The 57,671-nt window shown below is 59.4% G+C and carries 47 protein-coding genes, 2 tRNA genes and 3 pseudogenes (1 of these 52 running past the window's edge); 43 read left to right on the top strand and 9 right to left on the bottom strand.

Annotated elements, in window-relative coordinates:
• Positions 1–41: 41 nt before the first annotated feature.
• Positions 42–1,574, bottom strand: coding sequence for an HDOD domain-containing protein (locus AABM55_RS02510; RefSeq protein WP_054595341.1), 1,533 nt, complete (start codon positions 1,572–1,574; stop codon positions 42–44).
• A 166-nt stretch (positions 1,575–1,740) separates the two neighbouring features.
• On the opposite strand from AABM55_RS02510, the gene motA reads away from it, so the two are divergent.
• Both motA and motB read left to right on the top strand, forming a co-directional pair.
• The gene (gene motA, locus AABM55_RS02515; RefSeq protein WP_054595342.1) at positions 1,741–2,592 is read left to right on the top strand and encodes a flagellar motor stator protein MotA; all 852 of its coding nucleotides are present in this window, start codon (positions 1,741–1,743) and stop codon (positions 2,590–2,592) included.
• A 162-nt stretch (positions 2,593–2,754) separates the two neighbouring features.
• On the top strand, positions 2,755–3,801 hold the full coding sequence (gene motB / locus AABM55_RS02520; protein ID WP_347928736.1) for a flagellar motor protein MotB: 1,047 nt from the start codon (positions 2,755–2,757) through the stop codon (positions 3,799–3,801).
• 98 nt (positions 3,802–3,899) lie between these two features.
• On the opposite strand, the gene rsgA is transcribed toward motB, so the two are convergent.
• Positions 3,900–4,931: a small ribosomal subunit biogenesis GTPase RsgA gene (gene rsgA, locus AABM55_RS02525; protein ID WP_054595344.1), complete on the bottom strand. Its 1,032-nt coding sequence runs from the start codon at positions 4,929–4,931 to the stop codon at positions 3,900–3,902.
• A gap of 107 nt (positions 4,932–5,038) precedes the next feature.
• Here rsgA and orn point away from each other — a divergent pair, with 107 nt between their 5' ends.
• Both orn and AABM55_RS02535 read left to right on the top strand, forming a co-directional pair.
• Positions 5,039–5,581, top strand: a complete 543-nt coding sequence (gene orn, locus AABM55_RS02530) for an oligoribonuclease (protein ID WP_347928737.1) — start codon at positions 5,039–5,041, stop codon at positions 5,579–5,581.
• A 227-nt stretch (positions 5,582–5,808) separates the two neighbouring features.
• Positions 5,809–6,420 (top strand): trimeric intracellular cation channel family protein, encoded by a 612-nt coding sequence (locus AABM55_RS02535; protein ID WP_054595346.1) that lies wholly within the window; start codon positions 5,809–5,811, stop codon positions 6,418–6,420.
• Positions 6,421–6,431: 11 nt separating this feature from the next.
• On the opposite strand, the gene queG is transcribed toward AABM55_RS02535, so the two are convergent.
• Positions 6,432–7,496 (bottom strand): tRNA epoxyqueuosine(34) reductase QueG, encoded by a 1,065-nt coding sequence (queG, locus tag AABM55_RS02540; protein WP_347928738.1) that lies wholly within the window; start codon positions 7,494–7,496, stop codon positions 6,432–6,434.
• Between the two features lie 63 nt (positions 7,497–7,559).
• Here queG and AABM55_RS02545 point away from each other — a divergent pair, with 63 nt between their 5' ends.
• The 12 genes from AABM55_RS02545 to AABM55_RS02600 all read left to right on the top strand — a co-directional run bounded on the left by AABM55_RS02545 (position 7,560) and on the right by AABM55_RS02600 (position 22,557).
• The gene (locus tag AABM55_RS02545; protein ID WP_347928739.1) at positions 7,560–9,059 is read left to right on the top strand and encodes an NAD(P)H-hydrate dehydratase; all 1,500 of its coding nucleotides are present in this window, start codon (positions 7,560–7,562) and stop codon (positions 9,057–9,059) included.
• The gene (gene tsaE, locus AABM55_RS02550; protein WP_054595349.1) at positions 9,047–9,517 is read left to right on the top strand and encodes a tRNA (adenosine(37)-N6)-threonylcarbamoyltransferase complex ATPase subunit type 1 TsaE; all 471 of its coding nucleotides are present in this window, start codon (positions 9,047–9,049) and stop codon (positions 9,515–9,517) included. The genes AABM55_RS02545 and tsaE overlap by 13 nt, the downstream gene beginning before the upstream one ends.
• Positions 9,518–10,954 carry an N-acetylmuramoyl-L-alanine amidase gene (locus AABM55_RS02555; RefSeq protein WP_054595350.1) on the top strand — a complete coding sequence of 479 codons (1,437 nt, stop codon included), beginning with the start codon at positions 9,518–9,520 and terminating at the stop codon, positions 10,952–10,954. It abuts the gene before it with no gap.
• An 8-nt stretch (positions 10,955–10,962) separates the two neighbouring features.
• A complete protein-coding gene (gene mutL / locus AABM55_RS02560) occupies positions 10,963–12,861 on the top strand; it encodes a DNA mismatch repair endonuclease MutL (RefSeq protein ID WP_173859975.1) in 1,899 nt (632 codons plus the stop codon).
• Positions 12,861–13,832 (top strand): tRNA (adenosine(37)-N6)-dimethylallyltransferase MiaA, encoded by a 972-nt coding sequence (gene miaA, locus AABM55_RS02565; RefSeq protein WP_054595352.1) that lies wholly within the window; start codon positions 12,861–12,863, stop codon positions 13,830–13,832. Before mutL ends, miaA begins: the two co-directional genes overlap by 1 nt.
• Positions 13,833–13,925: 93 nt before the next feature.
• A complete protein-coding gene (gene hfq / locus AABM55_RS02570; protein WP_019691505.1) occupies positions 13,926–14,186 on the top strand; it encodes an RNA chaperone Hfq in 261 nt (86 codons plus the stop codon).
• Positions 14,187–14,198: 12 nt separating this feature from the next.
• On the top strand, positions 14,199–15,500 hold the full coding sequence (hflX, locus tag AABM55_RS02575) for a ribosome rescue GTPase HflX (protein WP_347928740.1): 1,302 nt from the start codon (positions 14,199–14,201) through the stop codon (positions 15,498–15,500).
• A gap of 96 nt (positions 15,501–15,596) precedes the next feature.
• Positions 15,597–16,763 carry an FtsH protease activity modulator HflK gene (gene hflK, locus AABM55_RS02580; RefSeq protein WP_054595354.1) on the top strand — a complete coding sequence of 389 codons (1,167 nt, stop codon included), beginning with the start codon at positions 15,597–15,599 and terminating at the stop codon, positions 16,761–16,763.
• Positions 16,763–17,632 carry a protease modulator HflC gene (gene hflC, locus AABM55_RS02585; protein ID WP_019691508.1) on the top strand — a complete coding sequence of 290 codons (870 nt, stop codon included), beginning with the start codon at positions 16,763–16,765 and terminating at the stop codon, positions 17,630–17,632. Before hflK ends, hflC begins: the two co-directional genes overlap by 1 nt.
• A 317-nt stretch (positions 17,633–17,949) precedes the next feature.
• Entirely contained in the window at positions 17,950–19,137 is a 1,188-nt protein-coding gene (locus AABM55_RS02590) for an ATP phosphoribosyltransferase regulatory subunit (RefSeq protein WP_347928741.1), read from the top strand.
• Between the two features lie 54 nt (positions 19,138–19,191).
• On the top strand, positions 19,192–20,484 hold the full coding sequence (locus AABM55_RS02595) for an adenylosuccinate synthase (protein WP_054595356.1): 1,293 nt from the start codon (positions 19,192–19,194) through the stop codon (positions 20,482–20,484).
• A gap of 138 nt (positions 20,485–20,622) precedes the next feature.
• Positions 20,623–22,557 (top strand): methyl-accepting chemotaxis protein, encoded by a 1,935-nt coding sequence (locus tag AABM55_RS02600; RefSeq protein WP_347928742.1) that lies wholly within the window; start codon positions 20,623–20,625, stop codon positions 22,555–22,557.
• Between the two features lie 99 nt (positions 22,558–22,656).
• Here AABM55_RS02600 and AABM55_RS02605 read toward each other — a convergent pair whose 3' ends face one another.
• From AABM55_RS02605 to AABM55_RS02620, 4 genes are all read right to left on the bottom strand, one after another.
• Positions 22,657–24,222, bottom strand: coding sequence for an iron ABC transporter permease (locus AABM55_RS02605; RefSeq protein ID WP_347928743.1), 1,566 nt, complete (start codon positions 24,220–24,222; stop codon positions 22,657–22,659).
• Positions 24,222–25,232 (bottom strand): extracellular solute-binding protein, encoded by a 1,011-nt coding sequence (locus AABM55_RS02610; protein ID WP_054595359.1) that lies wholly within the window; start codon positions 25,230–25,232, stop codon positions 24,222–24,224. The genes AABM55_RS02605 and AABM55_RS02610 overlap by 1 nt, the downstream gene beginning before the upstream one ends.
• Positions 25,233–25,581: 349 nt before the next feature.
• Positions 25,582–25,668 (bottom strand) — tRNA-Leu (locus tag AABM55_RS02615).
• Positions 25,669–25,833: 165 nt separating this feature from the next.
• A tRNA-Leu gene (locus AABM55_RS02620) sits at positions 25,834–25,920 on the bottom strand.
• 225 nt (positions 25,921–26,145) lie between these two features.
• Between AABM55_RS02620 and rnr the strand changes: the two genes are divergently transcribed.
• From rnr to AABM55_RS02730, 22 genes and pseudogenes are all read left to right on the top strand, one after another.
• Positions 26,146–28,776 carry a ribonuclease R gene (gene rnr, locus AABM55_RS02625; RefSeq protein ID WP_347928744.1) on the top strand — a complete coding sequence of 877 codons (2,631 nt, stop codon included), beginning with the start codon at positions 26,146–26,148 and terminating at the stop codon, positions 28,774–28,776.
• On the top strand, positions 28,773–29,540 hold the full coding sequence (gene rlmB, locus AABM55_RS02630; protein ID WP_347928745.1) for a 23S rRNA (guanosine(2251)-2'-O)-methyltransferase RlmB: 768 nt from the start codon (positions 28,773–28,775) through the stop codon (positions 29,538–29,540). Before rnr ends, rlmB begins: the two co-directional genes overlap by 4 nt.
• Positions 29,541–29,766: 226 nt before the next feature.
• Positions 29,767–30,189, top strand: coding sequence for a 30S ribosomal protein S6 (gene rpsF / locus AABM55_RS02635; protein WP_054595362.1), 423 nt, complete (start codon positions 29,767–29,769; stop codon positions 30,187–30,189).
• A 28-nt stretch (positions 30,190–30,217) separates the two neighbouring features.
• Positions 30,218–30,448 carry a 30S ribosomal protein S18 gene (rpsR, locus tag AABM55_RS02640; protein ID WP_002551829.1) on the top strand — a complete coding sequence of 77 codons (231 nt, stop codon included), beginning with the start codon at positions 30,218–30,220 and terminating at the stop codon, positions 30,446–30,448.
• A 36-nt stretch (positions 30,449–30,484) separates the two neighbouring features.
• The gene (locus AABM55_RS02645; protein ID WP_347928746.1) at positions 30,485–31,378 is read left to right on the top strand and encodes a hypothetical protein; all 894 of its coding nucleotides are present in this window, start codon (positions 30,485–30,487) and stop codon (positions 31,376–31,378) included.
• A 19-nt stretch (positions 31,379–31,397) separates the two neighbouring features.
• A complete protein-coding gene (gene rplI / locus AABM55_RS02650; RefSeq protein WP_008157007.1) occupies positions 31,398–31,844 on the top strand; it encodes a 50S ribosomal protein L9 in 447 nt (148 codons plus the stop codon).
• A gap of 137 nt (positions 31,845–31,981) precedes the next feature.
• On the top strand, positions 31,982–33,379 hold the full coding sequence (dnaB, locus tag AABM55_RS02655) for a replicative DNA helicase (protein WP_019691515.1): 1,398 nt from the start codon (positions 31,982–31,984) through the stop codon (positions 33,377–33,379).
• Between the two features lie 266 nt (positions 33,380–33,645).
• The gene (locus tag AABM55_RS02660) at positions 33,646–35,949 is read left to right on the top strand and encodes a YgiQ family radical SAM protein (protein ID WP_090176228.1); all 2,304 of its coding nucleotides are present in this window, start codon (positions 33,646–33,648) and stop codon (positions 35,947–35,949) included.
• A 202-nt stretch (positions 35,950–36,151) separates the two neighbouring features.
• Entirely contained in the window at positions 36,152–37,078 is a 927-nt protein-coding gene (locus AABM55_RS02665) for an NAD synthetase (RefSeq protein ID WP_103316301.1), read from the top strand.
• Positions 37,078–37,515: a hypothetical protein gene (locus AABM55_RS02670; protein ID WP_103316300.1), complete on the top strand. Its 438-nt coding sequence runs from the start codon at positions 37,078–37,080 to the stop codon at positions 37,513–37,515. The genes AABM55_RS02665 and AABM55_RS02670 overlap by 1 nt, the downstream gene beginning before the upstream one ends.
• A gap of 174 nt (positions 37,516–37,689) precedes the next feature.
• Positions 37,690–37,818: pseudogene (locus AABM55_RS02675) on the top strand (NAD synthetase); the annotation flags it as partial.
• Positions 37,815–38,270: a hypothetical protein gene (locus AABM55_RS02680; protein ID WP_347928747.1), complete on the top strand. Its 456-nt coding sequence runs from the start codon at positions 37,815–37,817 to the stop codon at positions 38,268–38,270. The pseudogene AABM55_RS02675 and the gene AABM55_RS02680, both read left to right, overlap by 4 nt.
• Entirely contained in the window at positions 38,267–38,716 is a 450-nt protein-coding gene (locus tag AABM55_RS02685; protein ID WP_347928748.1) for a hypothetical protein, read from the top strand. The genes AABM55_RS02680 and AABM55_RS02685 overlap by 4 nt, the downstream gene beginning before the upstream one ends.
• 9 nt (positions 38,717–38,725) lie before the next feature.
• Positions 38,726–38,884, top strand: a complete 159-nt coding sequence (locus AABM55_RS02690; protein WP_256585177.1) for a hypothetical protein — start codon at positions 38,726–38,728, stop codon at positions 38,882–38,884.
• A gap of 277 nt (positions 38,885–39,161) precedes the next feature.
• Positions 39,162–39,395: pseudogene (locus AABM55_RS02695) on the top strand (NAD synthetase); the annotation flags it as partial.
• Entirely contained in the window at positions 39,392–39,844 is a 453-nt protein-coding gene (locus tag AABM55_RS02700; RefSeq protein WP_347928749.1) for a hypothetical protein, read from the top strand. The pseudogene AABM55_RS02695 and the gene AABM55_RS02700, both read left to right, overlap by 4 nt.
• A 191-nt stretch (positions 39,845–40,035) precedes the next feature.
• Positions 40,036–40,164, top strand: a pseudogene (locus tag AABM55_RS02705) (NAD synthetase); the annotation flags it as partial.
• The gene (locus AABM55_RS02710; protein ID WP_347928750.1) at positions 40,161–40,373 is read left to right on the top strand and encodes a hypothetical protein; all 213 of its coding nucleotides are present in this window, start codon (positions 40,161–40,163) and stop codon (positions 40,371–40,373) included. The pseudogene AABM55_RS02705 and the gene AABM55_RS02710, both read left to right, overlap by 4 nt.
• A 1-nt stretch (position 40,374) precedes the next feature.
• Positions 40,375–40,824, top strand: coding sequence for a hypothetical protein (locus AABM55_RS02715; RefSeq protein WP_347928751.1), 450 nt, complete (start codon positions 40,375–40,377; stop codon positions 40,822–40,824).
• 187 nt (positions 40,825–41,011) lie between these two features.
• On the top strand, positions 41,012–44,287 hold the full coding sequence (locus AABM55_RS02720; RefSeq protein ID WP_347928752.1) for a transglutaminase family protein: 3,276 nt from the start codon (positions 41,012–41,014) through the stop codon (positions 44,285–44,287).
• Between the two features lie 88 nt (positions 44,288–44,375).
• Positions 44,376–46,862, top strand: a complete 2,487-nt coding sequence (locus AABM55_RS02725; protein WP_347928753.1) for a circularly permuted type 2 ATP-grasp protein — start codon at positions 44,376–44,378, stop codon at positions 46,860–46,862.
• Positions 46,862–47,764: a transglutaminase family protein gene (locus AABM55_RS02730; RefSeq protein ID WP_054595374.1), complete on the top strand. Its 903-nt coding sequence runs from the start codon at positions 46,862–46,864 to the stop codon at positions 47,762–47,764. The genes AABM55_RS02725 and AABM55_RS02730 overlap by 1 nt, the downstream gene beginning before the upstream one ends.
• A 291-nt stretch (positions 47,765–48,055) precedes the next feature.
• Here AABM55_RS02730 and AABM55_RS02735 read toward each other — a convergent pair whose 3' ends face one another.
• On the bottom strand, positions 48,056–48,247 hold the full coding sequence (locus AABM55_RS02735) for a hypothetical protein (RefSeq protein ID WP_054595375.1): 192 nt from the start codon (positions 48,245–48,247) through the stop codon (positions 48,056–48,058).
• 68 nt (positions 48,248–48,315) lie between these two features.
• Positions 48,316–48,903, bottom strand: coding sequence for a TIGR00730 family Rossman fold protein (locus AABM55_RS02740; RefSeq protein ID WP_054595376.1), 588 nt, complete (start codon positions 48,901–48,903; stop codon positions 48,316–48,318).
• 342 nt (positions 48,904–49,245) lie between these two features.
• Between AABM55_RS02740 and azu the strand changes: the two genes are divergently transcribed.
• The 5 genes from azu to AABM55_RS02765 form a co-directional block, all read left to right on the top strand.
• Positions 49,246–49,692, top strand: coding sequence for an azurin (azu, locus tag AABM55_RS02745; protein ID WP_347928754.1), 447 nt, complete (start codon positions 49,246–49,248; stop codon positions 49,690–49,692).
• Positions 49,693–49,916: 224 nt separating this feature from the next.
• On the top strand, positions 49,917–53,000 hold the full coding sequence (locus AABM55_RS02750) for a hypothetical protein (RefSeq protein ID WP_347928755.1): 3,084 nt from the start codon (positions 49,917–49,919) through the stop codon (positions 52,998–53,000).
• Between the two features lie 114 nt (positions 53,001–53,114).
• On the top strand, positions 53,115–54,800 hold the full coding sequence (locus AABM55_RS02755) for a hypothetical protein (RefSeq protein ID WP_347928756.1): 1,686 nt from the start codon (positions 53,115–53,117) through the stop codon (positions 54,798–54,800).
• 53 nt (positions 54,801–54,853) lie between these two features.
• Positions 54,854–56,719, top strand: a complete 1,866-nt coding sequence (locus AABM55_RS02760) for a hypothetical protein (protein WP_347928757.1) — start codon at positions 54,854–54,856, stop codon at positions 56,717–56,719.
• 173 nt (positions 56,720–56,892) lie between these two features.
• On the top strand, positions 56,893–57,671 hold the 5' portion of the coding sequence (locus AABM55_RS02765) for a hypothetical protein (protein ID WP_347928758.1). 544 nt of this gene lie beyond the right edge of the window; 779 of the gene's 1,323 nt are visible here — the first part of the coding sequence; its start codon is at positions 56,893–56,895; its stop codon lies beyond the right edge, outside the window.

The raw sequence follows: 57,671 nt of genomic DNA on the forward strand, positions 1-57,671 counted from the left end.
TCAGGCGACAACGCGGCACAGGAAATAATTGATGACAGGCCCTAGCGGTGGCTAAAGCTGTGCAGGGCTTTTTCGATGCACTGTGCGGTTTTGCCGAAGGCTTGCACGGTGATTTCCGAAAATGGACCGCCGCCCTGGTCCGCCACGACCAACATGATCACCCGGCCATTGTTGACCAGTGAGCGCAGCAGCAGGTGCTCGCCACCGAACAGTGCGCGCAGGCTGGCAGGCAGCAAGGCTGAAAACTGTGCGTTGTTGACTGGCGTCAGCCGCACCTGAGCCTGTTGCGAGAGCAAGCGTTGCAGCACGGTGCTCTGGCTGACCACAAAGTTCAGCATCGCGGCTTCTTTAGGCAGGCCGTGAATCTGGTGCACGCGCAATTGGCTGTGCGTGCGATCAGCCATCAGAATCATCACCCGACGCATGCCGCAGGCAACCAGCGCGTCCCGGGCGAAGGTGGTCAGGTGCATGGCATTGGTAAAGCGGCTCGGCTCCGCCAGCAGTTCTGCGCATTGCTTGCGCCACTTTGTCAGGTCTTCGGCGGTGGGGGCTGGCGCCGGAAGCTGGCCGCGATGAAGGCGTCGCTCGTCCCACGGCCAGAGCAATGCCCCGGCGGGATGCCAAAGGTCCGGCATTGCATGGTTGCGGGCGCTGAGTGCGGCTTGCTGGTGCAGTTGCTGCTGGACTTCGTCCATCGGCATTTGCAGGTAGAGGCTGGTCAGAAACTGCCAGCGCAGGCAGTGAGGGCTGCTCCAGGCTTGCTGTGCCGATAACGCCAGGCCGTTGGCCAGCAATACCGTGTTGGCCGGTTGGTTGAGCCAGCGGCGCAGCGTCGGGTCGTCATCAAGGCGGTTTTGCTGGCGCAACGGGTGCTCGGCGTCGCGGGCGATATGCACGACTTTCGCCAGCTCGCGTTGTTCATCCAGCAGCAATCGATAGCCTTGTCCTACCCAGATGGGCAGGCGCCAGACTTCCACCAGTGCCTGGCCGAGTTCCAGCAGGCGTACGCCGAACAATTCTTTTTCGACCTTGCGTGCTGGCTCGCGCTTGTGCAGGACCCGCAGTTCCCAGTCTTCCAGCAGTTGCGGGAAGGTCAGGGCCAGTGGCCAGAACGGCGAGAGGAACAGCAGGCTCCCCCAGTGGATGTCCTGCCAGAGCCGTGCCAGGCGACTGGCAAAAAAACCGTTGGCCTGTTGGGTCGCGTGCAGGCTGATCAATTGAAGTTGGCGCAGGGCCGGCGGGATTTCGTTCTCGGGCAGGGCGGGCAGGCGTGCGAGCAGTTCTTCGGTGCGCTTGAGACCTAGGCGGTTGATCGCCACTTCCAGGTTCTCGCTGGGCTCGCTCATGCTGCCGTGGGTGTGGCGATTGGCTTCGCGGATGACGCTGAGGGCCAGGGCCGGGCTGCCTTGCATCAGTTCGGCAATATCGCGCAACGAGCTGCGATTGTCGGCGATAGCCTTGCAGACGCGATCATGGCTGGCTCGCGGCACGGGCAAGGTTACGCCATCGAGCAGCTTGACCCAGCCTTCGAGTGTGGTCGGTCTAGCAGTTGGAACGGTCGTTTCATTAGCCATGGTTGGGCGCGATCATCGTCTGCATTAAACACGCCCGGAGCGGGCCAAATTAGCTTTTCGCCTTAACTGGCTATAGTCTGGCGCAGTTTTGCCGATAAGTAGAAGAAGAGATTTTTTAACTTCCGAATATGACCTTGAACCCGACTTAAGTAAGTACCTTCTACCTATGGCTAAAATTATCGGCATCATCGTCGTATTCGCGAGCGTGCTCGGCGGATACGTGCTTTCCCACGGCAAGATTGCCGCCCTGATTCAGCCTTTCGAGGTGATGATCATCGGCGGTGCGGCGCTGGGTGCATTCCTTCAGGCCAACCCCGGTCATATGACGATGCACGTGCTCAAGAAATCCTTGGGCATGTTCAGTTCGCGTTTCAATCACACCTTCTACCTGGAGGTGCTGGGCCTGATCTACGAGATACTCAACAAGAGCCGTCGCGAAGGCATGATGGCCATTGAAGGCGATATTGAAGACGCCGCTGCCAGCCCGATTTTTGCCAAGTACCCGGCGGTTCTCAAAGACGACCGCATGACCGCGTTCATCTGCGATTACTTGCGCATCATGTCGTCCGGCAACATGGCGCCGCATGAGCTTGAGGGCCTGTTCGACATGGAACTGTTCAGCCTCAAGGAAGACCTCGAGCACCCATCCCACGCGGTCAACGGTATCGCCGATGCCATGCCCGGCTTCGGTATCGTTGCGGCGGTACTGGGTATCGTGGTGACCATGGCCTCGCTGGGTGAGGGCGATCAGAAGTCCATCGGTCTGCACGTAGGTGCCGCACTGGTCGGTACCTTCTTCGGTATTCTCGCGGCCTACGGTTTCTTTGGCCCGCTGGCGCACTCCCTGGCTCACGATGCCAAGGAAGAGCTGAACATCTACGAAGCCATCAAGGCTTCGTTGGTGGCTTCAGCTTCCGGCATGCCGCCATCGTTGGCGGTGGAGTTCGGGCGCAAGGTTCTGTATCCGGCACACCGTCCAAGCTTCGCTGAGCTGGAACAAGCGGTTCGCGGTCGTTAGTGCTTTGTCTTGCAAATACGCTCCTTTTTTGGCGAGTGTCTGTTGTTGCCAGACAAGGCGCCGCGACGAGTCATAGCCCGCTATGGCGAGGAGCGGCAACGCCGTATGGCGACAACAGGCACCGCCAGAAAGGAACAGTATTTGTGAGACAGAGCACTTAACATGGAAAATAATCAGCCGATAATCATCAAGCGCGTCAAGCGCATTGCTGGCGGGCATCACGGGGGCGCGTGGAAAATTGCCTTCGCTGACTTCGCGACGGCAATGATGGCGTTCTTCCTGGTGCTGTGGCTGCTATCCACCGCCACACCGGAACAGAAGATTGCCATTGCCGGTTACTTCAAGGACCCGATCGGCTTCTCTGAAAGCGGTACGCCGTTCATTATCGACCTGGGCGGCACGCCGGTGCTGGCGCCGGACAAGACTCTCAACCCCGAGGTCAAGTCGCAGCCGCAACCGGACAAGGTCACCGTCGATACCGAGCAGGTCGAAGGCATGGCCGAACAGGTCGAGCACGAGCGTCTGGAACTGTTGCTGCAAGAGCTGCAGAACAAGGTCGAAGAAAACCCGCAGCTGCAGAAGTTCAAGGATCAGATTCTTTTCGAAATCACCCCGGATGGCTTGCGCATCCAGATCATCGATTCCGAAAATCGGCCAATGTTCGACTCCGGCAGTGCGCGCTTGAAACCGTACTTCGAAGATATTCTGCTGGCCATGGCTGACACCATCAAAGCGGTGCCGAACAAGATCAGCATCGGTGGCCACACCGACGCCAAGCCTTATGCGGGCACCGGTGAATTCGGCAACTGGGAGCTTTCGGCCAACCGTGCCAACGCCGCTCGCCGGGCGTTGGTCGCGGGCAGCTATCCGGAACAGCAAGTGGCGCGGGTGGTGGGTTACGCTTCGTCGACGTTGTTCGATCGCAAAAATCCGCTCAATCCGGTCAACCGCCGCATCGACATCGTCGTGCTGACCAAGAAGGCCCAGCGCGCCATCGAGGGTGAACAAGGCGCGGAACCGGCACCAACACCGATACCGGGGCAGGGCGCTCCGAGTGAGGTGCCGGCCATCCCTGCCGATCCGAACGCCTTGCCGGCGGACAAGGAACCCTTGCCGGCACATGAGCTTCGGGAACGCTTGAACCTGTTCGACGCTCCGGCACCGAAAGCCGGCGACCTGGCCAAACCGGCCGGGCCACCCAAGCAGTGACCCAATAAAAAGCCGCGATGATCGCGGCTTTTTATTGTCTGTCGGTGCGCCAGTGGGCACTCAGCAGCCTTCAGTATCGGGGCTGCTGAGCGCTCTGGTTAATAGCTGGTTTCGGGCAAGCTGGCGATGATCGAGCGGTAGCTGTTCATGCGCTGCTGTTGCACGCGGCCTTCTTCCAGTGCCTTGAGCAGGGCGCAACCGGGTTCGCGGTCGTGCTTGCAGTCGCGGAAGCGGCAGGTGCCGATCAAGTCGTTGAACTCGATGAAACCGGCTTCGACGTCGGCACGGCTGACATGGCCCAGGCCGAATTCCCGAATACCCGGGGAATCGATCAGCTCACCGCCGCCGGGGAAGTGGAACAACCGCGCGGTGGTGGTGGTGTGGGTGCCCTGGCCGGACAGCTCGGACAGTGGGCCGACACGGGTTTCGACTTCCGGCAGCAGGCTGTTGACCAGCGAGGACTTGCCGACGCCGGACTGACCAACGAACACACTGATGCGCCCGTCCAGTTGTTCCTGCAACTGCTCCATGCCATTGCCATGGTGCGCCGAGACTTCCAGCACCGGGTAACCCAGCGTGCGGTAGACCGCTAGCAAGGCATTCAGCGCCGGGGCATTCTGCTCGTCGATCAGGTCGAACTTATTGAGCAACAGCAGCGGGCGAATACCAGCGTGTTCGGCAGCGACCAGGTAGCGGTCGATCAGGTTGGCATGAGGTTCGGGGAGCGGGGCGAAGACGATCACGATCATGTCGACGTTAGCCGCTACCGGCTTGAGCTGGCCACGACTGTCGGGACGGCACAGTTCGGTTTTACGCGGCAATTGCGCGACGATGACGCCGATGCCCTGGTTGCCGGCACGCCAGACCACCTGGTCGCCGGTCACCAGCGCAGGCAGGTTGGCCCGCAAATGGCAGCGGAACACCTGGCCGGCCAGTTCGCCGTCGCGGGCTTCGACCTCGACCTGAACGCCGAAGTGAGCGATCACCAGGCCGGTCTGCTCGGGGCCAAGGTCGCCGCCCTCGAGCGCTTCGACGGCGGAGGATTCGCGTTTGGCGGCGCGTGCAGCGCGCTCACCTTGAATCTTTTCGATGCGCCAGTTTTGACGACGATTGAGTTGGCGTTTGGCCATGGGTGTTCCGTGTGGATAATGCAGCGATTAGGTAAAACGGCCGCGAGTTTAGCACGCCCCGAGAGTCCTCTAGGCTAAACTGCATGCCTACGCCGAGGAGCCGACACATGCAAAACCCGCAGAACCTGATTTGGATCGATCTGGAAATGACCGGTCTGAACCCTGACACCGATGTCATCATCGAGATGGCCACTATTGTCACCGACAGCAATCTCAACACCTTGGCCGAAGGCCCGGTCATCGCCATTCACCACAGCGACGAGATCCTGGCGGGCATGGACGAGTGGAACACCCGTCAACACGGTGGCTCCGGCCTGACCCAGCGGGTACGCGACAGCCGCATCAGTATGGCTGAAGCGGAAGCCCAGACCATCTCCTTCCTGGAAAAGTGGGTGCCGAAGGGCACGTCGCCGATCTGCGGCAACAGCATTTGCCAGGACCGGCGCTTCCTCTATACGCACATGAAGGCGCTGGAAAGTTACTTCCACTACCGCAACCTCGACGTCTCGACCTTGAAGGAACTGGCCGCACGCTGGGCTCCGGACGTACGCGACAGCTTCAAGAAGGGCAGCACGCACCTGGCGCTGGACGATATCCGCGAGTCGATCGCCGAGTTGCAGCACTACCGCACGCATTTCATCAAGTTCTGATTGAATGATATTGGGGGGGCTAATGTGGCGAGGGAGCTTGCTCCCGCTCGGCTGCGCAGCAGCCGTAAGTCTGGCAGCTACGGTTTATCAGGCAGCCTAGGTTGGGAGTGCTTCGCACTCCAGCGGGAGCAAGCTCCCTCGCCACGGGGTTTATATTCGCTCACCGCCCTCTTTTGGTGCCCCGGCGATCTGAGTAGACTGCGCGCCTTCCCGTAAGGACCGCCGCCATGTTGTTGATGCTCTACCTGATTGCCATTACCGCTGAAGCCATGACTGGCGCGTTGTCTGCCGGTCGGCGTGGCATGGACTGGTTTGGCGTGGTGCTGATCGCCTGCGTGACGGCGCTGGGCGGTGGTTCGGTGCGTGACGTGCTGCTCGGGCACTATCCGCTGACCTGGGTCAAACACCCGGAATACCTGGTGTTGACCTCGGCTGCGGCAATGCTCACGGTCTTTACCGCACGCTGGATGCGCCATCTGCGCTCGCTGTTCCTGGTACTCGACGCCGTAGGGTTGGTGGCGTTTACCCTGATCGGCTGCATGATTGCGCTGGAAACGGGCCACGGCATGTTGGTGGCGTCGGTCAGCGGGGTGATCACCGGAGTGTTCGGCGGCATCCTGCGCGACATTTTCTGCAACGACATCCCGCTGATCTTCCGTCGCGAGCTCTACGCCAGCGTCTCGTTCGCTGCCGCGTGGTGCTACATGCTCTGCCTTTACCTGCAATTACCCGACGAACAGGCGATTCTGATCACCTTGTTTGGCGGCTTCCTGCTGCGCTTGCTGGCGATTCGTTTCCACTGGGAAATGCCCAAGTTCGTCTACAACGACGAAGCCTGACACCAGAGCTCCTACGCGAGTCCGTGTTGTTTCAGCGCCCATTGCACATGCTCGCGTACCAACTCCGATGGGTAATCGGCCCGCGCCTTCAGGGCTTCCAGCACCGGAATCGTTGAAGGCGCATTGCCAAGTCCGACGGCCAGGTTACGCAGCCAGCGTTCATAACCGGCGCGGCGCAGCGGCGAGCCTTCGGTGCTGCTCAGGAATTTGTCTTCATCCCACATGAACAGTTCGGCCAACTCGGCGTTGTCGAGGTTGTGTCGCGGTTTGAAGTCGCTTTCGCCGGACGGACGGGCGAAGCGGTTCCACGGGCAGACGATCTGGCAATCATCGCAACCGAACACCCGATTGCCGATCAGTGGCCGCAAATCTTCGGGGATCGCGGTTTTCAGCTCGATGGTCAGGTACGAAATGCAGCGGCGGGCGTCCAATACATAAGGGCCGACAAAGGCCTTGGTCGGGCAGATGTCCAGGCACGCCGTGCAGCGCCCGCAGTGCTCGGTGCTGTGGGGCGGGTCGACCGGCAGCGGCAGGTCGACGAACAGCTCGCTCAAAAAGAAGTAACTGCCGGCCTTGCGGTTCAGTACCAAGGTGTTTTTGCCGATCCAGCCGAGACCCGCCTGTTCGGCGATGGCTTTTTCCAGCACCGGGGCGCTGTCGACGAAAGCCCTGTAGCCGAAGGGGCCAATGACCTGCTGGATCTTCTCGGCCAATTGCTGCACGCGTTTGCGGATCAGCTTGTGATAGTCGCGGCCCAGGGCATAGCGCGAGACGTAGGCTTTTTCCGGTTGGCCCAGGCGCTTGGCCATTTCAGTGTCGCCCGGCAGGTAGTCCATGCGCAGTGAAACCACCCGCAATGTGCCCGGCACCAGTTCTTCCGGGTGCGAGCGTTTGCTGCCGTGGGCGCCCATGTAATCCATTTCGCCGTGGTAGCCGGCTTCGAGCCAGCGCTCCAGGTGTTGTTCATGCTCAGCCAGGTCCAGACCACTGATGCCGACTTGTTGAAAACCCAACTCGCGGCCCCAGTCCTTGATCGATTGGGCGAGAGCAGGAAGATCTGTGGTAATTGCAGGCATGAGACAGGGGAAACCGGAGCTGAGGTGCGTATAATTCTGCCAGACATCGGAGCCTGAAGACGCATGCCGCAGACAAAACACCATTTACCCGACGCACTGTACAGCGCCGCACAGGTCCGGGCGCTCGACGCGCGGCTGATTGCGGCCGGGACAACGGGCTTCGAATTGATGCATCGGGCTGCCCGCGCCACGTGGCGAGCGTTGGTCCGGCACTGGCCGACGGCCACTGAGCTCAGTGTGTTGGCGGGCCACGGCAATAACGCCGGGGACGGTTATCTGGTGGCGGTACTGGCGTTGCGTGCCGGTTGGCAGGTGCGAGTGCTGGCGGTGGTTGAACCGTCGCGCTTGCAGGGCGATGCCGCGCTGGCATATGCCGAAGCGCTGGCCGCCGGGGTTGTCGTCGAGGCCTGGTCACCTGCCATCGAACTGCGTGGGGTGGTGCTGGATGCGCTGCTGGGTACCGGCCTGAGCGGTGAGGTGCGCGAACCCTATGTTGCCGCGATCGAGGCGATCAATGCCTGTGGCCTGCCCGTTGCGGCGGTGGATATCCCGTCCGGTCTGTGCGCCGATACCGGGCGAGTCCTCGGGGTTGCGGTTCGGGCCGACCTCACCGTGACGTACATCGGCCTCAAGCTTGGGCTGTTCACCGGCGATGCGGCGGATCAGGTGGGGGAGTTGCAGTTCAACGATCTGCAAGCCGACCCGCAGATCGTTGCTGAAAGCACCGTCAGTGCCTATCGCCTGAATCCAGACAACCTGCCGCGCCTGGCAGCTCGGGCACCGAGCGCTCACAAAGGCCGATTCGGTCACGTCCTGCTGATCGGTGGCGATCGGGGTTTCGGCGGTGCCATTCTCTTGAGTGCCCAAAGTGCCCTGCGCAGCGGCGCGGGCATGGTGTCTCTGGCGACCCGCAGTGAACATGTACCGGCCGCATTGGCGCGGGTGCCCGAAGTCATGGTGCTGGGCGTTCACTCGGCCAACCAACTGATGGACCCGCTCGGTCAGGCCAGTGTGCTGGTGGTCGGACCGGGGCTCGGCAAGGGCGCGTGGGGTCGCAGTTTGTTGTCGGCAGCGGCCAACGCCCCGTTACCGCAGGTCTGGGACGCCGATGCGCTGAATTTGCTGAGCCGGGGTGATGTGCGCCTGCCAAAGGATTGCGTGATCACTCCGCATCCGGGGGAGGCGGCGCGGTTATTGGGGGTTTCCACGGCCGAGGTTCAAGCCGATCGCCCCGCCGCGGCCCATGCATTGAGCAAAAAATACACAACCACCGTCATTCTCAAAGGGGCCGGCAGCCTGATTGCCAGCCCTGATGGTCGTTTGGCGCTGTGTCATCAAGGCCACCCGGCCATGGCTGCCGCGGGTCTGGGGGATGTGCTGGCCGGACTGGTCGGCGCCTTGCTGGCCCAGGGCATGAATGCATTCGATGCAGCTTGCCTGGCGGTCTGGCTGCACGCCAACGCCGGCGAGCGTGAAGGTAAAACGGGCCGTGGGCTGGCGGCCAGTGATCTGATTCCCGCCATTCGTCAGTTGCTGGAGGAGCAAGCACCGTGTCTGAAGTAACCCTGTATCTGGCCAATGAAGACGCCATGGTCGCGTTGGGCAACCGTATCGCTCAAGTGACCAAAGGGCACGGCATCATCTTTCTGGACGGTGACCTTGGGGCGGGTAAAACCACCCTGTCGCGGGGCATTATTCGCGGTTTGGGGCATGTTGGCGCAGTAAAAAGTCCGACCTTTACCTTGGTCGAGCCCTACGAGATCGGCGACATTCGCGCCTTCCATTTTGACCTGTATCGACTGGTCGATCCGGAGGAGCTGGAGTTTCTTGGCATTCGTGACTACCTCGAAGACGATGCACTGTGTCTGATCGAGTGGCCCCAGAAGGGTGCAGGCTTTTTGCCAAAGCCCGACCTGACCATTACCATTAGCCCGCATGACAGCGGGCGTTCGCTGAATCTGTCGCCCCAGGGTTTGCGTGGCGAGTCTTGGTGTGCCTCTTTGGCATTGGAATTCAAATAAATGATGGGGTTAGGTATGCGCTTTCGCGCGTTGGTTGCTGTCGTAGGAATGCTGCTTACGGCACTGGCCGTCGACGCTGTGGCCGCGACAAAGGTCAACAGTGTTCGCTTGTGGCGGGCGCCGGATAACACCCGACTGGTGTTTGACCTGTCCGGCCCGGTCCAGCACAGCGTCTTTACCCTGACGTCCCCGGATCGTCTGGTGATCGACATCAATGGCGCCGTCCTTGGCGCGCCGCTGAAGGTCTCTACCGCCAATACCCCGATTACCGACATGCGTTCGGCTCAGCGCACGCCGACCGATCTGCGGGTGGTCATCGACCTGAAAAAAGCCGTTACCCCGAAGAGCTTCGTGCTGGCGCCGAATGCGCAGTACGGCAATCGCCTGGTGGTCGACCTGTTCGACAACGCCGCCGATGCCGCGCCACCGCCCGCACCGACCCCGGCCCCAACCGTTGCCACTGTGCCAGCGGTACCGGTGGCTCCGGTTGAGCCGGCAATCAAGCTGCCGCCTGCTCCGGCCGGTAAGCGCGACATCATCGTGGTCATCGATGCCGGACACGGCGGCGAGGATCCGGGGGCTTCCGGTTCCCGTGGCCAGCACGAAAAAGACGTGGTGCTGGCCATCGCTCGCGAGCTGCAGCGCCAGGTCAACGGCATGAAAGGCTTCCGGGCCGAGCTGACCCGTACCGGCGACTACTTCATTCCATTGCGTGGCCGTACCGAGATCGCCCGCAAGAAGGGCGCCGACCTGTTCGTCTCGATTCACGCCGACGCGGCACCCTCCGCTGCAGCGTTCGGCGCTTCGGTATTCGCCTTGTCCGAGCGCGGCGCAACGTCCGAGACCGCGCGTTGGCTGGCCGACAGCGAAAACCGCTCCGACCTGATCGGCGGTGCCGGCAACGTCAGCCTCGACGACAAGGACAAGATGCTTGCCGGCGTACTGCTTGATCTGTCGATGACCGCGTCGCTGACTTCCAGCCTGAACGTCGGCCAGAAGGTCTTGAGCAACATTGGCCGGGTCACCTCGTTGCACAAACAACGCGTCGAGCAGGCCGGATTCATGGTGCTGAAGTCGCCGGACATTCCATCGATCCTGGTGGAAACCGGGTTTATCTCCAATGCCAACGAAGCCTCGAAACTGGCGGCGTCCGGTCACCAGCAAGCGCTGGCCCGTTCGATCAGCGCGGGTGTGCGCCAGTTCTTCCAGCAGAACCCGCCACCGGGCACCTACATCGCCTGGCTGCGTGATTCCGGCAAGATCGCCCAGGGGCCGCGTGACCACACGGTGCGTCCGGGTGAAACCCTGGCGATGATCGCGGTGCGTTATCAGGTCTCGCCGGCGACTCTGCGCAGCGCCAACGGCCTGCAATCCGACGAACTGAAAATCGGCCAGCACCTGAACATCCCGGGCACCGAATTGGCGGCCAAGGAATGAACGATGCCGTGAACACCGCAGCGCGTATCGAGCTGCTCAGCCCGCGACTGGCGAACCAGATTGCCGCCGGTGAGGTGGTCGAGCGTCCGGCTTCGGTGATCAAGGAGCTGTTGGAAAACAGCCTCGACTCCGGTGCCAAACGTATCGACGTCGATGTCGAGCAGGGCGGCGTCAAGCTGCTGCGGGTTCGCGACGATGGCAGCGGGATCTCCTCCGATGATTTGCCGCTGGCGTTGGCGCGACATGCCACCAGCAAGATTCGCAATCTCGAAGACCTCGAGCAGGTGATGAGCCTCGGCTTTCGCGGTGAGGCCCTCGCGTCGATCAGCTCCGTGGCGCGCCTGACCCTGACGTCCCGCACCCGAGGTGCCGATCAAGCCTGGCAGGTCGAGACCGAAGGCCGAGACATGGCGCCTCGCGTCCAGCCGGCCGCCCACCCGGTGGGTACTTCGGTTGAAGTGCGCGACTTGTTCTTCAATACTCCGGCGCGGCGCAAGTTCCTCAAGACCGAAAAAACCGAATTCGATCACCTGCAAGAAGTGATCAAGCGTCTGGCGCTGGCGCGCTTCGACGTGGCGTTCCATCTGCGCCATAACGGCAAGACCATCCTCAGCCTGCACGAAGCCCATGACGACGCGGCTCGCGCCCGGCGTGTGGCGGCGATCTGCGGAGCGGGCTTCCTGGAGCAGGCGCTGCCCATCGAGATCGAGCGCAATGGCCTTCATCTGTGGGGCTGGGTCGGGTTGCCGACCTTTAACCGTAGCCAGGCGGACTTGCAGTATTTTTTTGTGAATGGCCGTGCGGTGCGCGACAAACTGGTGGCCCACGCGGTGCGCCAGGCCTATCGCGACGTGCTGTTCAACGGTCGGCATCCGACGTTCGTGCTGTTTTTCGAAGTCGATCCGGCGGGCGTCGACGTCAACGTGCACCCGACCAAACATGAAGTGCGCTTCCGTGACGGGCGCATGGTCCACGACTTCCTCTATGGCACCTTGCACCGCGCCTTGGGCGACGTGCGTCCGGAAGATCATTTGGCTGCGCCTGTCGCGACAGCCATAGTCAGGCCGACCGGAATCGAAGCCGGCGAGTTCGGCCCGCAAGGTGAAATGCGTCTGGCGGCCAATGCGTTGCTCGAGCAGCCGCAGGCACAGCCGTCCTTTAATACGACGGCAGGCTCGGGCGCCGGCGCCGGTTATCAGTATCAATACACACCGCGTCCGCAGTCGGGCGTGCCGGTGGCCGAAGCGCAGGCTGCCTATCGCGAGTTTTTTGCGCCATTGCCGGAAGCGAACGCCACGGCGCTGCCAGACGGTCAGGGCGATATTCCGCCGCTGGGGTATGCGCTGGCACAGCTCAAAGGCATCTACATTCTTTCGGAAAACGCCCAGGGGCTGGTGCTGGTGGACATGCACGCGGCGCATGAGCGGATCATGTACGAGCGGCTGAAAGTCGCGATGGCCAGCGAAGGCCTGAGCGGCCAACCGCTGCTGGTGCCAGAGTCGATTGCCGTCAGCCAGCGTGAAGCCGATTGTGCCGAAGAGCACGTCAGCTGGTTCCAGCGCCTCGGTTTTGAACTTCAGCGTCTGGGCCCGGAAACCCTGGCGATCCGGCAGATTCCGGCCTTGCTCAAGCAGGCCGAGGCCAATCGTCTGGTTCACGACGTATTGGCAGACCTGATGGAATACGGCACCAGCGACCGGATTCAGGCACACCTGAACGAACTGCTCGGAACCATGGCCTGCCATGGCGCTATTCGCGCCAACCGACGCCTGGCCTTGCCGGAAATGAACGGTCTGCTGCGGGACATGGAAAACACCGAGCGCAGTGGTCAATGCAACCATGGCCGACCAACCTGGACCCAACTGGGCCTGGATGATCTGGACAAACTGTTCTTGCGCGGTCGTTGATGAGCCAACTCCCTCCAGCGATATTCCTGATGGGCCCGACCGCTGCGGGCAAGACCGATCTGGCTATCGAGCTGACCAAGGTCCTGCCGTGCGAGTTGATCAGCGTCGACTCGGCGCTGGTTTACCGCGGCATGGACATCGGCACGGCCAAGCCTTCGAAGGAACTGTTGGCCGAGTTTCCTCATCGGTTGATCGACATTCTTGATCCGGTCGAGGCCTATTCGGCGGCTGATTTTCGCCGGGATGCCCTGCAGGCCATGGCCGAGATCACCGCACGCGGCAATATTCCGCTGCTGGTCGGCGGCACAATGCTCTATTACAAGGCTTTGCTCGAAGGTCTGGCCGATATGCCAGCGGCCGATCCGCAGATCCGCGCTGAAATCGAGGAAGAGGCTGCACGCCTTGGCTGGCAAGCCCTGCACGATCAGTTGGCGGTCATTGATCCGGTGTCGGCAGCACGAATTCACCCCAATGACCCGCAGCGACTCAGTCGGGCGCTGGAAGTTTATCGGGTCAGCGGCCAGAGCATGACCGAACACCGCGCGCGACAATCTGCGCAAAGTACTGAAGCAGGCGCTTCGGGTCGCCCACAATTGCCCTATACTGTCGCGAACTTGGCTATCGCTCCGGCGAATCGTCAGGTACTGCATGAGCGTATTAAACAAAGATTCACACAAATGTTGGAACAGGGATTCATTGACGAGGTCGTAGCCCTGCGTAAAAGAAGTGACCTGCATGCCGGGTTGCCGTCTATACGCGCTGTAGGTTACCGACAAGTCTGGGATTACCTGGATGGCAAGCTGACGTCAGCCGAGATGCAGGAACGTGGGATCATTGCCACGCGCCAATTGGCGAAGCGCCAGTTCACCTGGCTACGCAGTTGGGCTGATTTACACTGGCTGGACAGCCTCGATTGCGACAATCTGCCACGCGCCTTGAAATACCTGGGAACGGTCTCCATATTGAGCTGAGTCCTTGCAATTGCCGTCTATCCTTGGGGGTGTGACGGCCTAAGCCATTTTTTTACCTATTTTTATTATTGAATCCTTAAAGGAGTGCGGCACATGTCAAAAGGGCATTCGCTACAAGACCCTTACTTGAATACATTGCGTAAAGAGAAAGTGGGGGTTTCCATCTATCTGGTCAACGGAATCAAACTGCAAGGCACGATCGAGTCGTTCGACCAGTTCGTTATCCTGCTGAAAAACACCGTCAGCCAGATGGTCTACAAACACGCGATCTCTACAGTGGTGCCGGTTCGTCCAATTCGTCTGCCTAGCGCAACCGAATCCGAACAAGCTGACGCTGAGCCAGGTAACGCCTGATAGGAGTCTCCTTTGTTCTTTGAGCGCCACGGTGGTGGTGAACGAACCATTCTCGTTCACTTGGATGGTCAGGACCCTGAGGCGCGCGAAGATCCGCAGGAGTTTCAGGAGTTGGCAATTTCGGCCGGCGCCGAGACCGTCGCGTTTGTTAACGTGCCGCGTCATCGGCCAACCGCCAAATACCTGATTGGCAGTGGCAAGGTCGAGGAACTGCGCGACCAGGTCAAAGCCGAGAAGGTCGATCTGGTTATTTTCAATTCCGTCCTCACGCCCAGTCAGGAACGTAACCTCGAACGTGTTTTCGAGTGTCGCGTGATTGACCGTACCGGTCTGATTCTCGATATCTTCGCCCAACGCGCCCGCACCCATGAAGGCAAGCTCCAGGTCGAACTGGCCCAGCTTGATTACATGAGTACGCGACTGGTTCGCGGCTGGACTCACCTTGAGCGGCAGAAAGGCGGTATCGGTCTGCGCGGTCCGGGTGAAACCCAGCTGGAAACCGACCGGCGTCTCCTGCGGGTTCGCCTGCGGCAGATCAAGGGGCGTCTGGAAAAGGTCCGCAGCCAGCGGGACCAGGCTCGTCGTGGTCGTCAGCGTGCGGATATTCCTTCGGTTTCTCTGGTGGGTTATACCAACGCCGGCAAGTCGACGCTGTTCAACTCGGTCACCGATTCCGACGTGTTCGCGGCAGACCAGTTGTTCGCCACCCTCGACCCGACCTTGCGCCGGCTCGAACTCGCCGACCTCGGTCCAATCGTACTGGCCGACACTGTGGGCTTCATCCGTCACTTGCCGCACAAACTGGTCGAGGCATTTCGGGCTACGCTCGAAGAGTCGAGCAACTCTGACCTGCTGCTGCATGTGATCGACGCTCACGAGCCAGAACGCATGGCCCAGATCGAACAGGTCATGGCGGTGCTCGGCGAGATCGGTGCGCAAGACTTGCCGATCCTTGAGGTCTATAACAAACTCGATTTGCTCGAGGGCGTAGAGCCACAGATCCAGCGTGATGCCGACGGCAAGCCGCAACGGGTATGGTTGTCGGCGCGCAACGGTCAGGGTCTGGACCTGCTCAAGCAGGCGATTGCGGAATTGCTCGGCAACGATTTGTTCGTCGGCACCTTGCGCTTGCCGCAGCGTTTTGCTCGACTGCGTGCGCAGTTCTTTGCGCTCGGCGCTGTACAGAAAGAAGAACACGACGAAGAAGGCATCTGTTTGCTGGCCGTTCGTTTGCCGCGAGTCGAGCTCAATCGACTGGTGAGCCGCGAGGGAATGCAGCCGTTGGAATTCATCGAGCAACACACTTTGCAATAAAAGCCTGAAAAAGCGGTTGTGCCGCTGTGGCAGGCATTCTGTAGCATTGGTCGGCGCGCCGTGGGTGCGTCTTTGCTTTATCAGATGGAGAGCGCTATGGCTTGGAATGAGCCGGGTGGCAACTCGAATAATCAGGATCCTTGGGGTGGTAAACGCCGCAATAATGGCGACCGCAAGGGGCCACCAGATCTCGACGAGGCCTTCCGAAAGCTGCAGGAAAGCCTGAATGGGTTGTTCGGTGGTAGTAAGAAACGCGGTGATGATGGCGGTGGTTCGGGCAAGGGCGGCGGTTACGGCCTGCTCGGCATCGGCCTTGTCGTGCTGGCGGTCGTCTGGCTGTACAGCGCGGTTTATGTCGTCGACGAGCAGGAGCAAGCCGTGGTGCTGCGCTTCGGCAAGTACTACGAAACCGTCGGGCCGGGCCTGAACATCTACTTCCCGCCGATCGATCGCAAGTACATGGAAAACGTCACGCGTGAGCGTGCCTACACCAAGCAGGGTCAAATGCTCACTGAAGACGAGAACATCGTCGAAGTGCCACTGACCGTGCAGTACAAGATCACCAATCTGCAGGACTTCGTGCTGAACGTCGATCAGCCGGAAATCAGTTTGCAACACGCGACCGAGAGTGCCTTGCGCCATGTGGTGGGTTCCACCGCCATGGACCAGGTGTTGACCGAAGGTCGTGAGTTGATGGCCAGCGAAATCAAGGAGCGTCTGCAACGCTTCCTCGATACCTATCGCACCGGTATCACCGTCACTCAGGTCAACGTTCAGAGCGCCGCTGCACCGCGTGAAGTCCAGGAAGCCTTCGATGACGTGATCCGCGCTCGTGAAGATGAGCAGCGTTCGCGCAACCAGGCTGAAACCTACGCCAACGGCGTCGTGCCGGAAGCCCGTGGTCAGGCCCAGCGCATCATTGAAGATGCCAACGGTTACCGCGACGAAACGGTATCGCGTGCCAAGGGTGAAGCGGATCGCTTTACCAAGCTGGTCGCCGAATATCGCAAGGCACCGGAAGTCACTCGTCAGCGTCTGTACCTGGACACGATGCAGGAAGTCTTCAGCAATACCAGCAAGGTTCTCGTGACCGGCAACAAGAATGGCCAGAACAATCTGCTGTACTTGCCGCTGGACAAGATGATCGACAGTGGTCGTAGTGGTGCAGCGCCGGTAACCAGCGCAGCCGCGACCAGCAATGAAGGGCACGCGCGCTCGGCAACTGATCTGCAGCAGCCGGCACGTACCAGGGAGAGTCGCTGATGAGCAATAAATCGCTGATCGCCCTTATTGTCGGCGTCGTCGTGGCGATCGCTGCCTGGAACTGTTTCTACATCGTGGCTCAGACCGAGCGCGCGGTGCTGCTGCAGTTCGGGCGCGTGGTTCAGACTGATGTTCAGCCGGGCCTGCATGTGAAAGTGCCTTACGTTAACCAGGTGCGTAAATTCGACGCACGCCTGATGACGCTGGATGCACCGACACAGCGTTTCCTGACGCTGGAAAAGAAAGCCGTCATGGTTGATGCCTACGCCAAGTGGCGCGTCAAGGATGCCGAGCGTTTCTACACCGCGACTTCCGGCCTCAAGCAAATTGCAGACGAGCGCCTTTCGCGTCGCCTGGAATCGGGCCTGCGTGACCAGTTTGGCAAGCGCACCCTGCACGAAGTGGTTTCCGGTGAGCGTGATGCGCTGATGGCGGATATCACAGCTTCGCTGAACAAGATGGCGGAAAAAGAGCTGGGCATCGAAGTGGTCGATGTTCGGGTCAAGGCCATCGATCTGCCGAAGGAAGTGAACCGCAGCGTGTTCGAACGCATGAGCACCGAGCGTGAACGTGAAGCGCGCGAGCACCGTGCCAAGGGTAACGAGCTGGCCGAAGGCATCCGTGCCGACGCCGATCGTCAGCGCCGCGTACTGCTGGCTGAAGCCTATCGTGAATCTGAAGAGGTTCGCGGTGACGGTGATGCCCAGGCCGCAGCGATCTACTCCAAGGCCTACGGCCAGGATCAGGAGTTCTACGGTTTCTACCGTAGCCTGCGTGCCTACCGTGAAAGCTTCGCGAACAAAACCGACGTCATGGTTCTGGACCCAAGCAGCGACTTCTTCCGTTACCTGGAAAAAGCCAAGCCTTGATCCGACACTAATCTCAAAGGACCCCGCCGGGCGGCTAAAGCCTCTCGCGGGGTGATCCTTTGAGAAAACGTGTGTATGATGCGGCAGCCGGGAAATTCCCGGCTTTTTTGCGTCTGCACGTTTGATTGCGGTTTTTTATTGCAAGACTCGGGTTGAACAACTCGACAGGTTTTTCGAGGAAAGTGTTTGGCGAGGCCGATTTCAGGCCGATCGCCGCGTTGTTCATGCGCGTGACTTATGCGTATGGTTCAGACATTTTCTGCTTCACTCAAGGCCGGCCCGAGGGCTGGCGGCCCGGATCATAGGGGAATGGCGTAATGGCAACGGTAGACCGCTGGCTGCTGCCAGATGGCATCGAAGAAGTACTGCCACCAGAGGCGGCGCGCATTGAAGTCGCGCGTCGTCAGGTGTTGGATCTGTTCCAGAGCTGGGGTTACGAGTTCGTCGTGACCCCGCATATCGAGTACCTGGAATCCCTGCTGACTGGCGCAGGCCAGGACCTTGATCTGCGGACCTTCAAGGTCATCGACCCGCAATCGGGCCGGCAGATGGGTTTCCGTGCCGACATTACGCCGCAAGTGGCGCGCATCGATGCGCACACCTTGCGTCACGAAGGCCCGAGCCGTCTGTGCTACGCCGGTAGCGTGCTGCATGCGCAACCGCGGGCGTTGTCGACCTCGCGTAGCCCGATCCAGCTGGGCGCCGAGTTGTACGGCGATGCCAGCCCGAGCAGCGACGTGGAAGTCATCAGCCTGATGCTGGCCATGCTGCAACTGGCCGATGTGCCGGATGTGCACATGGATCTTGGCCATGTCGGCATCTACCGTGGCCTGGCGCGTGCCGCCGGTTTGTCCGGTGAGGTCGAGCAACAGTTGTTCGATGCCCTGCAACGCAAGGCCATCGATGAGGTCATTACCTTGACCGAAGGCCTGCCTGCCGATTTGTCGGGCATGCTGCGGGCACTGGTTGATCTGTGCGGCGGTCGTGAAGTGCTGGTTGCCGCTCGCCAACGCCTGGCCAAGGCGCCGGCGCCTGTTTTGGCGGCGCTGGACGACTTGCTGTCGATTGCCGAGCGTTTGTCCGTGCGTTTCCCGGATCTTGCGCTGTACTTCGATCTGGGCGAGTTGCGCGGTTATCACTATCACACCGGCGTGGTGTTCGCGGTATTCGTGCCGGGTGTTGGCCAGTCCATTGCTCAGGGCGGTCGTTACGACGACATCGGCGCCGACTTCGGTCGTGCCCGTCCGGCGACTGGCTTCTCTACCGATTTGAAAACCCTGGTGACCCTGGGGCGTGCTGAAATCGAGCTACCGACTGGCGGTATCTGGATGCCTGACAGTACGGATGCAGCACTCTGGCAGCAGGTTTGCCAGTTGCGCAGTGAGGGTCAGCGTGTCGTTCAGGCATTGCCTGGGCAACCATTGGCCGCCGCCCGTGATGCGGACTGCGACCGGCAATTGATTCAGCAGAACGGGCTTTGGCAAGTATTGCCGCTGGCTTCTTGAGTTTCCCTGCCGGCGGCTGCCGGCACCAAGTTTGCGCGAATGAGGACAAGTGTTATGGGTAAGAATGTCGTAGTCCTGGGCACCCAATGGGGTGATGAGGGCAAAGGCAAGATCGTTGATCTGCTGACCGAACATGCTGCCGCCGTAGTGCGCTACCAAGGTGGCCACAACGCTGGCCACACGCTGGTGATCGACGGCGAAAAAACCGTCTTGCACCTGATCCCGTCGGGCGTGCTGCGCGATGGCGTGCAGTGCCTGATCGGCAACGGCGTGGTGGTTGCACCTGACGCCCTGCTGCGCGAGATCATCAAGCTGGAAGAGAAGGGCGTACCGGTGCGCGAGCGCCTGCGTATCAGCCCTTCCTGCCCGTTGATCCTGTCTTACCACGTAGCGCTGGACCAGGCTCGTGAAAAAGCCCGTGGCGAGCTGAAGATCGGCACCACCGGTCGTGGCATCGGCCCGGCCTACGAAGACAAGGTTGCACGTCGTGGCCTGCGCATCGGTGATCTGTTCCACCGCGAGCGTTTCGCCGCCAAGCTGGGCGAGTTGCTGGACTACCACAACTTCGTACTGGTCAATTACTACAAAGAGCCGGCCATCGACTTCCAGAAAACTCTGGATGAGTGCATGGAATACGCCGAGCTGCTGAAGCCGATGATGCTCGACGTCACCGCCGAACTGCATAACCTGCGTCGCGACGGCAAAGACATCATGTTCGAAGGCGCCCAAGGCTCCCTGCTGGACATCGACCACGGTACCTACCCGTACGTCACCAGCTCCAACACCACCGCTGGCGGCATCGCGACCGGTTCGGGTTTTGGCCCGATGTACCTGGATTACATCCTCGGCATCACCAAGGCTTACACCACTCGCGTGGGTTCGGGCCCGTTCCCGACCGAGCTGTTCGACGACGTTGGTGCGTTCCTGGCCAAGCGTGGCCATGAATTCGGTGCTACCACCGGTCGTGCCCGTCGTTGCGGCTGGTTCGACGCCGTCATCCTGCGTCGCGCCATCGACGTCAACAGCATCTCGGGCCTGTGCCTGACCAAGCTGGACGTGCTGGACGGTCTTGAGACCATCAACATCTGCGTGGGCTACAAAAACCAGGATGGTGCAGTGATCGACGCACCGACCGACGCCGACAGCTACATCGGTCTTGAGCCGGTGTACGAAGAAATGCCGGGCTGGACTGAGTCGACCCTGGGCGCCAAGACCCTGGAAGAGCTGCCTCAGGCTGCTCGCAACTACATCAAGCGCGTCGAAGAGTTGGTCGGTGCACCGATCGACATTATTTCGACGGGCCCGGACCGCAACGAGACCATCGTTCTGCGTCACCCGTTTGCTTGATAAGTCGTTGATGTAAAAAACAAAGGGCCCTTAATCGGGCCCTTTGTCGTTTATGCCTGTCGGGCGGCATGACCTTTGCTGTGAATCTCTGTTCCAGAGTGCCATCAATTTAATGGCGTGCAAGTAGAGGGATTTCCTGTGTCGGCCGTTCTCTCACTGTTACAAAGCCGTTTGTTGCGGCCCGTGTTCGTTACCCTTGGTATCGCCCTGTTGGTGCAAGTGTTGGTGGCTGTCGCACTGACCCGGAGCACAGTGACCGCATTGGAAGCTGATTTGGGCAATCGTCTCGGCGTCGATAGCCAGAAGCTCTCTGGCGAACTCGAACAGGCCGGGCGTGAAGTCACCTCAAGTCTTGATAACCTCTCCACCAGTACCCGTCAGCGCCTGACCGCCGGTCTGTCCTCACGACTCAAGGACGAGCAGGCGCAACTGCGTGCGGCCCTGGAAAAGGACCTGAAGGACTCGGCCAATGACATGGCTCAGCTCCTGGCGTCGGTCGCGCCCCGCGCGATGTGGGACAGCGACGTTCCAACGCTGTCCGAATTCGCCCGTCGGGCCCAGCGCAATCCGAACGTACTGTTCGTGGTGTATGACGACGCCACCGGCCAGCACCTGACCCGCTATCTGAACCGGGAAAACCCGATCAACCAGGCCCTTTTGGAAAAAGGCCAGGGTGAGCGGGCGCTGGATAAAGTGCTGGATGCGGCGAAACACGATCCTTCGGTCTACTACCTCGAAGCCTCGATCAACCCCAATGGCGTGGAAATCGGCAAGGTGCTGATGGGGGTCTCCACGGCGTCGGTGGAAACAGACCTGGTAGCCCTCGACAAGCGCTTCTCGGCGCTGATCGCCAGCAGTGATCAGCTGGTCGGCGACAGCCTCAAGGGCGCTGCAGCTGATAGCGCCACGGCCATGCGCTCGCGTTTGCAGTCGGCGCAGTCCACGGCCAGCGAAATGAAAGCCAATACCACCAACACCGTTCAGGAAGCGGCGGCGACCTTGCGCTGGCGGATCGGCATGGCGCTGGCGCTGGTCGGCTTTGGTGTCTTGCTGCTGCTGGCGGTCGTGCTTGGGCGGCGGGTGGTCAATCGCCTGAAGCTGTTGATCGCGGCAATGGAGGATCTGGCCGCGGGTGATGGCGACCTGACCAAGCGCGTGCAGATCAACAGCAAAGATGAAATCGGTGACATGGCGTCGGCGGTCAACCGCTTTGTGGATAAGTTGCAGCCGATCGTTCGCGAGGCGGGTGATGTGGCCCAGCGCACCGGTGTGGAAATCGGTGCCATGAGCAAGCGCAATGCCGGCGCCGATGCGGCGGCGAAATCCCAGCGCGATGAAGTGGCGGAGAGCTTGCGTGCCTTGTCGCAAATGGCTGACGAGGCGCAGGCCGAAAGCCACGCGATGCAGGCGGCGTTGCAACAGGTGGTGGATATTCGTCAAGCAACGGATGAAAACACTCGCACCTCGGCGCAGGTTGGCAGCTTGATCGAAGCCTTGGCTGGACAAGTCGATACCGGGGCCAAAGTCATCGAGCGTCTGGCGCAGCAGAGCGAGCAGATTGAAGTGGTGCTCGAGGTGATTCACGGGATCGCCGAGCAGACCAACTTGCTGGCACTGAACGCGGCGATCGAAGCGGCGAGGGCGGGTGAGACCGGGCGTGGTTTTGCGGTGGTGGCCGATGAAGTGCGGGCGCTGGCCAGCAAGACTCAAAGCTCGACTGGCGACATTCAGGCGCACATCGGGGCGTTGCAACAAGGCGCTCGCGAGGCCGTAGCGGCGATCGGGCAGGCGGGGCGTCAGGCCAGCGAAGGTTTGCTGGTATTGCGCGACAGTGCGCGCTTGCAGCAATCGGTGCAGGTTTCCGTCGAGCAGGTGCATGCGGCCATCGGTCTGGCGACTCAGGCCGCAGCTCATCAGGCCAAAGGTGCGCACGCGGTGCGTGGGCGGGTCGAGACCATTCATGCTCAGGCCGAGCGTGCGGCGCAGGCGGTGGTGGAAACTACAGCCAGCGGCAAGGTGCTGGACAGCCTGGCGGCGCAGCTGAAAGCGAGCCTGGGGCAGTTTCGGGCTTAAGATTTTTGTTGGTCGGGCTGACGTCATTGCGAGCAAGCTTTGCTCCTACAAGGGGTATGACACAACACCTGTAGGAGCAAGGCTTGCCCGCGATGCTTTTCAGCGGCTCAAATACATCCGCGTCGTGAGTAGATAGACGGGCAATCCCGACACCAGAATCAACAGCGCCGCATAAGGCGCCGCTGCCGCGAACTCGACATTCGCGGTGTGTGCCCACACCTCTGTGGCCAAGGTGTTGAGCCCGGTCGGACTCAGCAGCAGCGTTGCCGTCAGCTCCTTCATCGCATCCAGAAACACCAGCGCAAACGCGGCACCCAGCGCCGGGAAGATGATCGGCAGCGTCACCCGCACAAAGGCGCTGAGCGACGAAGCGCCGAGCGTCCGCGCTGCTTCTTCGAGTTGCGGTGCCGCCTTGTTCAGCGCCGTACGAATCGGCGCCTGGGCCAGCGGCAGGAACAACAACGCATAGGCGATCAGCAGCAAGCCCGAGGTCTGATATAGCGCCGGCACATAGTGCAGGGCGAAGTACACCAGCGTCAGCGCGATTACCAATCCTGGCAGCGCATGCAGCAGATACGGCAGGCGCTCGGCCCACAGCGCCAGGCGACCCTTATAGCGAACCACCAGCAAGCCAACCGGCACTGCCAGCACCAGGCATAGCGCTGCGCCGCCCAACGACAACGCCAGTGACGAGAGCAAGGCTTCGCTGATCGCCGCCACCGGGAAAGCGGCCGAAGAGCCGACAGCCAGCCAGTACGCCAACATTCCCAGCGGAATTCCGCTGCCGATGATCGCCAGCGCCAGGCAATAGAGCTGCCCGGCCGCAGACCATGCGCCCAGCCGAACCTGTTCGGCATGACGCGCCGCGCCTTGGCCGATTCGTACATGCCGACCTTTGCCGCGAACCCGCAGCTCCAGCCACAGCAGAATCAGGCACAGCGCAAGCAGCACTGCCGAAAGCATCGCCGCGTTGGCGTTGCTGAACTCCAGCTCGAACTGCTGATAGATCGCGGTAGTGAAGGTTTGCAGGCCGATGATCGACAGCGCGCCGAACTCCACCAGCATGTGCAGGGCAATCAGTAACGACCCGGCCAGCAGCGAAGGCCAGAGCAGGGGCAGGGTGATCTTGAAGAATACGCCCCAGCGGTTCTGTCCCAGGGTTCGGGCGGACTCTTCCAGTGCCGGGTCGAGATTGCGCAACGTCGCTGCCACCGGCAGAAACACCAGCGGGTACTTGGACAGGGTCATCACCAGAATCGCCCCGCCCAGGCCTTCGAAGCTGGCGCTCAGGGACACCCAGGTGAAGCTGCTGACGAAGGCCGGTACGGCGAACGGCAGGCAGAGGATCACGCCCCACAGGCGCCGACCCGGCAAGTTGCTGCGTTCCAGCAGCCAGGCCAGCGACAGGCCGATGATCGCGCAGGCAACCGTCACGCCGACCATCAGCAGCAGCGTATTGCGCAACAGGCCAAACACATACGGCCGCCACAGCAGATGCAGTGCTTGCGCCCAGCCGGCTTGCCAGGCTTTGAGCCCGACATACAACAGCGGCAGCAGGCTCAGGCAGACCAATAGCAATACCGGCAACAACAGCCAGATCGATGGTCGTTTACGCCGTGGCACATAACCCCCGCGTGATGCGGAGGCGCTCAGCGATGCACTCATCAGTTCAGGCCAACGTCGCGTTCCAGGTCCAGTGCGGCTTCAGCGTTGCCAAGGTCGGCAGGGGTGACATTCGGCGCTTGCAGCTCACTGAACGGCTTGAGTCCGCGGTCCGATTCCAGGCCTTTACGCAGCGGGTATTCGGCGGTGGTTTGAGTGATCACGCGCTGACCTTCTTCGCTGGCCATGTAGGCGAGGAGTTGCTGGGCTTCTTGCGGGTGTTTGCTGGACTTGAGCACGGCAGCGCTGGACACGGTGATCAGGCCGCCAACATCGCCGCCGGTGAAGTAATGCAGTTTCGAGTCGAGCGTGCCCTTTTCGCGCTGCAAGGCGAACCAGTAGTAGTTATTCACCAGCACGGTGGCGACTTCGCCATTCTCCACGGCTTTCAGCGCCACCATGTTGTTGCTGTAGACCTTGCCGAAAGCGCGCAGGCCGGTCAGCCATTCTTCGGCGGCGTCCATCCCGTGCAGCTTGATGATTGCCACGGCTTGTTCCTGGAACGCACCGCTGCTTGGCACGAAGCCAACTTTGCCCTGCCACTTCGGATCGGAGAATCCCATCACCGATTTGGGCAGGTCTTTTTCATCGATCAGTTTTGGGTTGAAGGCGACCACGCGGACCCGGGCAGTGATGCCGATCCAGGTGCCATTACCGGCAACGTAATCCTTGGGCAGTACTTCCAGCGTGGCGGCGTCGGTCTTCGCCAGCAGGCCTTGTTCGCCGAGTTTGTTCAGCGGTGGCGATTCTTCGGTGTAGATCACGTCGGCAGGCGAGCGATTGCCTTCTTCGACGATCTGGCTGGCCAGTTGGTTGCTGCTGCCTTTGCGTACATTGACGTGAATGCCGGTCTTGGCTTCGAAGGCTTTGGCGACAGCGTCGCCGACTTCCTTGTGTTGACCGTTGTAGAGCGTCAGGGAAACTTTTTCGGCGGCTTGGGTGAATGGCGTTGCCAGGGTCAGCCCCAGCAGAGTGATGGTCAGGCCGCGGCGCAGGGTATTTCGAAACATCATTGGCTGGGTTCCTCACTGTCGCATTGCAAAAACTTGCAACAATGATAAACGATATTGTTTCTCAAGTGCGTCTTGCAGGGCGGGCGAGGTTTTGTTAGTGGGGTTGGCGCGGACCTTTGTGGCGAGGGGGCTTGCCCCCGTTGGGGCGCGAAGCGGCCCCAGTATTCATTCAGCCAGACCGCATTCTCAGGGTTTACGACTGCTTCGCCCGAACGCGGACCGGCCGACGAGGGCAGGCCCCCTCGCCACAGGAAGGCTGGTGGCTTGAGATGATTGAAAGCCAGAAACGCAAAAAACCGCTTTCGCGGGTTTTTGTGAGATTCAAGATCGCTGACCTTGAACTTTGAATTGGTGCCCAGAAGAAGACTCGAACTTCCACGACCTTGCGGTCACCAGCACCTGAAGCTGGCGTGTCTACCAATTTCACCATCTGGGCAGTATCAGCAACGTTGCCGCTGTTGATGTGGCGCACTATACGGAGAGCGTTTTGATCTGTAAACCCCTGATTTAGTTTTAATAAATCAAATGGCTAGAATGCAAAAACCCGCTTTCGCGGGTTTTTGTGTGAGCCTTGAAATTGAACTAATCTCAAGCTCGAAATTGGTGCCCAGAAGAAGACTCGAACTTCCACGACCTTGCGGTCACCAGCACCTGAAGCTGGCGTGTCTACCAATTTCACCATCTGGGCAGTATCGAGATGCGTCTGCGTCGTCGATGGCGCGCACTATACGGAGCGTCCTTTTAACTGTAAACCCCTGAACTCAAAAAAACCTGGAAAATTTTACGAGCGGTGCTTGATGCTGTCTTTCCAGGCGGAGGAAGGGCCTTTTAGGGCCTCCAGGAGCCTGAAATTTCCCGTTTCATTACGCCTATGCCAAACTAACCCGCATATAGACAAGGTGAAAACTCTCTAATGGCCGATTGGCAGTCCCTCGATCCCGAGGCCGCTCGTGAAGCGGAAAAATATGAAAACCCTATTCCTAGCCGCGAACTGATCCTTCAGCACCTTGCTGATCGGGGTTCGCCTGCTAACCGCGAGCAACTGGTCGAAGAGTTTGGTCTGACCACAGAAGACCAGATCGAAGCCCTGCGCCGCCGCCTGCGCGCCATGGAGCGCGATGCTCAGCTTATTTACACTCGTCGCGGCACTTACGCGCCGGTAGACAAGCTCGACCTGATCCTGGGCCGCATCAGCGGTCACCGTGACGGCTTCGGTTTCCTGATCCCGGACGACGGCAGCGACGACCTGTTCATGAGCCCGGCGCAGATGCGTCTGGTGTTCGACGGCGACCGTGCGCTGGCACGGGTTTCCGGTCTGGACCGTCGTGGTCGCCGCGAAGGCGTGATCGTCGAAGTGGTCTCGCGTGCTCACGAGAGCATCGTCGGTCGTTACTTCGAGGAAGGCGGCATCGGCTTCGTGGTGGCCGACAACCCGAAGATCCAGCAGGAAGTGCTGGTCACCCCGGGTCGTAACGCCAACGCCAATATCGGCCAATTCGTTGAAGTAAAGATCACGCACTGGCCGACCCCACGCTTCCAGCCGCAAGGCGACGTGGTGGAAGTGGTCGGCAACTACATGGCGCCGGGCATGGAAATCGATATTGCCCTGCGGACCTACGACATTCCCCACGTCTGGCCGGAAGCGGTGCTTAAAGAAGCCGCCAAGCTCAAGCCGGAAGTCGAAGAGAAAGACAAAGAGAAGCGCATCGACCTGCGTCATCTGCCGTTCGTTACCATCGACGGCGAAGATGCTCGCGACTTCGATGACGCGGTCTACTGCGAAGCGAAACCGGGCAAGCTGCGGCTGTTCTCCGGTGGCTGGAAGTTGTACGTGGCGATTGCCGACGTTTCCAGCTACGTGAAGATCGGTTCGGCGCTGGATGCCGAGTCCCAGGTGCGCGGCAACTCGGTGTACTTCCCCGAGCGCGTAGTGCCGATGCTGCCTGAGCAGCTGTCCAACGGCCTGTGCTCGCTGAACCCGCATGTCGATCGCCTGGCCATGGTTTGCGAGATGACCATCTCCAAAACCGGTGAGATGACCGACTACTGCTTCTACGAAGCGGTGATTCACTCCCACGCTCGCCTGACCTACAACAAGGTCAGCGCAATGCTGGAACAACCGAAAACCACCGAAGCTCGTCAGCTTCGTGGCGAATACACCGACGTGGTACCGCACCTCAAGCAGCTCTACTCGCTGTACAAGGTGTTGCTGGCAGCCCGTCACGTGCGTGGCGCAATCGATTTCGAAACGCAGGAAACCCGAATCATCTTCGGTTCCGAGCGCAAGATTGCCGAAATCCGTCCGACTGTGCGCAACGACGCGCACAAGCTGATCGAGGAATGCATGCTGGCGGCCAACGTGGCCACCGCCGAGTTCCTGAAAAAACACGAAATCCCTGCGCTGTACCGGGTTCACGATGGTCCGCCACCGGAGCGTCTGGAAAAACTCCGCGCCTTCCTCGGCGAGCTTGGCCTGTCCCTGCACAAAGGCAAGGACGGCCCGTCGCCGAAGGATTACCAGGCGTTGCTGGCCGGGATCAAGGATCGTCCGGATTTCCACCTGATCCAGACCGTCATGCTGCGCTCGTTGAGCCAGGCGGTGTACAGCGCCGATAACCAGGGCCACTTCGGCCTGAATTACGAAGCCTATACCCACTTCACCTCGCCGATTCGTCGTTACCCGGACTTGCTCACGCACCGGGCGATTCGCAGTGTCATCCACTCCAAGCAAGACACGCCACACGTGCGTCGTGCCGGGGCGATGACCATTCCGAAAGCGCGCATTTATCCGTACGACGAAGCGGCGCTGGAGCAGCTCGGCGAGCAGTGCTCGATGAGCGAGCGCCGTGCCGACGAAGCAACCCGCGACGTGGTGAACTGGCTCAAGTGCGAGTTCATGAAAGATCGTGTGGGCGAGTCGTTCCCGGGTGTGATCACCGCGGTGACCGGTTTTGGCCTGTTCGTCGAGCTGACCGATATCTACGTCGAAGGTCTGGTCCACGTGACCGCTTTGCCGGGCGACTACTACCACTTCGACCCTGTGCATCACCGCCTGGCCGGTGAGCGTACCGGTCGCAGCTTCCGCCTCGGCGATACCGTTGAAGTGCGCGTGATGCGGGTTGACCTGGACGAGCGCAAGATCGACTTCGAGATGGCTGAAAAAACCATCAGCGCGCCGATTGGCCGCAAGAAGCGTGGCGCAGAAACCTCGGCGCCTGCCGCCAAGACGGCTGCTGAGCCGGCACCGGCAAAAGCCGGCCGTCGCGGTCCGGCGAAGGAAAAAGCGGTCGAGGCTTATCGCCCGAGCGACGCCGCAGCGAAAAACGCCGAAGTACGTAAAAGTCGTGAAATGAAACAGGCGTTGCTGGCCGAAGCGAAGAGCGGCGGTAAAGCGGCGTCTGGGGGAAAGACCGGGCGGTCGGCGCCTGAAAAGGCCTCCGGCGGCAAGCCAGCCAAACCAAGTAAACACCGTAAAGGCCCGCCAAAAGCGGGCTCGGCTCCAGCCAAAAGCGGCGGGGCGCGTAAACCTAAGGCCAAGTCATGAGTCAGTTGGAAAAAATCTACGGCGTGCATGCCGTAGAAGCGTTGCTGCGTCATCACCCGAAACGCGTCAAGCAGATCTGGCTGGCCGAAGGCCGCAGTGATCCGCGCGTTCAGACGCTGATCGAGCTGGCCAGCGAGAACCGTGTTGCGGTCGGCCAGGCCGAGCGTCGTGAGCTCGATGCCTGGGTTGAAGGCGTGCACCAGGGCGTGGTGGCAGAGGTAAGTCCAAGCCAGGTCTGGGGCGAGGCAATGCTCGACGAACTGCTCGACCGTACCGAAGGCGCGCCGCTGCTGCTGGTGCTCGACGGCGTGACCGATCCGCACAACCTCGGTGCTTGCCTGCGTTCTGCCGACGCGGCGGGTGCCTTGGCGGTGATCGTTCCGAAAGACAAGTCAGCCACCCTGACTCCGACTGTGCGTAAAGTCGCCTGTGGTGCCGCGGAAGTGATTCCGTTGGTGGCCGTGACCAACCTGGCGCGCACCCTGGAAAAGCTCAAGCAGCGTGGCTTGTGGGTTGTCGGCACGGCGGGGGAGGCTGAGCAGGATCTGTATCAGCAAGACCTGACCGGCCCGACCATCCTGATCATGGGCGCAGAAGGTAGCGGAATGCGTCGCCTGACGCGTGATCTTTGCGACTATCTGGTGCGTTTGCCAATGGCCGGCAGCGTCAGCAGCCTCAACGTTTCCGTGGCTACCGGCGTGTGCCTGTTCGAAGCCCTGCGCCAGCGTGGCGTCAAAGCCGCCGTGACCGCCAAGAAGTCCTGAGCCAGGTGCAATGATCATTCCCACGCTCTGCGTGGGAATGATCATGCTGTGGTGATTGTTCAAATAATCACCAATTGCCTTGCGCCGCTTCTGTCCCTTCTCTACAATTGCGCCCCTTGCTGTGACGGCAGGCACGCATGTGTCCATCGCCGGCAAGTCCATAAGTGTCATTCACTCCTTGTCTGACCGCTTTTGAGCGGCAGGCTACAACCCGTAAGGAGCATTCATGCGTCATTACGAAATCATCTTTTTGGTCCACCCGGATCAAAGCGAGCAAGTCGGCGGCATGGTTGAGCGTTACACCAAGCTGATCGAAGAAGACGGCGGCAAAATCCACCGTCTGGAAGATTGGGGCCGTCGTCAACTGGCCTACGCAATCAACAATGTTCACAAGGCTCACTACGTGATGCTGAACGTTGAGTGCACTGGCAAGGCCCTGGCCGAGCTGGAAGACAACTTCCGCTACAACGATGCAGTGATCCGTAACCTGGTCATCCGTCGCGAAGAAGCCGTTACCGGCCAATCCGAGATGCTCAAGGCTGAAGAAAACCGCAGTGAGCGCCGTGAGCGTCGCGACCGTCCTGAGCACGAAGGCGCTGAAAGCGTTGACAGTGATGACAGCGACAACAGCGATAACGCTGACGAGTAATCCACGGACCTTTTGAGGAGCCTATTACATGGCACGTTTCTTCCGTCGTCGTAAATTCTGCCGCTTCACCGCTGAAGACGTGAAAGAGATCGATTACAAAGATCTCAACACTCTGAAAGCTTACGTATCCGAGACCGGCAAAATCGTTCCAAGCCGCATCACCGGTACCAAAGCTCGTTATCAGCGTCAGCTGGCCACCGCTATCAAGCGCGCCCGCTTCCTGGCCCTGCTGGCCTACACCGACAGCCACGGCCGCTGAGACCGGGCAGTCGACACGTAGCAAAGGATTGAATGCATGCGCGCCATAGCTGAGTTCATCATGCGCGGTCGTATGCAGGCCACTCTCGTAGTGGCTGGATGCGCGGCATTGCCGTTGTTGTACTGGTTGGGTGCTGCCGCAGGGAGCCTTGTGCTGCTGCGGCGCGGATTGAAGGACGCCCTTGGCGTTCTTGCTCTGGGAATACTGCCGGCATTGATCTGGTGGCTGTATTCCGATGATCCACGCGCACTCATGGTGTTGCTGGGGTCTTCGGGCCTTGCGTTGGTTTTGCGCGCAAGTGAGTCCTGGAACCGCGTGCTGCTGGTCAGCATAGCGATGGGATTGGTGTTTTCAGTGGTGCTGGGCGCGGCTTACCGCCCCCAGATCGAGATGCTGTCGCAGGAACTGGTAAAGATCCTGCCGCTGGCCCTCGGTGACCTCTACCAGCAATTGTCGGTAGATGAGCGAGCACGTCTCGCCGCCCTGATTGCCCCGGTCCTGACCGGCCTGATAGCGGCCTTGTTGCAAATCGTCAGTGTGCTGAGCCTGATTGTTGGGCGCTACTGGCAGGCGTTGTTGTACAACCCTGGTGGTTTTGGTCGCGAGTTTCGCGCCATCCGAATCCCGCTGGGGCCGGCGATGTTGCTGCTGGCGTGCATGCTTCTGGGGCCGAACTTCGGTTCCCAGCTGGCCATGTTGACGCCGTTGTGCAGCGTACCGCTGGTGTTCGCCGGGCTGGCCCTGATTCATGGGCTGGTGGCTGAAAAGCGACTGGCCAGGTTTTGGCTGGTGGGGTTGTACGTAACGCTGTTGCTGTTTATGCAGCTGATCTATCCGTTGCTGGTGGTCCTGGCCATTGTCGACAGCCTGATTGATTTTCGCGGTCGATTGACGCCGAAAGACGTCGATAGCGCGAACGGTGAAGGTTAAAAGTTAAGAGGATTTTCACATGCAACTGATCCTTCTGGAAAAAGTCACCAACCTGGGCAACCTGGGTGACAAAGTGAACGTTAAGGCTGGTTACGGTCGTAACTACCTGCTGCCTTACGGCAAAGCTACCGCTGCGACCGCTGCCAACCTGGCTGCGTTCGAAGAGCGTCGCGCTGAGCTGGAAAAAGCCGCAGCAGACCGTAAAACTTCGGCTGAAAACCGCGCTGCCCAACTGGCTGAGCTGGAAGTGACTATCACTGCCACCGCCGGTGACGAAGGCAAGCTGTTCGGTTCGATCGGCACCCACGACATCGCTGATGCACTGACCGCCTCTGGCGTTGAAGTTGCAAAAAGCGAAGTTCGTCTGCCGAACGGCACCATCCGCAACGTAGGCGAATTCGACGTAGCCGTGCACCTGCACGCTGAAGTTGAAGCCACCGTACGCGTTGTCGTGGTAGCAGCTTAAGAAGTACTTGTCGGCTGGCACCCTTGGGTGCTTGCCGGTAACATCGGGCACGATCCTGTTTACAGGTCGTGCCCTTTGTCTTTCTGCAGTTCCTGATTTTTTACAACCCCTGCTTTTCCTAAAGAACCCAAGTGGCCATGAACGATATCTCCGCTCCTGAGCAATACGATCTGCAAACCGCCGCGCTGAAAGTGCCGCCGCATTCCATCGAGGCCGAACAGGCCGTGCTCGGTGGTCTGATGCTGGACAACAACGCCTGGGAGCGCGTGCTTGATCAGGTCTCGGACGGTGATTTCTATCGACATGACCACCGCCTGATCTTCCGTGCGATCGCCAAGCTGGCCGATCAGAACTCGCCGATCGACGTCGTGACCCTTGCCGAGCAATTGGACAAGGAAGGTCAGACCTCGCAAGTCGGCGGTCTCGGTTATCTGGGCGAATTGGCAAAAAACACGCCGTCGGTCGCCAACATCAAGGCCTATGCCCAGATCGTTCGTGAGCGAGCGACCTTGCGCCAACTGATCGGCATCAGCACCGAAATCGCCGACAGCGCCTTCAACCCGGAAGGCCGCACCGCCGCCGAGATTCTCGACGAAGCTGAACGGCAGATTTTCCAGATCGCCGAAGCGCGCCCGAAAACCGGTGGCCCGGTAAGCGTCAATGACCTGTTGACCAAGGCCATCGACCGCATCGACACCTTGTTCAACACCGACAACGCCATCACCGGCCTGTCGACCGGCTACACCGACCTCGACGAGAAGACCAGCGGCCTGCAACCGTCTGACCTGATCATCGTCGCCGGCCGTCCATCGATGGGTAAAACCACCTTTGCGATGAACCTGGTGGAGAACGCCGTGTTGCGCAGCGAGAAGGCGGTACTGGTTTATTCGCTCGAGATGCCAGGCGAGTCGCTGATCATGCGTATGTTGTCTTCGCTGGGCCGGATCGACCAGACCAAGGTCCGGGCCGGTCGCCTGGAAGATGACGATTGGCCGCGCCTGACCTCGGCGGTCAACCTGCTCAACGATCGCAAGCTGTTCATCGACGATACCGCCGGCATCAGCCCGTCGGAAATGCGTGCGCGGACCCGTCGTCTGGTGCGCGAACACGGTGAGATCGGTCTGATCATGATCGACTACTTGCAACTGATGCAGATCCCGGGTTCCAGCGGTGACAACCGGACCAACGAGATTTCCGAGATCTCCCGTTCCTTGAAAGCCCTGGCCAAGGAGTTCAACTGTCCGGTAGTGGCGCTGTCCCAGCTCAACCGTTCCCTCGAGCAGCGGCCGAACAAACGTCCAGTGAACTCCGACTTGCGGGAATCTGGAGCGATCGAGCAGGACGCCGACGTCATCATGTTCGTGTACCGGGACGAGGTGTATCACCCGGAGACCGAGCACAAAGGCATCGCCGAGATCATCATCGGTAAACAGCGGAACGGCCCGATCGGCTTTATCCGCCTGGCCTTCATCGGCAAATACACCCGATTCGAAAACCTCGCGCCGGGCAGCTATAACTTCGACGATGATGAGTAACTGAGCAGGGACTTTGTGGCGAGGGAGCTCGCTCCCGTTCGGCTGCGCAGCAGTCGTAAATTCTGAATTTGCGGTATCACAGATAAACTATGGGGGCCGCTTCGCCGCCCAGCGGGAGCAAGCTCCCTCGCCACAAGAGCTGTGTCATGCCTCAGGAGCTTGTTGCGAATCCGGCTCTGCAATTTCCGACCATAGCCGTCGGAATTGGTTAAATTTTGTGCTATATTCCGCGCCCGCGATTTTTCATCTCAACACCGGTCATCGTCATGCAAACAGCCAAGCCGTTATTTGACTATCCCAAGTACTGGGCCGAATGTTTCGGTCCAGCGCCATTCCTGCCAATGAGCAGGGAGGAGATGGATCAGCTTGGCTGGGATTCCTGCGACATCATCATCGTCACCGGTGATGCGTACGTTGACCACCCGTCGTTTGGCATGGCAATCATCGGCCGGCTGCTGGAGTCCCAGGGCTTTCGCGTCGGGATCATTGCCCAGCCAAACTGGCAGTCCAAAGACGACTTCATGAAGCTCGGCGAGCCGAACCTGTTTTTCGGTGTCGCGGCCGGCAACATGGACTCGATGATCAACCGCTACACCGCCGACAAGAAAATCCGTTCCGATGACGCCTACACCCCTGGTGGCCTGGCGGGCAAACGTCCGGATCGCGCGAGCCTGGTTTACAGCCAGCGCTGCAAGGAAGCCTACAAGAATGTGCCGATCGTTCTCGGTGGCATCGAAGCATCCCTGCGCCGCATCGCGCACTACGATTACTGGCAGGACCGGGTGCGTAACTCGATCCTGATCGACGCCTGCGCCGATATTCTGCTGTACGGTAACGCCGAGCGAGCAATCGTCGAAGTTGCCCAGCGTCTGTCCTACGGTCACAAGATCGAAGACATCACCGACGTGCGCGGCACCGCGTTCATTCGTCGCGATACGCCGCAAGGCTGGTACGAAGTCGACTCCACGCGCATCGACCGTCCGGGCAAGATCGACAAGATCATCAACCCGTACGTCAACACCCAAGACACCCAGGCCTGCGCTATCGAGCAGGAAAAGGGACCGGTTGAAGATCCGGAAGAAGCCAAGGTCGTGCAGATCCTGGCAAGCCCGCGGATGACCCGCGACAAGACCGTGATCCGTCTGCCATCGGTAGAAAAGGTTCGTGGTGACGCCGTTCTGTACGCCCACGCCAACCGCGTGCTGCACCTGGAAACCAACCCGGGCAACGCCCGCGCGCTGGTACAGAAGCACGGCGAAGTCGACGTCTGGTTCAACCCGCCACCGATTCCAATGACCACCGAAGAAATGGACTACGTGTTCGGCATGCCTTACGCACGTGTTCCGCACCCGGCGTATGGCAAGGAGAAGATCCCGGCCTACGACATGATCCGTTTCTCGGTGAACATCATGCGCGGCTGCTTCGGCGGCTGTACCTTCTGCTCGATCACCGAGCACGAAGGCCGGATCATCCAGAACCGCTCCGAAGAGTCGATCATTCGCGAGATCGAAGAGATCCGCGACAAAGTGCCAGGCTTTACCGGCGTGATCTCCGACCTCGGCGGCCCGACCGCGAACATGTACCGCATCGCCTGCAAGAGCCCGGAAATCGAATCCGCGTGCCGCAAGCCGTCGTGCGTGTTCCCCGGCATTTGCCCGAACCTCAACACCGACCACTCGTCGCTGATCCAGCTGTATCGCAGCGCCCGTGCCTTGCCGGGTGTGAAGAAGATCCTGATCGCCTCCGGCCTGCGTTACGACCTCGCGGTCGAGTCGCCGGAATACGTCAAGGAGCTGGTGACCCACCACGTCGGCGGTTACCTGAAGATCGCCCCGGAACATACCGAGGAAGGTCCGCTCAACCAGATGATGAAGCCGGGCATCGGCAGCTATGACAAGTTCAAGCGGATGTTCGAGAAGTACTCCAAGGAAGCCGGGAAAGAGCAGTACCTGATTCCGTACTTCATCGCCGCCCACCCCGGTACCACCGACGAAGACATGATGAACCTGGCCTTGTGGCTCAAGGGCAACGGTTTCCGTGCGGATCAGGTGCAGGCGTTCTACCCGTCGCCGATGGCCACCGCCACCGCCATGTATCATTCGGGCAAGAACCCGTTGCGCAAGGTCACTTACAAGAGTGACGCGGTGACCATCGTCAAGAGCGAAGAGCAGCGTCGTCTGCACAAGGCGTTCTTGCGTTACCACGATCCGAAAGGCTGGCCGATGTTGCGTGAAGCATTGACCCGCATGGGCCGCGCCGACCTGATCGGGCCGGGCAAGAACCAGCTGATCCCGCTGCACCAGCCGGCCACCGACAGTTACCAGAGCGCCCGTCGCAAGAACTCGACGCCAGCCGGTAGCCATAAAGTGGCTGGGGAAAAGACCACCAAGATCCTCACGCAACACACCGGCTTGCCGCCGCGTGCCAGCGATGGCGGTAACCCGTGGGACAAGCGTGAACAGGCCAAGGCCGCGGCGTTTGCCCGCAACCAACAGGCCGCGAAGGAACGCAAGGACGCCGCCAAAGGCAAAGGGCCAAAGCCTGCGCGCAAGCCAGTCGTGCCGCGTTGATCGCAGCCTAGCAAGCAAAACGCCAGCCTCGTGCTGGCGTTTTGCTTTGTAGGCGGTGGAGAACTTGTTTGTTAAGGTGGCGCCCATTAATTGCCATCGCAGGCAAGCCAGCTCTCACAGGGGAATGCATTCCAGATGTGGGAGCCGGGCTTGCCCGCGATGAGGCCGGCATGGCCACTATCCACTTCAAGGAAGAACACCCATGAGCAACCCCCTGCTCGGCATCGGCATGGACTCCAACCGCTCCCAGTTCATGGCGCGCCAGCGCATCGAAAGTGAACTCAACCTGCCGCGTATATTTGCTGCCATCGACGCCGATCCCAGCATCGTCGGCGCAGGGGTGGTGTATATCGACGCTGACTTCAACGTAGTTACCCTGCGTGAGTTCAAGCCGATTTGCAGTATCCAGCCCAAGCGCATCATCGTACGTGAGGCGCAGAAATACGTCGCTCCCGCACAATTCGCTGACCAAGTGGTGAATAACCCGCGAGAGTCGCGACTGATCAGCGAAGCTTTCAACACCACGTTGTCCTGTGGCGGCGCGGTCCTGGGTTGGCTGGTGATGTTAAGTGGCACCATCGCGGTGCCGTTCACCGCTGGCGCCAGTTCGGTCATCACGGTCATTGGCTATGCCAGTGCTACAGCCAGTACGGCGTCATGCCTGATGGGCGCATTTCGCACCCGCAATGAAATCGTCAACCCTGGCATGAATGACTATCTGGATAACGAAGAGTGGTACCAGGCCGCTACCAAGATCATGGACGGCGCCGCCTTGGTCGGTGTGGGCGCGTCTGCGCTGACCACGGTCAAGCTGGTCAATGTCGCCCGTGCATCCACCGGTAAAACCCTGCGCCAGGTGCTTAAAGGCCTCAATGGCCAAGAGCGAGAAAAACTGACCAAAGAACTGTTGAAAATTGCCGACCCGCAGATGTCGACCAAGATGCGCAAGCTGCTGCAACTGCGCGGTGACTTGCCCAAGCGCTTCACTCACACCCAGCTCAAGCATTCCACCATCGTACAGTTGGGCGATGCCTTCAGTGCAGGGCTGAGCGTCTGGGGCCTGGCGCGCTCGGATAACCCCAAGCAGCTCAAGACCCTGGCGATAGGCCTGTATGAGGAGTTGGAGTGATGAGTGGTGTTCCGTCGTTAAAACCGTTTTTGCTGGAGCATTTCCCATCGTTCATCGGCGTGATTCTTGCGGGTTGCCTCGGTGGCTCTGGCGCAATTTCCTTAGCGGCCAGCACCTATTTCGCCGATGTGCCCATGGCTACGAATGCCACTGTCTCCTGGTTTGTGGTGATATTCGCTGCATTGTTTGTGGTCAACAGCAACTTCCTGATTGTGCGTGGGCGGGCCTGGGCCGTGTGGGGAATGGTGGCGTTTTTCGTGGTGTGCCTGCTGGTGGTATTGCCGACGCTGCAATACAGCCCGCATTGGTTTATCTACAGTGAATGTTTGTTCTGGCCACTGCTGGGCTTGTTGTTACTCAACAGCAAAGGCTATCGCTCGATGGTGCGCAAACTTGTGGAAGTACGTCGGTTGCGCCAGGCGGCCAAGGCGGGTTGATTGGGTAGATTCACCACCCACCCCTTCAAGTCTAAACATACAAGCCGGGCTTGCCCGCGATAAGGCCGGCATGGCCACTATCCACTTCAAGGACGAACACCCATGAGCAGCCCCCTGCTCGGCATCGGCATGGACTCCAACCGCTCCCAGTTCATGGCGCGCCAGCGCATCGAGAGTGAAATCAACCACGCCACTGTGACACAAGTCCGGGATTCTCTCGGTGCGGCCATTGGTATTTTCGGGAGCGCTTTGTCGGGGAACATTCGTACCATCGCGGTAGGTTTGTATGAGGCGCTTGCATGATGGAGCGCCAAGGTTCGTTGAGCGCTTTTTTGGCTCAGTATTTCCCTACGTTCATCTGTGCATTCTTTCTCGCCTGCTTTTCCCTTTCCGCGGGCATCTCATTGGCCTCGAGTACCTATTTTCGCGGTGATCCAGAGCGTGCGCGTTATTCTTTTCTGGCGGCGGTTGGGCTGGGGCTGCTCTTGGCGTTCAGCCATTTCGTCATGATCAGAGGGCGCACTTGGGGAAGTTGGGTCATTGTCGCTTTCTACGCTGTGTGCTTTCTGACAGTCCTGCCTACCTACGGCTACCGGCCGCATATGGCGGCTTATGTAACTGGCCTGCTGTTGCCCTTGCTCGGGATGTTGTTGCTGAATAGTCAACGCCATCGCGAAATGCGCCGTCAACTCGTGATGATTCGCAAAAAGCGCCAGGCAGCCCTTGCCGACCGCAAGCCCCGGAAAATGAAATGAACGATTTTCCTCCATTGACGCGCTATCTCGCCCGCTACTTCCCGGTCTTCATGGGAGCGATTTTTGCCTGCGTCTTCACCCTGGTCTTTGCGGTCCCGTTGTTTTTCGAAAGCTATTTTCAGAACCTTTCCATGGCCGACAGTGCCAAGTACACCTTCCTGGGTGGCATCGCGCTCACCCTGGTCATCGTGCACTGTAATTTCATGATCGCGCGGGGGCGTCCGAATTGGGTCAGGCCGCTGGTGGCGCTATTGGCCATTTGTTTTCTCGGTGTATTGCCCGCCATCGCATATGGGCCGCACCCTCTGATTTATGCCGTGACTTTGCTGTTTCCGCTGCTGGCGCTACTGCTGCTCAACAGCAAACGCCACCGCGAAATGCGCCAGAAGCTGCTCGAAGTGCGCCATCTGCGCGAAGCCGTGATTGCCAAGCGCAACGCCCGTTGACTGGATAGATTGCCGCCGCGTGTCGGCGATGGAGGTAACCCGTGGGACAAGCGTGAGCAGGCCAAGGCCGCGGCGTTCGCCCGCAACCAACAGGCTGCGAAGGAACGCAAGGACGCCGCCAAAGGCAAAGGGCCAAACCCTGCGCGCAAGCCAGTCGTGCCGCGTTGATCGCAGCCTGGAAAACAAAACGCCAGCCTCGTGCTGGCGTTTTGCTTTGTAGGCGGTGGAGAACCTGTTTGTTAAGGTGGCGCCCATTAATTGCCATCGCAGGCAAGCCAGCTCCCACAAGGGAATGCATTCCAGATGTGGGAGCCGGGCTTGCCCGCGATGAGGCCGGCATGGCCACTATCTACTTCAAGGAAGAACACCCATGAGCAACCCCCTGCCTGGCATCGGCATGGACTCCAACCGCTCCCAGTTCATGGTGCGCCAGCGCATCGAGAATGAAATCAACAACGAACTGTTGACCATCAATGACCTCCGCCTGACATCGAAGATGCTCAAGCTCAAGCAATTGACGGGCGAGCTGCCCAAGCGTTTTACCCCGACTCAACTTAAGCACAGCACCAAGACCCAAATTAAAGATGCCTTAGGCGCAACGGCGGGCTTTGGTGGGAGTGCTTATACGGGCAACGTAAAAACCATCGCATTGGGGTTGTATGAGGAAGTCGGCGAATGAGCGAGCTGATGACGCTTCGTGATTTTTTCAGGCACTACTTCCTTACTTTTATCGGTGGTGTATTTGCGGCCTATTTTTCCTTGGGCTTCGCTACCGCGCTTTCCTTTGCGACCTATTTTCGTGATGCTCCTCTCGCTGGAGGTTTGGGCTTTTCAATCATGCTTGCCGGAGCGTTTCTGACCCTGTTAACGGTCCACAGCAATTTCATGATTTTGCGGGGGCGACCGTCTTGGGTGTGGGTAACCGTGGGTATTTACTTCGCGTGCTTTTTGTTTGTGCTTCCAATGATTCAATACAAACCCCACGCCGTTCTTTATGGCCTTGCTTTGGTATTTCCGCTGTTTGGCCTATTGATACTCAACAGTGCCGTTCAGCGAGATATGCGTATTAAGCTCGTGGAAATCCGCCATCTTCGGCAGGCATTAAAAGCCCAGCATAAAAACCGATAGGTACCACGGCTCGTCATCTGGGTGCTTTCACCACCCACCCCTTCAAGTCTAAACATACAAGCCGGGCTTGCCCGCGATAAGGCCGGCATGGCCACTATCCACTTCAAGGACGAACACCCATGAGCAGCCCCCTGCTCGGCATCGGCATGGACTCCAACCGCTCCCAGTTCATGGCGCGCCAGCGCATCGAGAGTGAAATCAACCACGCCACTGTGACACAAGTCCGGGATTCTCTCGGTGCGGCCATTGGTATTTTCGGGAGCGCTTTGTCGGGGAACATTCGTACCATCGCGGTAGGTTTGTATGAGGCGCTTGCATGATGGAGCGCCAAGGTTCGTTGAGCGCTTTTTTGGCTCAGTATTTCCCTACGTTCATCTGTGCCTTCTTTCTCGCCTGCTTTTCCCTTTCCGCGAGCATCTCATTGGCCTCGAGTACCTATTTTCGCGGTGATCCAGAGCGTGCGCGTTATTCTTTTCTGGCGGCGGTTGGGCTGGGGCTGCCCTTGCCGACCGCAAGCCCCGGACAATGAAATGAACGATTTTCCTCCATTGACGCGCTATCTCACCCGCTATTTCCCGGTATTCATGGGGACAATTTTCATGGCGATTTTTTCCGGGTCGTCTGCTGTTTCCCTGGCGGGCGTGACATATTTGCGCGACGTTGATCCGGAGCTCAAATCAAGCTACTCCGGGCTTGCTATACTGGTGCTGGTTGCAGTGATAGTGTTTGGCAACGTGATGATTGCGCGCGGACGCCCGTGGGCCACTGCCTTGGTGGCGGGTTACCTGGGATGTTGCCTGCTGTTCGTATTGCCGATGATTCAGTACCACCTCCACGTGCTGGTCTATGGCTCGGCAGTGCTCTTCCCGTTATTGGGATTGTTGTTGCTCAACAGCAAACGCCACCGCGAAATGCGCCAGAAGCTGCTCGAAGTGCGCCGTCTGCGTGAAGCGGTGATTGCCAAGCGCAACGCCCGTTGACTGGATAGATTCACCACCCACCCTCACACTCCCGCCACAAATATGTGCAACCCTCGCACCACGGCACCCACCTTGGCGCCGCTTTGGTGCTGTACTGCACCGGGTCTTACGATAAAGCGCAATGACCGCCGCTCTGGCATAAGTCTTGCGCGCTTTGTTTCCATGCCCTGGCTCGCAGGAGGCCGCCGTGTCGATTCATGTCGCGTTGCACCACGTTACGCATTACCGCTACGACCGCGCTGTCGAGCTCGGTCCGCAGATCGTTCGCTTGCGCCCGGCGGCCCATAGCCGTACGCGGATTCTTTCCTATGCGTTGAAAGTGTCGCCAGAGCAACACTTCATCAATTGGCAGCAAGACCCCCAGGGCAATTATCTGGCGCGGTTGGTATTTCCTGAGAAAACCACGGAGCTGCGGATCGAAGTCGATCTGCTGGCCGAGATGGCGGTGTTCAACCCGTTCGATTTCTTCCTTGAGCCCTACGCGGAAAAAATTCCCTTCGCTTATGCCGCAGACGAACAGCGCGAGCTGGCGCCGTACCTGGAAACCCTGCCGCTGACGCCGATATTCAAGGCCTACCTTGACGGCATCGACCGCACGCCGCTGCCCGCCGTGGATTTTCTGGTGGCGCTGAACCAGCGCCTGAGCGGCGACATCGGCTACCTGATCCGCATGGAACCGGGCGTGCAAACCCCGGAATACACCCTGGAACACGCCTCGGGTTCTTGCCGCGACTCGGCCTGGTTGCTGGTGCAATTGCTGCGCAACCTCGGACTGGCGGCGCGATTCGTTTCCGGTTATCTGATCCAGCTCACCGCTGACGTCAAAAGCCTCGACGGTCCTTCCGGCACCGAGGTCGACTTCACCGACCTGCACGCCTGGTGCGAGGTTTATCTGCCCGGCGCCGGATGGATTGGCCTGGACGCTACTTCTGGACTGTTTGCCGGCGAAGGGCATATTCCGTTGGCCTGTAGTCCTGATCCGTCCTCGGCGGCGCCGATCAGTGGCCTGGTCGAACCGTGCGCGTGTGAATTCAGCCACGAAATGTCGGTCGAGCGGATTTGGGAGGCCCCACGCGTTACCAAACCCTACACCGAAGACCAGTGGCTGGCGATCCAGGCGCTGGGTCGGCAGATCGATGCCGACCTGCAAGAAGGCGATGTGCGCCTGACCATGGGCGGCGAGCCGACGTTCGTCTCCATTGACGACCCCGACGGTGCCGAGTGGAACACCGCCGCGCTCGGGCCAGACAAGCGGCGGCTGTCCGCCGAGCTGTTCCAGCGCATGCGCAAGCATTACGGACCCAAGGGCCTGGTGCATTTTGGCCAGGGTAAGTGGTATCCCGGTGAGCAACTGCCGCGTTGGTCGCTGAACTGCTACTGGCGGCGAGATGGCGTGCCGATCTGGAACAACAGCGCGCTGATTGCCGATGAGCAGCAAGACTACGGCGCCGATGGCAAGTTGGCCGGGCGTTTTCTGGCGAGTGTCGCCGAGCGTTTGAAACTGCCTGCGCGCTTTGTGTTTCCGGCCTACGAAGACAACCTCTACTACCTCTGGCGCGAAGGTGCGTTGCCGGTCAACGTCAGCGCTGAAGACTCACGGCTGAGCGACGAACTCGAGCGCGCGCGCCTGCACAAGGTCTTCAGCCAAGGTCTGGACAAGGTGATTGGCCAAGTACTGCCGCTGGCGCGCACCGCCAAGGGCGATCAATGGCAGAGCGGCCGCTGGTACCTGCGTGACAGCCATTGCCGGTTGGTGCCAGGAGATTCACCGTTGGGTTATCGCTTGCCGTTGGCTTCGCAACCGTGGGTGACGGCCGCGGAGTATCCGTTCGTGCACCCGGTCGATCCGAATCAGGATTTGCCGGAGCTGCCCGACGCCGCCAATTTGCAGGCCCATGGCGAACCGGCCACAGCCGATGAGCGCACACCGAAAATCGACCAGTCCGCCGATTGGCTGACCCGCACCGCACTCTGCGCCGAGGCTCGGGAAGGGCGGTTGTACCTGTTCATGCCGCCACTGGAACGCGTCGAGGATTACCTCGAACTGGTCAGCGCCATCGAAGCCACCGCCGAGGAACTGCATTGCCCGGTGTTGCTGGAAGGTTATGAACCGCCGAGCGATCCACGCCTGAGCAACTTCCGCATTACTCCGGACCCCGGCGTCATCGAAGTCAACGTGCAGCCGTCCGCCAGTTGGGACGAGCTGGTCGAGCGTACAGAATTCCTCTACGAAGAGGCACGCCAGACCCGGCTGACCACCGAGAAATTCATGATCGACGGTCGGCACACCGGCACGGGTGGCGGTAACCATTTCGTCCTCGGAGGCGCGACGCCAGCCGACTCACCGTTTCTGCGGCGTCCGGATTTGCTGCGCAGTCTGATCAGCTACTGGCATAACCACCCGTCGCTGTCCTACCTGTTTTCCGGTCTTTTCATCGGCCCGACTTCCCAGGCCCCACGGGTGGACGAAGCGCGCAACGATGCGTTGTACGAGCTGGAGATCGCCTTTGCGCAGATGCCAAAACCCGGCGAAGAGTGCGCGCCATGGCTGGTGGACCGCTTGCTGCGCAACCTGCTGATCGACGTCACGGGCAACACCCATCGTGCCGAGTTCTGCATCGATAAACTCTATTCGCCGGATGGCGCCACCGGGCGCCTCGGTCTGCTGGAACTGCGCGCCTTTGAAATGCCACCCCATGCGCGCATGAGCCTGGCTCAGCAATTGTTGTTGCGGGCGCTGGTGGCGCGGTTCTGGCGCGAACCGTATGCACCGGCCAAGCTGGCGCGTTGGGGCACCGAGTTGCACGACCGTTTCCTGTTGCCGCACGTCATCGAGCAGGACTTCGCCGATGTGATCGTCGACCTTAACGCCGCCGGCTATGCGCTGCGCGCCGAGTGGTTTGCCGCGCATCTGGAGTTCCGCTTTCCCAAGGTTGGCGATTACGCGGTCAGCGGCATCGAGCTGGAACTGCGTCAGGCGCTGGAGCCTTGGCATGTGCTGGGTGAGGAGGGCTCGGCCGGCGGCACGGTGCGTTATGTCGACTCGTCGCTGGAGCGTTTGCAGGTCAAGCTCACAGGCCTGGCGCCGCAACGTTACGTGCTGACCTGCAACGGCATCCCGGTACCGCTGCAACCGACCGGGCGGGTCGGCGAGTTTGTTGCCGGCGTGCGGTTTCGCGCCTGGCAACCGGCGAACTGCCTGCAACCGACCATCCCGGTGCACGCGCCGCTGGTGTTCGACCTGCTCGACACCTGGATGCAACGCTCGCTGGGCGGTTGTCAGTACCACGTCGCCCACCCGGGCGGGCGCAATTACGACAGCCTGCCGGTAAACGCCAATGAGGCCGAGAGCCGGCGGATGGCGCGGTTCTTCCGTCTCGGACACAGCCCGGGAACCTTGCCGGTGCCAACGCTGACCCTTAACGACGAGCTGCCGATGACGCTTGATTTGCGACGTTTCTGAATCAGACACGACGTCCGGATTATTCGTCTATCCGGGCGTCAAAGGTCTGCGTTAATCTGACTTTTCATTGCTGGCTGCCGAGCTTTCCATGCCTGACCTGCTTGACCGTTACCCGCTTACGCCGGGCACCTATCACGAATTGCTCGACGATAGCGGTGCGGTGCGCCCGCACTGGCGACGGCTGTTCGATCAGTTGCAACGCAGCACGCCCGCGCAACTGCTGCAACGGCAAGCCTTGCTGGCACGACAGATTCAGGAAAACGGCGTCACCTACAATGTTTACGCCGACCCCAAAGGCGCTGATCGTCCATGGGAACTGGACCTGCTGCCCCATGTGATGGCGGCTGATGAGTGGCAGCAGTTGTCCGCCGGGATCGCCCAGCGTGCGCGTTTGCTCAACGCGGTACTGGCGGATTTGTATGGCCCGCAGCGCTTGATTGCCGAAGGCCTGCTGCCGGCAGAACTGGTGTTCGGCCATAACAATTTCCTCTGGCCCTGTCAGGGCATCCAACCGCCGGACGGGGTCTTTTTGCATCTGTACGCGGTGGATTTGGCGCGCACGCCCGATGGGCGTTGGTGGGTCACGGCGGATCGGACTCAAGCGCCGTCCGGTGCCGGTTACGCGCTGGAAAACCGCACCATCGTGTCGCGGGCCTTTCCGGAGTTGTACCGTGATTTGCAGGTGCAGCATTTGGCCGGGTTCTTCCGTACCTTGCAGGAAACCCTCGCACGTCAGGCACCGAGTGCCGATGAAGTGCCGCTGGTGGTGTTGCTGACGCCGGGACGATTCAACGAGAGCTATTTCGAACACCTGTATCTGGCTCGCCAACTGGGTTATCCATTGGTTGAGGGCGGTGACCTGACCGTACGCGATGCCACGGTCTACCTGAAAACCCTCAGCGGCCTGCGTCGGGTTCACGCGATCATGCGTCGGCTCGACGATGATTTCTGCGATCCGCTGGAGTTGCGCACCGACTCGGCGCTTGGTGTGCCGGGCCTGCTTGACGCGGTTCGACAGGGGCGGGTGCTGGTGGCCAATGCCTTGGGCAGTGGCGTACTGGAGTCGCCGGGGCTGTTGGGCTTTTTGCCGAAGATCAATCAATTCCTGTTCGGCGAAGAACTGATCCTGCCGTCCATTGCCACCTGGTGGTGCGGCGAGCCTCCGGTGTTGGCGCAGGCCCTGGAGAAAATGCCTGAACTGCTGATCAAACCGGCGTTCCCCTCGCAGAGCTTTGCCTCGGTATTGGGCCGTGACTTGAGTGAAAAACAGCGCCAGGACCTCTCTGAGCGCATGCAGGCACGGCCTTATGCCTATGTGGCGCAAGAACTGGCGCAGCTGTCGCAGGCGCCAATCTGGCAAGCCGAAGACGGCCAGTTGCAGCACCGGGCGATTGGCATGCGCGTTTACGCAGTGGCCAGTCAAGACGGCTATCGGGTGCTGCCCGGCGGCTTGACCCGGGTTGCGGCGGAACCCGATGCCGAGGTGGTGTCGATGCAGCGCGGCGGCGCAAGCAAGGACACCTGGGTGTTGGGTGAGCGAGCGCCGATCGGCGAGCAATGGAAAACCCAGCGAACCCTTGGCGTGCATGATCTGGTGCGACGCGATCCCTACCTGCCGTCGCGGGTGGTCGAAAACCTGTTCTGGTTCGGCCGCTATTGCGAGCGCTGCGACGACAGTGCGCGGCTGCTGCGGATCATGCTCACGCGTTACGTCGACGGCGACGATCCGCAAGCCTTGCAGGCCGCGGTCGATCTCGGTGAAAGCCTGTTGTTATTGCCCGACGAAGGTGAATTGCCCGAGCGTTTGCTGACGGCATTGTGCGGTGATGATTGGGCCTTCAGCCTGCGCTCCAACCTGCAACGCTTGCAGTGGGCAGCCTCCCAGGTGCGCGGCAAACTCTCGCGAGAGAACTGGCAGGCGTTGGTGGAGTTGCAGCGCGATGCCATGGAGCTGGAAACCGAAGAGCCGGATTTTGGTGAGCGGCTGGATTTCCTCAACCGCCTGGTCATGTCGCTCGCGGCGCTATCGGGCTTTGCGCTGGACGACATGACCCGCGATGAAGGCTGGCGCTTTTTGATGATCGGGCGGCGGATCGAGCGATTGCAGTTTCTTGGTAGCAGCCTGGCCGCGTTCCTGCGCGGCGCCGGGGCTTTCGATCAAGCCGGGCTGGAATGGCTGCTGGAGCTGGGCAACAGCAGCATCACCTACCGCTCCCGCTACCTGGCGGTGGCGCAATTGATTCCGGTGCTCGATGTGTTGCTGCTCGATGAGCAGAACCCTCACGGCGTATTGTTCCAGTTGAAACTGGTGACCCGGACCCTCAAACGCCTGAACGATGATTTTGGTCTGCCGCGCGATCTGGCGTTGCCTTCGTTGGTCGAGCGTCTGGCGCGATTCGATCTCGGTTGCCTGGAGAACGGGTTGTTCGGCGAAGCCAGCGTCCGCGCAGCCCTCAGTGGATTGGCGGATCTGCTGCAAGAAATCGCCGATGTCAGCAATCAGGTGTCTGATCGTCTCGCGTTGCGGCACTTCGCCCATGTCGATGATGTCAGCCAGCGCACGGTGTCCGTCTGATGAGCGCCCGTTACCAGATTCTCCACGACACCCATTATCACTATGACAGCCCGGTCTCGCTGGCCCAGCAACTCGCTCATTTGTGGCCACGGCATTGCGCCTGGCAGCGTTGCATCGATCAGCAATTGCAGATCAGCCCGGAGCCGACTTCGCGCCGCGATGAGCTGGACGTGTTTGGCAATCCGCTGACCCGGCTGGCGTTTGAAAGGCCTCACGACGAACTGCTGGTCAATGCCCGGCTGACCGTCGAAGTGCTGGCCCGGCCGGTGCACGATTTCAATCAATCGCCGGCCTGGGACATGACCCGTAGCGCGTTGACCTACAGCAGTCAGCCGATTGCGCCGCAGCTAATGGATGCGTGCCGCTATCGGTTTGAGTCGCCGTATGTGCACTTGAAGAGCAGCTTCGTCGAGTTCTCCGAAAGCTGTTTTGCGCTGGGCCGTCCATTGATGCTGGGCGTTCAGGCGCTGATGGAAAAAATCTTCAGCGAGTTCACCTTTGACGCCGAGGCAACTCAGGTCGCGACGCCACTGGTGGAAGTGCTGGAACGTCGGCGCGGGGTCTGTCAGGACTTTGCGCACCTGATGCTCGCTTGCCTGCGTTCCCGCGGATTGGCGGCGCGTTACGTCAGTGGTTATCTGCTGACCCAGCCACCACCGGGCCAGCCCCGATTGATCGGCGCCGACGCATCCCATGCCTGGGTTTCGGTGTTCTGTCCGGTGCTGGGCTGGGTTGATTTCGACCCTACCAACAACGTGCAACCGGCGCTGGAGCACATCACGCTGGCCTGGGGCCGGGATTTTTCCGATGTCTCGCCATTGCGTGGAGTAATACTGGGCGGCGGCAGCCATGATCCGGAAGTGCAGGTGACCGTGATGCCATTGGATGAACGCGGTTCTTGAATGCGCAGGTTTCCTGTGGCGAGGGAGCTTGCTCCCGTTGGGCCGCGCAGCGGACCCAAAACCTGCACGCGCGGCGTATCAGGTAAAACGCATTCGCTGGTTTTACGGCTGCTGTGCAGCCGAGCGGGAGCAAGCTCCCTCGCCACAGGTTCTCTGAAGACCAATGTCGGGTGGGTTGTGCTTTGGGGATTTGTGCAAATCGAATGTGGAGGCTGTGAGGGTCGGCAGCATGACTGCCGACCCTGGACACAGATCCGGTGGGTTTGATCAGAACATCAAACCCTGTGGGTCTCAGGCGTCGGGCGCCTGATCTTTCGGTGCTTCAACAGCGTCATCAGCAACCACTTCACCTTCTGCATCGGGGTTCAGTGCGCCGGTTTCTTCATCGGCGGCAGCTTTCTTGCGTTGCAACTTTTCCTCTTTCTTCTGCTCTTTGGCCAAGTCTCTTTGACGTTTGGCGAAGGAGTAATTAGGTTTAGCCATGGGCGATCCTCTGGGGTCGAAGGTGAGGTTGAGCGGCGCGTATTCTGCCTTTAAACCGGGGTCAAGGGTTAGCTGGGTTTTTGCCCGGCCCATTTTGGTGCTACCACCGGTTGCCAGGCATCCAGCGCATCCAGCAGATCCTGCGGCGATTCGCTCATTTGCAGCATGTCACGGTGATGCTCGCGAACGAAGCCTTCGCCGACGACATGATCAAGAAATGCAGTGAGTTTGCTGTAAAAGCCGTTCACTTCCAGCAGTCCCAGCGGTTTGCCGTGGTAACCGAGCTGGCCCCAGGTCCAGACTTCGAACAGCTCTTCAAAGGTGCCGAGGCCGCCCGGCAGAGCGATAAACGCGTCACTCAGCTCGGCCATGCGCGCCTTGCGTGCATGCATGCCGTCGACCACTTCCAGACGCGTCAGGCCGGTGTGGCCGATTTCCGAGTTCTTCAGGCTTTCGGGGATGATCCCGATCACTTCGCCACCCGCCGCCAGTGCCGCATCGGCCACGATACCCATCAAGCCGACAGCACCGCCGCCATACACCAGCGTCAGCTTGCGCCGGGCCAGCGCCTGGCCGAGGGCGATCGCCGCTTGCCGATACGCCGGGTCAGTGCCGGTGCTGGCGCCGCAAAATACACAAACAGACGCTAAAGACATGCCTTACTCCATGGTCAGTGATGACCCCAGAGTAATGGCAGACCTTGGGTGTTCCAAGGGCTATTCCTCGCAGCGAGGCCTTTCATAGGTACCGCTGGCGCCACAGGCGTAGGCGGCGAGCAAACTGCACAACAGGCTATTGAAGGACATGACAGGCGCTCCAGAGTGGGATGACAAATCGATCATAGGTGCGCGCCAGAGGTCTGGCCGGTTAATTGTTTCGATCAATGTCATAGCCCGAAAGTTGTATACAATTCTTGATTCAGGTCATAGGCACTTGCAGAAATTTCAGGCAGTCTTTATGCCCTACGGATTTTGTTAACCCTGCCTTGGAGATTCACCATGTTTGCCAAACTCGTTGCGGTATCCCTGCTGACACTGGCCAGCAGCCAATTGATGGCTGCAGAGTGCAAGGTCGATGTCGACTCCACCGATCAGATGTCCTTCAACACCAAGGAAATCACCATCGACAAGAGCTGCAAGACCTTCACCGTCAACCTGACCCACTCCGGCAGCTTGCCGAAGAACGTCATGGGTCATAACTGGGTGCTGAGCAAAACCGCAGACATGGCTGGCATCACTACCGATGGCATGGCCGCCGGCATCGACAAGAACTACCTGAAAGAAGGTGACGCTCGCGTCATCGCCCACACCAAAATCATCGGTGCCGGCGAGAAAGACTCGGTGACCTTCGATGTATCGAAGCTGACCGCTGGCGAAAGCTATCAGTTCTTCTGCTCGTTCCCAGGCCACAACTCGATGATGAAAGGCGCTGTTGTCCTGAAGTAATCAGGCAGGTCCAGCCGTCATGAAAAACGCCCCTCCGGGGCGTTTTTTCGTTTATGCGCGGGCCAAACCCGCTCAGCGCTCTGGCTATGTAATTCCTACCGCTGGTCGGAAACCACGGCCTACCTGTTATTTCTGACAGTGGTCAGCGTCTCGGGGGCGGGTGTTAGATGAGCGCCAGCCCTGCCGCTCATGTTGCGGCGACTCTTGCGAGATGGAGATTGCTCATGACTGCTCAAGAAGACGCTCCCAAAATACACGTTGACCTCCCGGAGTCTCTTGAAGAGCCGAGCATCAAGCAGGCGCTGGGTAGCCGCGAGCTTAATCCGATGGAGGTTTACACCACCGGCCGGCTGACTGCAGAAATCAAACGGGAGGATCAGGAATTGCTGGAGACCGACTCGTTCTCCGTCAAAGTCACGGGCGAGAGTGCCGATCCACGCGGTTCGTATGAGAGTCCTGTGTTGAAGTTCAGCTCACCCGCTCTCAGGACCTTGTTTCTGGAACCAAAGCTCACTGCTTTTAATCTGGGCAAAAAGATCAAGGTGGAATACACCGTCAATCGCGATGGTGAAACGTCGGTCACTTCCGACGAGCTCGAATTGAACGTGCTCGGCTTTAAGCTTGAGGATCTGACGAAGGGGGTGATCTTCGGGAAGGATGACGACGGTACCGGGCAAGAACTGGACCTGACCACCGACACCGACGACCGGACGGCGCGCGTTGATATCTGGCCGCTGATTGCCGAAGGGCAATTGCTTTGGATCGTGCTGAAGGGCGAGGACAAGAACGGTGATTCCTACGAGTTAACCCTGTTCGAGGGGCCGGTCGATCAGGCCTTGATCACCCTTGGTTACATCGAGGTGATTGTTCTTTTCAGTGAGCTGAAGCTGTTTGGCGATGGAACAGACGCGACGCTTCAGTACAAGGTTGCGTTTGATCAGGTCGATGACGAGAGCAAGGCGAACCTCTCGGAGGTGCGAAGCTATACCGTTAAGGCAGCTGCTGTGGTGAAACCCGCAATCGGCGAAGTGAAAGACTCCGACGGCACCGCGATCAGCAATCCCGATACGACCAGCAAAACGCCGTTGACGCTCACAGGCACGGTAGCTGAAGGTAAAAAACTCGACATTTACGACGGCGCCAATCGTCTGGATGAAGTCACGGTGACGGGGACCACGTGGACGTTCACTACAGTGGAGTTGTCTCCTGGCGAGCATGTTTTCACGGTCAAGGAGCAGGGTACCGGTGGGCAGCAGTCGGAGCCCTGGACCGTTACCGTAGAAGCGGTGGCGGTGAAACCCGCAATCGGCGAAGTGAAAGACTCCGACGGCACCGCGATCAGCAATCCCGACACGACCAGCAAAACGCCGTTGACGCTCACAGGCACGGTAGCTGAAGGTAAAAAACTCGACATTTACGACGGCGCCAATCGGCTGGATGAAGTCACGGTGACGGGGACCACGTGGACGTTCACTACAGTGGAGTTGTCTCCTGGCGAGCATGTTTTCACGGTCAAGGAGCAGGGTGCCGGTGGGCAGCAGTCGGATCCCTGGACCGTTACCGTAGAAGCGGTGGCGGTGAAACCCGCAATCGGCGAAGTGAAAGACTCCGACGGCACCGCGATCAGCAATCCCGATACGACCAGCAAAACGCCGTTGACGCTCACAGGCACGGTAGCTGAAGGTAAAAAACTCGACATTTACGACGGCGCCAATCGGCTGGATGAAGTCACGGTGACGGGGACCACGTGGACGTTCACTACAGTGGAGTTGTCTCCTGGCGAGCATGTTTTCACGGTCAAGGAGCAGGGTGCCGGTGGGCAGCAGTCGGATCCCTGGACCGTTACCGTAGAAGCGGTGGCGGTGAAACCCGCAATCGGCGAAGTGAAAGACTCCGACGGCACCGCGATCAGCAATCCCGATACGACCAGCAAAACGCCGTTGACGCTCACAGGCACGGTAGCTGAAGGTAAAAAACTCGACATTTACGACGGCGCCAATCGGCTGGATGAAGTCACGGTGACGGGGACCACGTGGACGTTCACTACAGTGGAGTTGTCTCCTGGCGAGCATGTTTTCACGGTCAAGGAGCAGGATGCCGGTGGGCAGCAGTCGGAGCCCTGGACCGTTACCGTAGAAGCGGTGGCGGTGAAACCCGCAATCGGCGAAGTGAAAGACTCCGACGGCACCGCGATCAGCAATCCCGATACGACCAGCAAAACGCCGTTGACGCTCACAGGCACGGTAGCTGAAGGTAAACAACTCGACATTTACGACGGCGCCAATCGGCTGGATGAAGTCACGGTGACGGGGACCACGTGGACGTTCACTACAGTGGAATTGTCTCCTGGCGAGCATGTTTTCACGGTCAAGGAGCAGGGTGCCAGTGGGCAGCAGTCGGATCCCTGGACCGTTACCGTACAGCCAGTGCAAACGGAAAGCCCCGTAATCGAATCAGCCCAAGACTCCAGCAACAATGATGTCCCCCATGAATCGATCAGTGAAGCTACAACGCTCGATCTGACAATCAAGGCCGGCAAGTTCGAACAACTCAGGATTTTGCTCAATGGTGTACCGGGGGATCAGGCGGCCACTAATGGGGACGGTGTTCTGTACTATCAACTGGAGGGTCTGAGACCGGGTGATCAGAACATCACGGTGAAGGGCATTGTGAGCGGGCTGGAGTCGCAGATCTATAACGTTTTCGTGGTGCCCGGTCCGTCGGACGGGAAGCTCGCCATCATTGCTGCCAAAGACGCTCAAGGCAAACCAGTCCTCCCTGGCGGCGCCATAACCACCACCACGATCACACTCACAGGCACTGCTCAGCCCAGCGCAACGGTCACCCTCAGTGATGTTTTCGATGAGCTGAAAACTGTCGTTGCTGACCTGAACGGCTACTGGCGGCTTTCCCTGAGTGGTTTGAACGTTCACTACTATCACTTGTCGCTGAGTGCCGAGGATGCCGAATCCCCCATGCTTTGGTGGCTGGCAGTACTCGCTGTTGGAACACCTATTATCGAGCAGGCAACCGACCTTGCGGGTACGACGATCATCCCGCCTTACGGAGAGACTTCCGGACAGGCGTTTACGCTATCGGGTGTAGGGCCTGCTAATGGGATGCTCACCCTTCATGAGCTTCTCAGTGATGTGGAAATCACTGTCAATGCCGATGCACAGGGAAAATGGACGTCGGCGATATACATCGGACCAGAGGTCAGGGAATTTCACTACGTAGCATCCGCGCCGGGCGAGGGCTCGCCGAAGTCAAATCTCTATCGAGTGCGCAAGGTCGAGCCAGCGAAGTAACAGAGTGTTGATCAGGTACGCGCTGACAATGCTCAGCGCGTCTGAGCCGAATGCTGGATGAACGTCGACGCTGCCGCTGAGGTTGCGGCGACATCTCTGAGAAGGACCTTGCCCATGACTGCTCACGTTATCGCTCCCACAAAAAGTGATCCCGTCCCGGACCTCAAGCAGCTGACGATCGCACAGGCACGGGATAACGAAAATCTCCCCCCGCTTGATGTCCGCACCAAGCTGACGGCGAAAATACCGACAACGGGATTGTTACCTACCGACAAACTCCAGGTTTCTCTCGTCGGTGGTCCCGGCTCTGATTCACGGGGTTCGTACGAGAGTCCTTTATTGGATGTCGGGTTTACAAGTCCCCGGACGTTGAATCTGAATAAGGAGGTCGTCGCGTTCCTTCTAGGCAACATAATGACCCTGATCTACAGGATCACACGTGACGGGATAACTTCGCCGGACTCCGAGCCGCTTGTGTTGAACGTGTTGGACCTGCCAGCGGACGCGCTGGAGCAATGTCGGATTTTCGGAAGGGATGACGACGGTACCGGGAGCGTACTGGACCTGACCACTGACACCGAAGACCGGACGATGCGCATTGTCCTCTGGCCGCTGATTGCCGAAGGGCAACCTTGCTGGGTCACTCTGAAGGGCAAAAACGCAGATGGTAACGACTACGAGTCAACCGTGTTTTTGGGGAAGGTCGATCGGGGCTGGATTACCCGTGGCCACATTGACTTGCCTGTTCTCTATAGCGATCTGGAGGCGTTGGCCGATGGATCGGACCTGACAATTGAGTACAAGGTTGCATTTGATCAGCTTGAGGACGAGAGCAAGGTGCACAGTTCGGTGGTGCGAAGCTATGCCGTTAAAAACGCCATAGTAGCGAGACCCGAAATCATTGGGATGACAGACTTCAATGGGGTGGAGCTCTCAAACGGAGCGTTCACAACCGCGAACGGCGTAAAACTGAAGGGCACCGCTGCTGCTCATCAGAAGGTCTGGATGAGTAAAGGGGGGAGCGTCGTTGCCGATAGCCAGGGGGAGTGGGAGTACGAGTTCAAAAAGACAAACCTTAATCTGACGCGCTTTGCTGCTATCGCATCTGATGGCAAGTACTCAGCGGTTTGGATAGTTTTCTTTTTGCGCGAAGGCGTTCCCATCATCACCCGGGTCACGGACTCCAGGCGGGAGCATATCCCCGAATACGGCGCGACGTTTGAATCTGCCGTGACGTTGGAGGGGAAAGCCAACCCTGGTGGAAAGCTCAGCATAAACGTCTATGGCCTTGACAGGAGCTTGCCACTCGTCGATGTGGACCCTGACGGAGTATGGCGTTGCACCGTGAGCGGGTTGAAAATACGACGTCATGTTATTTTCGTCAGCCATATTGACGACGACTTGGATTCGTTTGGGTGGGAACTCCATGTTGTGGAAGTTGACAGTCCTGTCATTACATCGATCACAGACTCCTTGAATCGTCCTATTCCCCACTTTGGCTCGACCTATGATCGAACGGTCAAGTTAACCGGGACAGCGAAAAGCGATAGGGAGCTCCAGGTTTGTAATAAAGACGATCCCATCGGTGAACGCTTCAAAGCTGATGCCAACAGAGAGTGGACCCGCATATTGACCCTCGATCCTGACCATTATCAGCGTCTTGGAGTTAAAGCGTTTTATGGGAACGAAGTCACATCACCGACCGCGTATCTTGTTATTTCCCCCCTGGATCCAATCACGGCGATGACAGACTCCGATGACGCGGCAATGGTCAGCGCGTCTGAGCCGAATGCTGGATGAACGTCGACGCTGCCGCTGAGGTTGCGGCGACATCTCTGAGAAGGACCTTGCCCATGACTGCTCACGTTATCGCTCCCACAAAAAGTGATCCCGTCCCGGACCTCAAGCAGCTGACGATCGCACAGGCACGGGATAACGAAAATCTCCCCCCGCTTGATGTCCGCACCAAGCTGACGGCGAAAATACCGACAACGGGATTGTTACCTACCGACAAACTCCAGGTTTCTCTCGTCGGTGGTCCCGGCTCTGATTCACGGGGTTCGTACGAGAGTCCTTTATTGGATGTCGGGTTTACAAGTCCCCGGACGTTGAATCTGAATAAGGAGGTCGTCGCGTTCCTTCTAGGCAACATAATGACCCTGATCTACAGGATCACACGTGACGGGATAACTTCGCCGGACTCCGAGCCGCTTGTGTTGAACGTGTTGGACCTGCCAGCGGACGCGCTGGAGCAATGTCGGATTTTCGGAAGGGATGACGACGGTACCGGGAGCGTACTGGACCTGACCACCGACACCGAAGACCGGACGGTACGCATTGATTTCTGGCCGCTGATTGCCGAAGGGCAATGGTGCTGGATCAGGTTGAAGGGCAAGAACGCGGATGGCACCCATTACGAAAAAGATCTGTTCAAGGAAGCGGTCGATAAGGCTTGGATCCCCCTTGGTTATATCGACGTAGCCGTTCGTTACAGCGAGCTCAAGAAACTGGTCAATGGATCGAAGCTGAGTCTTGAATACAAGGTTGCGTTTGATCAGGTTGATGACGAGAGCAAGGCGAACCTCTCGCAGGTGCGAAGCTATACCGTTAAAGCGGCTGTGGTGGAGCCTGTCATCACCAAGGTGACGGATCTCGACGGCAATCCCGTTGCTGACAAAGGCGAGACCTGGGCCACCACGCTTTGGCTTGAAGGTGCGGCGGGTGAAGAAGTCCAGATTTATGTCGGGGCTGAACTGAAGGGCACGGCCAAACCTGAAGACGGGACGTGGACGTTCGAACTGACTTGGCTGAGTGCATACACGCAGGGGATCAAGGCCGTTAGCAGTGGATTGGATTCAAAAGTCTGGACCGTTACAGTGAAGGGCGGTAGCGGTTCACATATATACGACGTGAGGGACGCCGCGGGTGTTCGGATTGTCGAAAATGATATAGCTACCCAAACTCCCTTGATGCTCAAAGGCTGGGTTGGACCGGGGGGAGTGCCTGAGGTTTATGACGGCTACGATCTGCTGGGCAAGGCTCGTATAGTCGGGGTTGACAAGAACAAGTGGGAGTTTGAGACGAAGGTGCTGTCCCCCAAGGTATGCGCGTTCAAGATCAAGGCACTGCCTGGTAGCGGTCCGTTATCAAGGACCTGGATCGTTAACGTGAAAGCACCGATCGATTCGCCGGCAATCACCGCAATGATGGATTCCATAGGCAACCCCATCGCTCGGGAGTGGGCGACCCTCGACACCCGCATCAAACTCGAGGGTTCGGTTGCCGGTGGGGGGCAGGTCGATGTTTATGCAAATGGCCAGTTGTTGGGGCCGGCCGAGATGAACGGTAGCCAGTGGGTATACACCACCGGTCCTTTATCTATTGGTTACCGTCGCTTCACCGTTAAAAAGCGTGATGGCAGCCAGCCGGAATCTGATCGCTGGGGCGTTAGCATGGGTATCCCTTACATCGCCAGTGCGTCTGTTCCCAACGGAGGTGTGGCTGATGAGCCACGTATGTGGTTGTACGGAAAGGGGCAGCCTGGGTCGGTGCTTGATATCTACCATGTCGCAAGCCAATGGGGAACAGCGCCGGTGGACGAGAATGGTTCCTGGTCGTGGCCCTATACACTTTATCCTGATAAACAACCTAGTTTTGACTGGTGCGTGAGCTTGCAAGGGTCAACGCTTAAGTCACCTTACTGGGTCGTTTTCTACTAGCGTCAATTCAAACCTAAGGCCGTGCCTTTCGACCTTCAGACACGCATGCCGTTGATCGGAATCCACTGCCGACCTGTTATTGCTGACAGTGGTCAGCGCCTCGAAATCGGGTGTTAGATGGCGCCAACGCTGCCGTTCACGTCGCGGCGACTCTTGCGAGAAGGACATTGCTCATGACCGCTCAAGTTATCGCTGCCCAAACACACGCCTCCATCCCGGACCTCGACCCGCTGAAGGTCGAGCAGGCGCTGGATGACGTCAATCTGGAGCCGACCAGCACTATTTCCAGGTTCAGGGCGCTGATACCTACGAAGAACCTGCTGCCTGATGACAAGTTCTACGTCGAAATCGTTGGTGACCCCGGCACCCCTGAGGGCGGGAACTACAAAAGCCCGGAATTGCCTCTGGGGGGGCGTGACCCCAGGACTTTGAATTTGGACAAAAAGGTTGTTGCGTTTCATCTGGGCCAAACAATGACGGTGAGGTACTTCATCATTCGGGACGGAGAGGAACCGAAACCCTCTCCAAACCTGGTGCTCAACGTGCACCCCTTGGCAAAAAACGAGTTGGAAGCGGCCCTGATTATCGAGGCAGAGAACAACGGCAGCGGCCCCGGACTGCATCTGACCACCAACCCCGCCGATCTCACGCTGCATTTGAAAAACTGGCCGCTGGTTGCCGAGCGGCAGCGGTGTTGGGTTTACCTGGAGGGCAAGAGAGGCGGTCATGCCGATCACCCGCTTACAGTGTTGCAATCGGAACCCGTGGACAAAGCCTGGGTTACTCGCGGTTATCGCGAGGTGAAGGTGCCTTATAGCTACTTCAGGGTGTTGCTCGATGGTTCGCCGTTGAAGGTCATTGTCAGGGTCGCGCTGAACCAGGAAGACGACGAGACCCAGGCGTTTGATTTCGAGGAGCGGGTCTATACCGTGAAAGCATCGGGAGTAACACT

Source organism: Pseudomonas helvetica, from assembly GCF_039908645.1.
GTDB classification, from domain to species: domain Bacteria; phylum Pseudomonadota; class Gammaproteobacteria; order Pseudomonadales; family Pseudomonadaceae; genus Aquipseudomonas; species Aquipseudomonas helvetica.

Bases quoted from the DNA above. Each gene is read 5' to 3' on its own strand.
- AABM55_RS02510 (WP_054595341.1), bottom strand. From the start codon at position 1,574: ATGGCTAATGAAACGACCGTTCCAACTGCTAGACCGACCACACTCGAA.
- motA (WP_054595342.1), top strand. From the start codon at position 1,741: ATGGCTAAAATTATCGGCATCATCGTCGTATTCGCGAGCGTGCTCGGC.
- motB (WP_347928736.1), top strand. From the start codon at position 2,755: ATGGAAAATAATCAGCCGATAATCATCAAGCGCGTCAAGCGCATTGCT.
- rsgA (WP_054595344.1), bottom strand. From the start codon at position 4,931: ATGGCCAAACGCCAACTCAATCGTCGTCAAAACTGGCGCATCGAAAAG.
- orn (WP_347928737.1), top strand. From the start codon at position 5,039: ATGCAAAACCCGCAGAACCTGATTTGGATCGATCTGGAAATGACCGGT.
- AABM55_RS02535 (WP_054595346.1), top strand. From the start codon at position 5,809: ATGTTGTTGATGCTCTACCTGATTGCCATTACCGCTGAAGCCATGACT.
- queG (WP_347928738.1), bottom strand. From the start codon at position 7,496: ATGCCTGCAATTACCACAGATCTTCCTGCTCTCGCCCAATCGATCAAG.
- AABM55_RS02545 (WP_347928739.1), top strand. From the start codon at position 7,560: ATGCCGCAGACAAAACACCATTTACCCGACGCACTGTACAGCGCCGCA.
- AABM55_RS02555 (WP_054595350.1), top strand. From the start codon at position 9,518: ATGATGGGGTTAGGTATGCGCTTTCGCGCGTTGGTTGCTGTCGTAGGA.
- miaA (WP_054595352.1), top strand. From the start codon at position 12,861: ATGAGCCAACTCCCTCCAGCGATATTCCTGATGGGCCCGACCGCTGCG.
- hfq (WP_019691505.1), top strand. From the start codon at position 13,926: ATGTCAAAAGGGCATTCGCTACAAGACCCTTACTTGAATACATTGCGT.
- hflK (WP_054595354.1), top strand. From the start codon at position 15,597: ATGGCTTGGAATGAGCCGGGTGGCAACTCGAATAATCAGGATCCTTGG.
- hflC (WP_019691508.1), top strand. From the start codon at position 16,763: ATGAGCAATAAATCGCTGATCGCCCTTATTGTCGGCGTCGTCGTGGCG.
- AABM55_RS02590 (WP_347928741.1), top strand. From the start codon at position 17,950: ATGGCAACGGTAGACCGCTGGCTGCTGCCAGATGGCATCGAAGAAGTA.
- AABM55_RS02595 (WP_054595356.1), top strand. From the start codon at position 19,192: ATGGGTAAGAATGTCGTAGTCCTGGGCACCCAATGGGGTGATGAGGGC.
- AABM55_RS02605 (WP_347928743.1), bottom strand. From the start codon at position 24,222: ATGAGTGCATCGCTGAGCGCCTCCGCATCACGCGGGGGTTATGTGCCA.
- AABM55_RS02610 (WP_054595359.1), bottom strand. From the start codon at position 25,232: ATGATGTTTCGAAATACCCTGCGCCGCGGCCTGACCATCACTCTGCTG.
- rnr (WP_347928744.1), top strand. From the start codon at position 26,146: ATGGCCGATTGGCAGTCCCTCGATCCCGAGGCCGCTCGTGAAGCGGAA.
- rlmB (WP_347928745.1), top strand. From the start codon at position 28,773: ATGAGTCAGTTGGAAAAAATCTACGGCGTGCATGCCGTAGAAGCGTTG.
- rpsF (WP_054595362.1), top strand. From the start codon at position 29,767: ATGCGTCATTACGAAATCATCTTTTTGGTCCACCCGGATCAAAGCGAG.
- rpsR (WP_002551829.1), top strand. From the start codon at position 30,218: ATGGCACGTTTCTTCCGTCGTCGTAAATTCTGCCGCTTCACCGCTGAA.
- AABM55_RS02645 (WP_347928746.1), top strand. From the start codon at position 30,485: ATGCGCGCCATAGCTGAGTTCATCATGCGCGGTCGTATGCAGGCCACT.
- rplI (WP_008157007.1), top strand. From the start codon at position 31,398: ATGCAACTGATCCTTCTGGAAAAAGTCACCAACCTGGGCAACCTGGGT.
- dnaB (WP_019691515.1), top strand. From the start codon at position 31,982: ATGAACGATATCTCCGCTCCTGAGCAATACGATCTGCAAACCGCCGCG.
- AABM55_RS02660 (WP_090176228.1), top strand. From the start codon at position 33,646: ATGCAAACAGCCAAGCCGTTATTTGACTATCCCAAGTACTGGGCCGAA.
- AABM55_RS02665 (WP_103316301.1), top strand. From the start codon at position 36,152: ATGAGCAACCCCCTGCTCGGCATCGGCATGGACTCCAACCGCTCCCAG.
- AABM55_RS02670 (WP_103316300.1), top strand. From the start codon at position 37,078: ATGAGTGGTGTTCCGTCGTTAAAACCGTTTTTGCTGGAGCATTTCCCA.
- AABM55_RS02680 (WP_347928747.1), top strand. From the start codon at position 37,815: ATGATGGAGCGCCAAGGTTCGTTGAGCGCTTTTTTGGCTCAGTATTTC.
- AABM55_RS02685 (WP_347928748.1), top strand. From the start codon at position 38,267: ATGAACGATTTTCCTCCATTGACGCGCTATCTCGCCCGCTACTTCCCG.
- AABM55_RS02700 (WP_347928749.1), top strand. From the start codon at position 39,392: ATGAGCGAGCTGATGACGCTTCGTGATTTTTTCAGGCACTACTTCCTT.
- AABM55_RS02710 (WP_347928750.1), top strand. From the start codon at position 40,161: ATGATGGAGCGCCAAGGTTCGTTGAGCGCTTTTTTGGCTCAGTATTTC.
- AABM55_RS02715 (WP_347928751.1), top strand. From the start codon at position 40,375: ATGAACGATTTTCCTCCATTGACGCGCTATCTCACCCGCTATTTCCCG.
- AABM55_RS02725 (WP_347928753.1), top strand. From the start codon at position 44,376: ATGCCTGACCTGCTTGACCGTTACCCGCTTACGCCGGGCACCTATCAC.
- AABM55_RS02730 (WP_054595374.1), top strand. From the start codon at position 46,862: ATGAGCGCCCGTTACCAGATTCTCCACGACACCCATTATCACTATGAC.
- AABM55_RS02735 (WP_054595375.1), bottom strand. From the start codon at position 48,247: ATGGCTAAACCTAATTACTCCTTCGCCAAACGTCAAAGAGACTTGGCC.
- AABM55_RS02740 (WP_054595376.1), bottom strand. From the start codon at position 48,903: ATGTCTTTAGCGTCTGTTTGTGTATTTTGCGGCGCCAGCACCGGCACT.
- azu (WP_347928754.1), top strand. From the start codon at position 49,246: ATGTTTGCCAAACTCGTTGCGGTATCCCTGCTGACACTGGCCAGCAGC.
- AABM55_RS02750 (WP_347928755.1), top strand. From the start codon at position 49,917: ATGACTGCTCAAGAAGACGCTCCCAAAATACACGTTGACCTCCCGGAG.
- AABM55_RS02755 (WP_347928756.1), top strand. From the start codon at position 53,115: ATGACTGCTCACGTTATCGCTCCCACAAAAAGTGATCCCGTCCCGGAC.
- AABM55_RS02760 (WP_347928757.1), top strand. From the start codon at position 54,854: ATGACTGCTCACGTTATCGCTCCCACAAAAAGTGATCCCGTCCCGGAC.